This is a genomic window from Sulfurospirillum sp. hDNRA2 (genome assembly GCF_024206095.2).
In the GTDB taxonomy this organism is placed as follows: domain Bacteria; phylum Campylobacterota; class Campylobacteria; order Campylobacterales; family Sulfurospirillaceae; genus Sulfurospirillum.
Genome location: NZ_CP159800.1, coordinates 1,951,021 through 2,008,691, shown reverse-complemented (window position 1 = coordinate 2,008,691; position 57,671 = coordinate 1,951,021). Strand labels below are relative to the sequence as shown.

Genomic DNA, 57,671 nt, shown 5'->3' with positions numbered 1-57,671 from the left:
TTGGCTTGAAGTTTTGGGATGCGGCGTCGTCGATTCGAATGTTTTTAAAGCCGTAGGATACAAAGACGTCAGCGGTTATGCTTTCGGGTTGGGCGTTGAACGTTTTGCGATGCTTTTACATGACATTCCCGATCTTCGGTCATTGTTTGAGGGCGATTTGAGATTATTGGAGCAATTTAAATGATAGTTACACGAGAAGGATTAAACGAGTGGATCGACCTACACAACGTCGATGCCGATAAAATTTCACTCGCTTTGAACGCCATCGGTTTGGAAGTCGAAGGAATTCACAAAATACGCATTCCGGAAAAAGTGGTCGTCGGAAAAGTTGTGTCACGCGAAAAGCATCCCAATGCCGATAAGCTGAACGTTTGCCAAGTCGACGTCGGCGAGAGCGTCCAACAAATCGTTTGCGGCGCAAAAAACGTCGAAGCGGGACAGTTTGTTGCGGTATCGTTGATCGGTGCGGAGTTGCCAAACGGTATTAAAATCAAAAAAGCCAAACTTCGAGACGTCGAATCGTGCGGAATGATCTGTTCGTCTACGGAATTAGGACTTCCTAAAATCAACGACGGGATTATGGTACTTGATGCCAGTATCGGCGAGCTTCATCTCGGTAAAGAACTGCGCGAATATGCGTTGCTGAACGACGATATTATCGAAATCGGTCTGACGCCTAATCGCGGAGATTGCCAAAGCGTTTACGGCGTTGCGCGCGATTTAAGCGTCTATTTTGACCTTGAAGTGGCAAAAATGCCGCACAAAGAAGACGAAGAGAACCAACCGGGCGTCGGACGCGTTCTTCAAATCCACGCGACCGAAGCGTTGAACGGTTCTTACATGTACAAAGTGTTCGACAATCAAGAGATTCGCGTTCCGCTTCTGATCGAGCTTCGTTTAGGGTTTGCCCAAATTGAAGAGACCTGCGCTTTGATGAAATTTTTAGAGTACGCGACGTACGTTACGGGCGTGCTTTTGAGAGCCTACAATCCTCAGTGTTTCGCGACCCATGAGAACAAAGCCAAGATTACGATTGCAAAAGACGAGAACGGCTTGGACGCGATTTTCGGAAACAATGCCGAGCGCGTTGCCTTAACGGGCATTGCGCAAGCGGATAAGTGCAAAGCCAACGCCCTTGATGCGCGCATTATCGTCGAAGCTAATTACACGCATCCCGAAATCATCGCTTCGCTCAGCGCCAATAAAAAACTCGGTGCGGACAAACACCTCTACCGTTCTTCCAGAGGAAGCGAGCCGCAATTGCTGTTCGGTTTGGATTATTTTATGAAAATGATCTCCAAGCAGTCCAAAATTATGCCTTATGCGGATACGCAGCAGATCGTTCACGATTTTGAAGAGAAGATCATCAATATTAATCAAAACGATTTAACGTCGATGATCGGCGAAGAGATTGCCAAAAATATCGTTATCAAAATCCTCAAAAAATTGGGATTTGGAGTACATTTTGCATTTGAGCAAGAGGTTATTAACGTTAAAGTTCCTCAATTTCGACCGGACGTTTTAAACGTACAAGATATTTGCGAAGAGATCGTACGAATCGTGGGTATCGACAATATTACGGCGAAGCCGTACGTTACGGCGGAAAAATCGCGTATTAATCAGCCGTACCTTAATTTTAAAAAGCGTCAAGAAATTCGTTATCGCGCCGTAGCGGCGGGATTTTTCGAAACCTTGCATTTTGTCTTCGACGATAAAAGTAAACTTCAAAAATTAGGTTTGCCGGTTGTAGAAGAGGCTTTAGACGTCGCCAATCCGATTACCGGAGAATTAAATACCTTACGTTCGTCGCTTCTAGTGACGATGCTCGATGCTCTTTCCAACAACGTCAAAATCGGTAAAAAACGCGTTGCTCTTTTTGAAATCGGTAGCGTTTTCGATGCCAAGCGCAACGAGAGTAAAAAAATCGCATTCGTCTTCAGCGGAGAAAACGGGCTTCCCGATATTTCTAACCACGGAAAACCGAGTGAGATCGATTTTTTTGCGTTCGCCGCAAAAATACAGAACATTTTAGGACATTTTAGCCTCTTACCGCTTCCGTCACCCAACGGTTTGTGCAGTCCGTACGAAGCCGCAAACGTTGTGATCGACGGAGTTGTCGTCGGTTATATGGCGCGTGCGAACGTTCAAGTGGAAAAAGAGCTTGACTTAGCACGTACGTACGTGTGCGAGCTTGATTTCTCGGCATTGCCGTATACGCGAAAATGTGCCAAAGCCTATTCAAAGCTACCAAGTTCGACGCGCGATTTAAGCCTTTTGGTGGATCAATCGATGCCTTATCACGTCTTAGAAGCGTTTATTCGCTCCGTTGCGCCTCAGGCTTTAGTCAAATTCAGCGTGATTGATCGCTACGTTCACGAGAGTTTGGGCGATAAAGTCAGCTTAACGTTGAGCCTTTACTTCCAGTCGATGGAAAAGACGTTTGAAGAGAGTGAAATTGCCGGAATGATCGAAGATTTGCTTCGACGTTTGAACGAAGAATTCGGAATTACGATTCGATGAAAACCTTACATGTAAACCCTAAAAGCCTTTTTGAGTTTACAACCGAACAGATCGCCAGCGACAAGTCTATTTCGCATCGTTGCGCGATCTTTTCTTTATTAAGCGATCAAGCTTCCGTCGTGCGAAACTATTTGCGGGCGGAAGATACCCTGTGTACGCTTGCCATCGTGCAGGCTTTGGGTGCACATGTCGAAACGGCGGAAGACGGAACGTTGACGATTACGCCGCCCGCTCGTATCAATGAGCCTGCCCAAATTTTAGATTGCGGCAATTCCGGAACGGCGATTCGCCTTTTGATGGGCTATTTGGCGTCTCAAGAAGGTTTCTTCGTTCTTTACGGCGATCAATACTTGTGTTCACGCCCGATGCGTCGCGTAGCGGATCCGCTTCGTTCTATCGGCGCAAAAATCGACGGTCGAAGCCATGGAAATTACGCACCGCTGGGGATTCGCGGCGAAAAGCTGAAAGCCTTTCGTTACGAAAGTAAAATCGCTTCGGCTCAGGTGAAAAGCGCGTTAATTTTAGCGGCGCTTCAAAGTGAGGACGTGTGCATTTTTAGTGAGCCGGAACTTAGCCGCGACCACAGCGAACGTATGCTTCGCGGCATGGGTGCGCACATTGAAAGCGAAGGCTTACATGTCACGATTTACCCTCAAACAAAGCCCCTTAAACCGCTTAATTTACGGGTGCCTAGCGATCCTTCCAGCGGTTTCTTTTTTGCGGTTGCGGCGGCGATTAGCGAGGGATCGCGTGTTGTGTTACGCAACATGCTTCTCAATCCGACGCGCATCGAAGCTTACAAAATTTTAGAACGTATGGGCGCTAGCGTCGAATTTATCGAGAAAGAGAGCCTTTACGAAAGCGTGGGCGACATTATCGTGACCGGAAAAGCCTTGCACGGAGTAGAAGTGAGCGAAAATATCTCGTGGCTGATCGACGAGCTGCCCGCCCTTTCAATTGCTTTTGCCCATGCCAAAGGAAAAAGTACCGTCAAAAATGCGCAAGAGCTTCGCGTTAAAGAGAGCGATCGCATCGCAAGCGTCGTCAAAAATCTACGTTTATGCGGTATCGAAGTCGAAGAGTTTGAAGACGGTTACGAAGTGATCGGCGGTAAGATGCACAAAGCGACCATTAACAGTTTCGGCGATCATAGAATCGCCATGAGCTTTGCGATTGCGGGGACTAAAGTCGGTATGGAAATCGAAGATACCGAATGCATTAATACCTCTTTTCCAAACTTCGTCGAACTACTTTCCAACATAGGACATGTCAAAATATGCGAATAAAACTTGCCGCAAGTTACGGGTTTTGTTTCGGTGTCAAACGGGCGATTAAGATTGCGGAAAATACGCAAAATGCCTCAACGATCGGCCCTTTGATCCACAATAACGAAGAGATTAACCGTTTACGTGAAAATTTTAACGTAAAAACCCTGCACGATATTTCCGAAGCGCAAGGTATCGAACGCGCAATTATTCGAACGCACGGTATTCCCAAAAAAGATTTGGAAACGTTAAAACAAAGCAAGGTCGAAGTCATTAACGCGACATGCCCTTACGTGACCAAGCCGCAGGAAATTTGCGAAAAAATGAGTCAAGAAGGGTATGAAATCGTCATTTTCGGCGATGCGGATCACCCTGAAGTCAGAGGCGTAGAAAGTTATGCGATCAACGGGGCTTACGTAGTTCAAAGCGTCGCAGAATTGGAAAAAATCAAATTTAAAGGCTACAAAGTCGCCGTCGTTTCGCAAACGACGCGTAAAATCAGCGAATTTTTAGACATTACCGGATACCTCCAAATGCGTTATAAAGAGGTTCGCGTCTTCAATACGATTTGTAACGCAACCTTTGAAAATCAAGACGCCGCGCGAGAATTGGCAAAAGAAGCGGACGTCGTCATTGTGATCGGCGGAAAAAATTCCTCCAACACGAAACAACTTCATAGTATTTGTAAAGAGTATTGTGACGATAGTTTTCTCGTCGAAAGCGAAAAAGACCTCGATCCTTCATGGTTTAACCAAAAACAACTTTGCGGCGTCACCGCAGGTGCTTCGACACCGGATTGGATTATCGAAAAAATAGTTGGAAAAATCAGCGAAATTAAAGTATAATAGGCAACTTTTACATGTCGATATGTAACTATATGAGTCAAAAATCAACCAAAAAAGGGTAGCAAATGGTAAATGAGGCGAACAAATCCGTTCATACTAACGCCGTAGACGAGCATGAGGAGATGGATTTTGCGGCGATGTTGGAAGAGTCTTTTAAGGATTCTGAGAAAGACGCACTGATCAATGGTGTTGTGGTGGCGATTAAAGAAGACGTCATCTTAGTGGATGTGGGTAAGAAGTCCGAAGGTCGTCTTAACGCAGCCGAAGTAACCGATGAAAACGGTAACATAACATGCAAAGTAGGTGACGTAATCCCCGTCGTCGTTACGGGATTCAGAAACGAAAGACCGGTTGTTTCGCACAAAAAGGCCCTTCGTAAAGATAAGATCAAGTCGTTTATCGCAGATTTCAAAGAAGAAGACGATGTCGTCGTGGACGTTAAAATCACGGGAAAAAACAAAGGCGGATTTATCGCCGAAAATAAAGAAGGCATCGAGTTTTTCCTCCCTCGTTCTCAAGCGGCGGTCAAAGACCTCAATACGCTTGTTGGAAAAAGCCTTAAAGTCAAAGTCATCAAAATCGACAACGAAACCGAATCGATTATTATTTCACGTAAAAAATTCTTAGACGATGAACGTAAAAAACGTAAAGAGATCGTTCAAGAATTAATCGATCGCGACGAAGTCGTCGACGGAACGATTAAAAAAATCACGACTTACGGTATGTTCGTGGATGTCGGCGGAATCGACGGTTTGGTTCACTACAGCGAAATCAGCTATAAAGGTCCCGTCAATCCCGGAACGCTTTACAAAGAAGGCGAAGTTATTCCCGTTAAAGCGATCAAATACGATAAAGATAAACGTCATCTTTCCCTTTCCGTTAAAGCGGCAATGCCCGATCCTTGGGATGAGATCAAAGACGAGCTTGAAATCGGCGATTCGATCCAAGTCACGATCAGCAATATCGAACCTTACGGTGCATTCGTCGATCTTGGAAACGATATTGAAGGTTTCCTCCATATCTCCGAAATTTCATGGGATAAAAACATCAAACATCCCCGCGATTATATCGAAGAGGGACAAGTAGTCGACGTCGAAGTAATCGAGATCGATGCAAAAGAGAGACGTTTACGCGTTTCTTTGAAAAACGTCCTTCCGAAACCTTTTAACGAATTTATGAAAAAATTTAAAGTCGGCGATGTCGTTAAAGGCGAGATTACGACGATTACCAATTTCGGTGCATTCGTTAAAATCGGTGGAATCGAAGGTCTTTTACATAATGAAGACGCTTCTTGGGATCGTAACAACAAATGCAAAGAACTCCTAAACGTCGGCGACGTCGTAGAGGTTAAAATCGTTAAAATCGATGAAGAAAACGAAAAAGTTTCTTTAAGCAAAAAAGAGTTGGAAGATTCTCCGATCCAACGTTACGCTAAATCGCACGAAAACGGCGATATCGTTCACGGCAAAATCCGAGATATTAAAGATTTCGGTATTTTCGTCGAGCTTGAAGAAAACGTCGATGCGTTGATTCGTAAAGAAGATTTGGGACAAGTAAGCGAAGCGGACTTGAAAGTCGGCGACGAAATTGAAGCGGCAATTACCTTTATTGACGATAAGAAAAACCGTATTCGTCTCTCCGTTAGACGCCTTTCAAAACTCAAAGAGAGAGAAGCGTTGAAAGAGATCAATAAAGAAGAAAAAATGACGCTTGGAGATATCTTAAAAGATCAATTGAAATAAGCGATGCAAAAACGAGTACTCGGCGGTATCTTTTTACTTCTTTTTTTAGGGTTGGGAGCGTTCTTATATACGCTCGTCACTCCTAAAATCGACGTGAAAGAGGATACCGCTTCGTACGAATCCGTCAAAAAACCCGTAGTAACGCCCGAATCTACGGATCGCGTTTGGGTTAAAGAGTTGGCGCAAAAAGATGCTAGGGAGTTTGTTTATCCCGTAAACGAACTTTTTATGCAAATTGATCAATTCGGATTAAAAGACGCTAAAGGTAAAAAAGCAAAATCGTTTCGATTGGTCATCGATCGCGCGGATCGATACTCGCTTTTTTGTATTATTCAGACATTGAACTCTTTACACCTGCCTTATATGGTGATCAAAGAGGGCAAAATCCCTACTATTTATTTGGAAGACAAGAGCGAAAAACAGTTGGAAAACGTTGTTTACGCGCTTGAAAAATACGATATTAAATCAAAAATTGTTGAGGTTTGGTTATGAAAAAGAAAAAAATTATTGTATGCGATGCTATCCATCAAAAGGGTTTCGACATCCTCTACGCCGAAAAAGATATCGATGTCGTCGATGCCGTTGCGTTACCTAAAGATGAATTGTTGAAAATTTTAGGCGATTGCGACGTTGCTATTACGCGAAGTTCTACCGACGTCGACGAAAAATTTTTAAATGCCGCAACACAACTCAAAGCCGTCGTACGTGCGGGCGTAGGTGTGGATAACGTGGATCAAGAAGGGTGTAGTAGACGCGGTATTATCGCGATGAACGTTCCGACCGCCAATACCATTGCCGCCGTTGAATTGACGATGGCACATCTTTTAAGTTGTGCACGCAGTTTTACCAATGCCAATAATCACCTTAAAGTCGAGCGCGTATGGAATCGCGAAAAATGGTACGGCATAGAGTTATGCGAGAAAAAACTGGGTGTGATCGGTTTCGGTAACATCGGTAGCCGCGTAGCGATTCGCGCCAAAGCGTTTGGGATGAACATTGTTGCTTACGATCCGTACATTTCTTCTGCCAAAGTTACCGATTTGGGCATGACGTATACGACCAATTTCGACGATATTTTAGCATGTGATTTTATCACAATTCATACGCCGAAAAATAAAGAAACCGTGAATATGATTTCCTATGAGGAGATCGCGAAAATGAAAGACGGCGTACGTTTGGTCAATTGCGCGCGCGGCGGACTTTATAACGAACAAGCCCTTTACGATAATCTAAAAAGCGGTAAGATCGCTTTTGCCGGTATCGATGTTTTTTCAAAAGAACCGGCGACCAATCATGCGTTATTGGATTTGGAACACATCTGCGTTACGCCGCACTTGGGTGCCAATACGCTTGAATCCCAAGAAAAAATCGCGATCCAAGCGGCTGAAAATGCTATTAGCGCGGCACGCGGGATCAGTTATCCTAACGCTTTAAATCTTCCGATTAAAGCCGAAGATATTCCTTCCGCGTTAGAACCGTATTTAGAGCTGGTTCAAAAAATGGGATTTTTTGCGGCACAACTCAATCGTTCGGCGATTAAAACGATTCGTTTGGAAGTCGAGGGCGATATTGCGACGTACGGAAAGTCGCTTTTAACGTTCGGCGTCGTCGGAGCACTCAAAGAGACGAACGAAACAACGGTCAATTACGTCAATGCCGAATTCGTTGCAAAAGAAAAAGGTATCGAGAGCACCTTCGAAGCGGTCGGCAATACGAGCGGTTACAAAAATAGAGTCTCATTGATTTTAACGACCGAAAAAGATTCGATTCGTATCGACGGAACTGTTTTCGGAGACGATGAACAACGCATTACCGGTATTAACGGCTTTAAATTTGATTTTAAACCGAAAGGGAAAATGATTATATTTAAAAATCACGACGTACCGGGTGTTATTGCCGAAATTGCAGCTATTTTGGCGCAAGAAAAAATCAATATCGCTGACTTTAGACTCGGACGCGGTGCCAATCAGTTTGCAATGGCGGCGATCTTGGTCGATACCGATATCGATAAAAAAATTATTGCCGAGCTGAACAATCTGTCGACATGCGTGTGGGTTGAATACGCGGTTTTATAACGCGAAGGGGATAGAACAATGGTATTACGAGAGAAATTTACGCCGATTTGCTTTTTATCCGCTTTAGGTGCCGGCGGACTTTCCGTTTCGTTTTTTATTTACTTAATGTTCATGATCCCGCACAAAGGCGTTGCAATGACGACCTTTGAGTTTTTTTATCCGGCGTTAATCAAAGGCGACTGGCTCTCGTTTGTAGCGGGAGTCGCCGCTTTAGGTATCGTATTTTTTGCGGGGCTTCATTTTAAACTTTTAGTATGGAATATCAAACAGTACCGCCTCTTTAAACAAAGTGAACGGTATCAAACATTGCTCGGTTCCAATGCGGAAGTGACGTTGATGACGCTCCCTTTAACGTTTACGATGACTATTAACGTCTGTTTTGTTTTGGGTGCGCTTTTTGTCCCTGGATTGTGGAGCGTCGTAGAGTATCTTTTTCCGTTTGCCCTTTTAGGCTTTGCAATATCGGGTTATTTTGCCTTGAAATTTTTTATCGACTACTTCACGCGTCTTATCATTAAAGGCGACTTTGATTTTACTCAAAACAATAGTCTGTCTCAAATGATCTCTATTTTTGCGTTTGCAATGGTTGCCGTCGGTTTTGCGGCACCCGGAGCAATGAGCCATCATTTGACGATTAACGCGATCGGTATTTTTTGTTCGATTTTTTTCAGTGCGATTGCGCTTTTGCTGCTTTTAATTAAAATGATTTTCGGCTTTCAAACGATGTTTGAAAAAGGAATCTCAGCCGAAGCAAGTCCTTCTTTGTGGATTATGATTCCTATTTTGACGCTTTTGGGGATTACGTTTGTGCGTATTAGTTTTGGACTCGATCATCATTTCGACCAAAAAATTGCCAACGCTTCTATGTTTACGTTTACGAGCTTTGTCGTATCGTTACAAATCATTTTCGGGTTGATCGGCTATAAAGTGATGAAAAGCATCGGTTATTTTGAAACCTATATCGCATCCCATACGCTCTCTCCGAGCAGTTTTGCGCTGATTTGCCCCGGAGTCGCGTTTATGGTATTCGGAATGTTTTTTTTGCATACGGGATTGGTCGCCAATAATGTCGTCGAACAAAACTCCATCGCCTATTTTATCGTGATGATGCCTTTTATTTTCGTCCAAATGAAAACGATCGTCTACTTTTTTAAACTCAAAAAGAAGTTTTTTTCTTAAAAAACACCCGTTAAACGTATAGCATCAAGGCATGCTATACGAAACTTTCTACTCGATTATTATTTGTTTCTAAAATAGTTTGCTTAATTTTTTTCGATCAATAAAGAGGCAAATAAAATGTGATACTATCCACGCTATCGTCTTACAGATCGATTTAGGGAGAAACCTTATATGAAAATTATCGTGATCATGTGTGCCTTACTAGCGTATGCTTTCGGTGCTGCTGCTTTAAGCCTTGATGCGGCTATCGAAAAAGTAAAACACAATAACCTTGAAATCGATGCGGCGAAAATGGACGAGCAGATCAAGGAGCTTGAATACCAAATCGCTTCTTCGGCAGCTTACGGCTCTTTGGATCTCAATCAATACGCTCTTCGCAGTAACGACGCCTTGAATGTTTTCGGCTATAAATTACAATCCAGAGAAGCTTCGTTTGCGGATTTCGGATTTAAAGATTTTATTAAAAACCAAAGCGATCCCAATGTCGTGGATATACGCTCCGATGATTTGAACAATCCCAAAGACCGCAATCTCTTTTCGACCAACGTAACGTATACGATTCCACTGTATACGGGCGGTAAAATCGAGCAGTATCGCAAAATGGCACAAGCTTTGAAGGCATTAAGTACGCTTTCGCGCGAGGAGCTCACGGTTCAAAAGATTGCAGAGGTCAAAAAAAGTTTTTATGCGCTGAGTTTGTTGAAAAATCACCTCTATCGCCTCGGCTTGATCGCTCACAATATTGAAAAACTCGAGCAAAGAGCAGTCGCTATGCATGAGGAGGGCTATGCGAAAAAAGTGGATATTTTGGAGGTGCAAACCAAGCGTGCCGATGTGGAGCGCCTCGTCGAACAAGCCAAAGCCAACGAAACCCTTTTGTACCATTACCTTTCGTTTCTTCTCAACGAAAACGTTGAATCGATTGTCGGAAATTACGAAGCCGAGTTGCATCTGGATATACCTTTAGAGACCATGCTCAACGAAAATCGTGCGATTAAGAAGGCAGAGCAAAGTGAAGCGGTTTCCAAAATGAACGTATCGTTACAAGAGAGCAATTTCTTGCCTCAAATCGGAGCTTTCGTGCAATACGGCAGTAGCGACGATCGTTTGATGAACGATTTTTCGAGTCACGACGCGTATACCGTAGGCTTACAGATGAAATGGAATCTCTTTAACGGCGGTGCAGATAAAGCGGGACTCGAAAAAGCGCGTGTGGGCAATTTGAAGGCGGCTAGCGAAGCGCGCTTGGCAAAAGAGACGATAGTGTGGCATATTCGACGCTTGCAGACGCAAATGCACATGTACGAATACGAAATCGCAAGTCTCAAAAAAGAGGTTGAACTCTCCCAAACGGTTTATGAAAATTACACCGGTCGGTATGAGCAAAAACTCGCTTCGATGAGCGAGGTGATTGTGAAGCAATCCGATGCGTTGCGTGCGGTTATGAAGCTTCAAGAAGCACAAAACGCACGTAACGACGTCATCTTCGAATTGGAAAAAATTGCCGCAAAGGAACTTCAGTGAAAACCATACGTTTAGGATATTGGGTATTGCCTTTTTTAGCGTTTTCGATAAGTGCGTCGAGTGCGGATTTGACGTTGAGTGCCAGCGTGGTATCGGATAACGAAAAAAGTATCACCAGCCGCTACATGGGCTACGTTAAAGAGGTGCGCGTGAAAGAGGGCGATGTGGTCAAAAAAGGCGATTTACTTTACAGTATCGATTCCAAAGAGATCGATACGGCATTGGCACAAAGCGATTTGGCGATCGCACAAGCGGAATTGTCGTATCAGATGTATCAAAGTCAATATGCCAACGCCAAGCTCAACGTTGAGCGGCATCAACGCCTTTTTGCCAAAGATATGGTTTCCAAAGCGGACGTGGAAAACTTGGAACTTTCCGCTTCCAATCTCAAAGCAATGAGCGAGATCGCCCAAAAGCAGATCGCGCAAGCCAAACAAAAACGCCAAGAGGTTTCCAATCAGTACCGCTATCTTGATATTAAAGCTCCCAACGACGGCGTCGTGATCGCAAAACATATCGAAGCGGGAGAAATGGCGTTAGCGGGAGTTCCCGCCTTAGTGCTTTCGGATATAACGCATTTAAAAATCGTCGCGGAGATCGCCGAGAGTTATCTAGGTACGATTCAAATCGGACAAAACGTTCGCGTGGATATTCCTTCTATCGGATGCAAAAGCGAAGGAAAAATCGAAGCCATCGTACCGAGTTCCAATCCTATGACGCACGCGTTTAAACTCAAAACATCGTTTACATGTCATGAAGCGCGCGCGTATCCGGGGATGTATGCGACGGTTGTCGTCGGTGAGCGCTAATGCGTACGTACAAAGAAAAATACCTTGCCGGTTTTTTGGCGCGCCTTTTTTTACACAATCCGCTGACGATGATTTTGGGCATTACGCTGATCGTTTTAGGCATTATCGCTCTTTTGATGATGCCCCGAGAAGAAGACCCTCAAATATCCATTAGCGGTGGCGTCGTGATCGTAACGCTTCCGGGTGCGAGTGCCGCGGAAGTCGAGCAAGTCGTTGTCCGTCCTTTGGAGCGACGCATTAAAGAGATCAAAGGCGTCGAGCATATATACGGTATCGCCAGCGACAACGTGGGTATCGTCAACGTAATGTACTATATCGGAGAAAACCGCGAAGCTTCCAATCTCAAACTGTACGATAAAGTGATGCAAAACCTCGATCAGCTTCCAAGCGGTGCTTCTTCTCCGTTGGTGAGACCCTTAGACATCGACATCGATATTCCGATTTTATCGGTTGCGTTTTATGCCAAAGCGGGACACAAAATCGATCCTGTACGTTTGTATCAAAAAGTCGAAGCGATCCGCAACGGTTTAGGCGACGTCCCTAACGTCGCTAAAACCGAGATTAAAGGCGAACATAAAGAGCAATTTAACATCGAAGTCGATTTGCGTAAATTGGCGGGTTATCGCTTGAGCATGGAGCAAATCGTCGGCGCACTTAACGGGCTTAGCATGCGTTTACCGGAAGTGACGAATCATACGGCCGAGGGCAAGCTCGTCGTTTTCGGTGTTAAAAACGTCTTAGAGAACGTCGAAGATATTCAAAACCTGATCGTCGCACACTACGGGGCTTCGGCGATTTACCTCAAAGACGTTGCAACGGTTGACTTAGGGTATGACGTGCAAAATAAAAAAAGTGCCTTGATTAGCGTTAGGCAAAGCGACGGGACGTTAAGCCCGCTGCAAGAACAAGTGACGCTAAGCGTTTCCAAACTCAAAGGTTCCAACGCCGTGTTGATTGCCAAAGACGTTTTAGCGCGTCTTGAAGCGCAAAAACCCATGTTGGACAAAGAGGGTATCGGTTATACGTTAACTCGAAATTACGGAGAACGTGCCAACGACGCGGTTAACGAGTTGGTGTTTCACTTGTTTATTTCTATCGTGATCATCGCTTTTTTGCTCATTTTTATTTTGGGCTGGAGGGAAGGGCTTATCGTCATTTTGACGGTTCCGGCAATTTTGTCGATTACGATTTTTATCGCATACGTCAGCGGTCAAACCATCAATCGGATTACGCTTTTTGCCTTTTTACTGAGTCTTGGACTTTTGGTTGACGACGTGATCGTCGTTATCGAAAATATTCATCGCCATTTGCACGATAAATTCGCGAAAGACAAACCGATGGACGATCTTTTGGTGGAAGCGACCGACGAGATCGGCGCACCGACCAATTTAGCGACGATTGCGATTATTTTGACGATGGTTCCGATGGCGTTTGTCGGTCAAATGATGGGAGAGTTCATGAAACCCATACCGCTGAACGTGCCCGTTGCCATGAGTGCTTCACTCTTAATCGCTTATATTTTTACGCCTTTTTTAGCGCGTAGATTTTTGAAGAAAAAAGAGGTGATAGAAGGGGCAAGCCATGATGCGACGCTTTGAGCAGTTTGTTTACGGTATCTTGCTAGTGCCTCGAAAAAAACGTTTGGTGCTAGTGTTGACGTTATTGGCGTTTATCCTCTCGGTGTTGATGTTTCCGAGTAAAATCGTTTTGGCAAAAATGCTGCCGGGAAAAAGTACCAATACCTTTTCAATCTACGTCGATTTACCCAACGGAAGTTCGTACGTGCAGACGCAAAACGTCAATCAATGCATCGTTTCAATTTTGCAAAAGGAAAAAGAGATTACGGATATCGAAGTTTTCAACGGCATGGGTTCGCCGTTGGATTATGCCGGTCTTGTCAAAGGATCGAGCTTTAAAAACGGCGAACATGTCAGCGAGATCGTGGTCAATTTGACCGATACGCATCAAAGAGAGGAAAAGTCTTACATGATGGTGCATCGTTTACGCGGAGCGATTCAACGTACATGTGAGCCTTTGGTGGCGCAAACTTCGATTAAGATGGTCGAACAACCCGCAGGTCCTCCGACGCAAGCGGCAATCGTCGTTGAGCTTTACGGCGAAAATACCGAGCGTTTAAGCGCGCTTGCCGAAGAGATTAAGACGATTTTGGCGAAGACGAGCGATCTTAAAGACGTGGATATTATGCATGACGATATTTACCCTAAACTCTCACTTCGAATCGACCACGACAAAGCCGCACGCGCGAAACTAAGTATCGAGAGGATTCATCGTTTGCTTTATTTGGGCTTCGAAGGCATGAACGTGACGTATAAAAATCGTGCCGATTCTCCGACGCAAATTCCGCTTTTTCTTGTTTTTAGCGATGCGTCCAAAAGCTTAGAGAAGATGAACAAAGAGGCGTTAAGCGCCAAACTCGCCTCTTTAGTGCTGATGAACGATGAGGGCTTGAGCGTGCCTTTGAGCGAAGTCGTTCGCGTTGAAGAAGTGCTCTCGACGCCGACGATTTTGTCGAAAAATCTTCAAAAAATGGTCAGTATCGTCGCTGAAGCGGATTTGGTGTCGCAAGTCTATCCGCTTTTACAAGCGCGAAGCGCGATCAAAGAGCATTTTCAAGCGCGTTACGATATTAGCGGTACGCACCTGTTCGATTTGCGGCTTAAGGACAAGCAAAGCGGCGAGGTTTACGATCTAGTGTGGGACGGGGAAATGAAAGTGACGATGGATACGTTTCGCGATTTAGGCGGTGCGTTTATCGCGGCATTGGTTTTAATCTTTTTGCTGATGGTCGTGTATTATAAAAGCTTTGCGCTTTCGGGAATCGTACTTTTAGGGAGTTTTCTTTCCATTATCGGCGTGATCGTCGGGCATTGGATTATGGATCTTTTTTCGCACGGGACGTTCTTCTTAACGGCGACGTCGTTAATAGGTTTTATTTCGTTGATGGGGATTAGTTCGCGTAACGCGTTGCTGTTGATCGATTTTTCGCAAGCGATGATCGCGCACGGAATGGCAAAAAAAGAGGCGATCGCCCATGCAAGCGCTACGCGTGCCAAACCGATCATACTCACGGCGGCGGCGATTATTTTGGCGAGTACGTTGCTGGCAGCGGACCCGATTTTCGGTGGATTGGGCGTTGCATTGATTTTCGGAACGATTGCGGCGGTCGTCGCTTCGTTGATCGTCGTTCCGGTTTTGTTGGATAATACGAATTCTCTTTAATACTTACATGTAAAACGGTTTTTTAGCGTTTTACATGTAAGACTCTTTTTCGTGTCGAGGCAATCAGGCGCAAAAGGCGATAGACGAACAGTCGTTTATTCATGAGTCCGATTTTACGGCAACGCGTATCGCGTAAACATTCAAATACTTCTTCAAGAGCCACTTTCTCACTGACCGTCAAGTTTGTCATACCGTTCCTTTTTGCCCGTCGTTAATTTTCCGAACCAGTCTAATAATATCTTCATCCTTTAGCATCCCGAGCATATTAAATACGACGGGAATCCCAAGGGGCGCGCTACTTCCGAGTCTCCACTCCTGATAGGTGCGCATGGAAATGCCGCATGTTTCCGCCATTTTTTTCTGAGAAATTTTCTTCCCCATATTTTCGGCTTCGACGGCATTGTGCAAAAGATTGATGATATCGCTTGTTTTCATCTTATTATAATACAAATTAACGTATTAAATATTCATTAAAATATATAAAACATACTATTTAATTTATTATTTAATCAAAATAATAGATGTTTAATTCTTTAAAACAAATAAAAAATACATAAAAAAGAAATTTATATACAACATAATGTATAAAAAATAACGATTTTGTAGTCGTGCTTTTTTTCGCTATAATGGCAAAAACTAAAAATTAGGAGAATGTATGGCCTCTATCTCTATGGGCGACTTAAAAAAAGGATTGAAGATCGAAATTAACGGTGTTCCTTACAAAATCGTGGAGTACCAACACGTCAAGCCGGGCAAAGGCGCGGCGTTCGTTCGTTGTAAAATTAAATCGTTTTTAGACGGCAAAGTGATTGAAAAAACGTTTCATGCGGGCGATAAATGCGAAACGCCTCATTTGGAAGATAAAATTATGCAGTTTTTATACGACGACGGCGAATTTTTACAGTTTATGGACAGCGTCAGTTACGAGCAAATCGCGTTAACGCATGACCAAGTCGGCGATGCGGCGGATTGGATTATCGACGGAATGAACGTGGATATGTTGTACCACAACGGCAAACCCATCAGCGTGGAAGCTCCGCAATTCGTTGAACTCAAAATCGTAGAGACGCCGCCGAACTTTAAAGGCGATACGCAAGGTGGTAAAAAACCGGCAACGCTTGAGAGCGGAGCGGTCGTTCAAGTACCTTTCCACGTCGTTGAGGGTGACGTCATCAAAGTCGATACCGTACGCGGCGAATACTTAGAAAAAGTCAAATAACTTCTCCATCGGCATAGCGTGATCGGCGTTATGCCTCCTCTTTTCGTGCTATAATTTTTCCCAAGACTCATTAGGAGAAAAAGATGCGCAAAAATGTTTTAATTCCCTTAGCCGAAGGTTTCGAAGAAATAGAAGCCGTTACCCTCGTCGATATTTTACGTAGAGCCGACGTTAACGTCGTAACGGTCTCATTGCACGCAAGCTTACATGTCAAAGGTGCGCACGCGATTAGCGTGGTTGCGGATGCTTTTTTAAGCGAACAAAATCCCGAATATTTCGATATGATCGTTTTGCCAGGTGGCCTTCCGGGAGCTACCAATTTAGCCGCCGACGCAACCGTTCAGCATTGGCTTCAAACATTTGACGCGCAAGGTAAAGAGATTGCCGCCATATGTGCCGCTCCGTATGCACTGTATACCGCGGGCGTTTTAAAAGAGCGCTTTACATGTTATCCCGATTTTCACTCCCGCATTCCTCAAAAAGGGTACGATGCGACGGAAAAAGTTGTTCAGAGTATGAACGTTACGACCTCTCAAGGTCCCTCTACCGCTATGGACTTTGCACTTACGCTGGTAGAAAAACTCTGTTCAAAAAGAGTCGTAGACGAACTTCGCGAAGCGTTATTGCTCGCATAGCGTTATCTTCAGGGCAACGAGATCGCATTTTTTTGCGTATCTCGTTGTTGATTATTTCTTTCAAAATAGAACGCATTAAATCAGCAAAAAACCCATGATATAGAGCCTTTAACAAGCAGATTTTAAGTATTAGGATTATAAGATTGCTCATTTTATCGGGCTAAGGAGAAAAGATGTTTGCGACGATTCGAAGCAAATTGGTGGTCTTGCTGGTTGTGTTGACCGTAGGATTTATTATTTTAGGTTATCAAATTATTAAGTCTAACAACGACGGAAAAATGACGGCAATTCGTCTTTCGACACTCGCTAACGCCGAAACGTCGCTTGCAACCTGTATGATGGAATTACGCGGCTTTCAACTGTTGGGGAAAGAAGAACAATTGAAGAGTTTGGAGAGCAATTATAAAGAGCTTTTAGAGAACCTTGCATATTTAAAAACGATTTTGCTCTCAGTTCATAATAAAGAAGCATTGATCAAACTCGAAGCAGATATTCAAAAATGGAAGGCCTTAAATACCCCGCGTTTGGAAATTCTTAAAAAATACGGCACGCAAGTCAACGATCCTCGCTTTAGCCAAGAACACGCTGAAGCGTATGCGACGTTAACGGGCTTAACCAAAGAGTCTGCCGTTTTATTTGAAGGTATTAGTAAAGATGCCGACAGTCTGGAAGAGGGGGTTCGTCAAGCCAATTTTGAACGTTTGGACAGTACGAAAATTTTTTCGGAAGCCACTTTAGTTGCCGTTTCGCTCTTTGCGTTGGGACTTTGTTTTTTTATTATCCGCTCGATCAATCAATCGATCGAAAAAACCAAAGAAGGGATCGGGTTTATTCGTACGAACAAATCGCTCGTTTCGCGCATCGATAGCGGCAATCAAGACGAGATGAACGATATTGCGCAGATGCAAAACGAACTCCTTTCAGACATTAACGCCGCGATTAACAACGCGAAAACGAACGCTCTTGAAAACGCTTCGGTTGCCGAGGAGCTCTCCAGCACGAGTTTGCAGATCGGTAAACGTGCGGAAGAAGAGGCGAGTGCTCTTAAAGAGGCGGTTTTTGAAGCGCAAAAAGTGGCAAGGGAAATCGTTGAAACCAACGACGACGTCCAGACCGTGAAAAACGTAACGACGACGGCACAAAACAGTCTTTTGAAAGCACAGTCCGTATTGCAAGAAACGTTAGGCCATTTAGAGCAAACGGTTCAAGCCGAAATGCAGATCAACGATCGACTCAATCAACTCTCTCAAGACGCCGGACAAGTCAAAAGCGTCTTGGACGTCATCGGCGATATTGCCGATCAAACCAACCTTCTAGCCCTCAATGCCGCGATCGAAGCCGCACGTGCGGGTGAGCACGGACGCGGTTTTGCCGTCGTAGCCGATGAAGTTCGAAAACTGGCCGAACGTACGCAAAAAAGTTTGATCGAAACCAATGCGACGATTAACGTCATCGTTCAAGCAATCGGCGACATTAGCGGTCAGATGAACCATAATGCCGAGCGCATCGGAACGCTCAGTACCTACTCCAACAACGTCAGCACACAAACGGTAGATGCGGTATCGCTTTTGGGGCAAAGCGTGGAAGCGACCGATCGCGTGGTCGTGAAGTCCAAACAAAACGTCGAGCGTATTCAAAGCGTGATTATCCAAAAAATCGAAACCATTAACGCTCTTTCAAGCTCCAATGCCAGAAGCGTCGAAGAAATCGCCTCTGCCGCAGAGCATTTAGCGCGCTTATCAGAGAATCTCAGTGCCATGCTTGCCGAGTTTAAAACCGCGTAAGCTTTTACATGTAAGAAGTGCTTGCCGCTTCTTACGTCTTCTCTTTGTAGTGGAGTTTTAATCCCTCACTGCTCATCACGAAACCTTCGATAACGATTTTGCCCTCATGTACCATTTTATGATGTTTGGCGCAGAGCGGGATGAGGTTGTAGCGGTGGTTTTGGTGAAAATGCTCGATGTTGCCATGCTCATCCGCACTCTCTTGGGCTTTGATGTGGTGTACCTCTTCAACATACTCGTCGCAGAGTGCGCATTTTGCCAGATAGAGGTTTTTATTGTATTTGCTACGTTTTTTCTGTTTTAACAGTTCGACTTCGCCCAATTCGTTTGCCAATCGGTTGCGAATTTCGTAAGCGGTTTTAATAAACTCGGCATCCATATGAAGCGATTTGGCAAATTCCAAGCCGTAGAGTGAGCTACCGCTGCCGATTTCCAATTTACGGTTGTACAGAAGCGTATCGTGTTCTTCGTCGTAACTCACGCCTAAATGCAGAGCAATCACGTTTTGAAGTGCACCGATGATCGTCAGTCGGGTGAGTTGATGCAAATGCGTGGCAAATACGAACGCAGGACCGAGCACGTGCATTTTTTGAATGCTGCTTGCCACGATGGCGAGGGCCGATTCGGTTTCGGTTCCGTGACTGATTTCATCACCCAAAACGAGCGAGTAGGGCGTGGCGCGATTGAAAATATTTTTGAGCTCCAACATCTCCACCGTAAACGTCGAAAGCCCTTTATAGAGGTTGTCGTGGCTCATAATGCGCGTAAAAATCTTATCAAAAACATTAAAACGCATCGAAGCGCAGGGAACGAAAAAACCCGATTGCGCCATAATGACGGCAATGCCAAGGCTTTTCATCAAGGATGATTTACCGCTAGAATTGATGCCGTAGAGTAAAATGCCCTGAACCGTATCGCCCGAACATGCTTCGATCGTGACGTGATCGTGCGTGATCGAAGGGGTGATCGAGCCTAAAAAAAGATCGTTGGGAATGTATATGCCGTTTTCTTCGCGCGATTCGATCAAAGGATGGCGAAGCCCCACGACTTCGATAAAGCGGTTTTTCTCTTGCATCGGCAATACTTCGGGACGCACGTAGTTGTATAAAACGGCACATTTGGCATTACTGAGCGCGACGTCGAGGGTTCCGACAAAAGAGATGAGATGCTCCAAACTTAAGGCGTAATGGGTCTCGATCTTTTCGAGTATTTCATCATAGCGTTGTTTAACCAAGGCGATCATGTGAACGTTGTTCAGCGTGATTTCGTGGGAGATTTCTTCGATCAAAGAGGCGGAGATCTTGACGCTGTTTTTCAGTCGTCGAAACGTAAAATCTTTGAAAAAATAGTGTTGCTCGCCTATCGTGATAAAACTTTGCATCAGTTTGTCTTCAATGAGGGCAAAACGGTTTTTACTGATCGAAATATAATGCCCCTCGCTCTCTAACCATTCGATGCTGAGTGTCGTGCGCTGGCTCTCGTCGAAAAAGCTTTCGATATGTTCGGCAATGCGTTCGAGTGCCTTCATACGCTCGCTTTTAGCGTGTTCGATTTTATCGATTTGCGGAAAGATGCCGCTTTGAAAAAGGTTTTCGTTGATCTGGTCTTTGCGAAATTTTGCGCATACGTCCAACACGAACGTTTTTTGAAGCATGCAAAGCAGGGCTTCGCTTTCGTCAAAAAGGTTTTTCGGAATCGCCATTTGTTTCAGTTCCGCTTCGCGCAAAATGCTCAAAAGCGATTCGAGCGACGTAGCGAGGTAATCGAGTTCCAAAGGGTGCAGCTTTTTGAGCGCAATGCGTCTTAAAATGCGCTCCAAATCGTACACTTGTTTGAGCGCAATTTCAAATTTTTTATAATCATTCATCAGTTGCGCGCTCAGATCGAAACGCTCTTGAAGCGTTTTAAGATCGCAAATAGGGTTTAAAAGGCGTTCTTTTAAAAGCCGTTTGCCGATAGCGGTGGAGGTCTGGTCGATGAGGTTCAGTAGGGTCATTTCGGAAGGATTACGCGAAATGATCCCCAGTTGTTCGAGCGCGTTATTGCCGATGTAGAGGTAACGGCTGTTTCCAAGAAGGATCGGTCGGCTCATCTTTTCGATAATGCCGGCATCGTGCTCGATGATGAAATCGCACAAAATCGCCAACGATTCGCTGGCGTAAGGATAGCGTTCGATGTCGAGGTATTCGATGGGAGAGAGCAAAGAGCGAATCGCGTAAATGCGCCCGAAAAGTTCGTTCTGGTAGGCAACTTTAAGGCGTTCTGTGTTGAAGCTGTGCGAGACGCTCGACGTGATTTCAAGGTAGTTTTGCACCCACTCTTTATCGATGCTCTCGGTATTGAACGTGAGGACGATTTCGGATGTTTTGTAGGTTTGTAAAAGGTTGAAAATTTCATCGAGCGCGTAGGTTTTATCTTCTCTTGTGCCGTGAACTTCGTTGATAACGGTTTTGCCCGTACTGACGTCGATGGCGCTGTAGCCGACGGAATAAATGTGATGGTTGCAGTCGATCAGTAAGGAGACGAGATAGTTTTCGCTCGATTCGATGACGTAATCGAAATTGGTTCCGGGGCTGATGATATTGGAGATGTAGCGTTTAACATGCGGCGGTTCGCCTTTTTGACGTACTAAGACGATCGTGTATTTTTTAGCCTGAACCAAACGGCTCAAATAGCGATCGAGCGAAACGGCGGGAATGCCCGCAAGCAGAGGATTTTGCACGGAGTTTTCTAAAATGGATTTGTTTTTACGCGTGAGTTGGATGTTGAGAAGTTCGCTCACCTCTTTGGCTTTGCCGATTTGATGTGTTTCGTTATTGACTTCGTAGGTTTCGAAAAAAGAGCCGATTTCCATAAAGACAATCGTATTTTTGCCGTATTTTTCCTCAAAAAAAAGCTGAAGATCAAAATAAATTTCGGTCAATAACTTCTCTTTGGAGCAAAGCATTTGTGCAATATTTTCAAGCATTCGTATCGTTTCCGTCTCTTTAGAATGACTAGATTATAGCGCAGGAAAGCATAAAGTTTGGTTTGCCGCAAGCCGTTTTAAGGTACAATAAAAGGACATTTTGTAAAGGATAACCATGGAGATTGAAATTTCAACCCCCGCACTTTTATTTCCCGCCGTTTCGCTTCTTTTATTGGCGTATACTAACCGTTTCTTAGCCGTTGCGCAACTTGTGAGGATGTTGCATCGACAATCCAGCGAGCGCGAAAATTGCGAAGAGTACAAACAAATCCAAAGCCTCAAACACCGTTTGGAACTGACCAAATGGATGCAATTTTTCGGCGTACTTTCCATCTTGCTCTGTACCTTCTCGATGTTTGATCTTTTCTTGGGCATTTTAGAGTTAGGGAAAAAAATTTTTGGACTCAGTTTGATTGCGATGTGCATTTCGCTGTTTATCTCCCTTTGGGAAGTGATGATCTCGACGCGCGCTTTAAATATGGAACTGAGCGACATGCACGATCGCTGTAAAATAATCGAGGACAAATGAACCGATACCTGCTTGTAGGCGAGAAGAATCGTCTTAAAATCAACCGTTATACCGACAATGGCGTTTACCTGATCTGTGAAGACAAAGACGAAGTCCTCATGCCCAACCAATACGTCACCTACGCGATGAAAGAGGGCGATGAGATCGATGTGTTTGTCTATTTTGACTCGGAAGATCGTATTGTGGCGAGCACCACCTTTCCCAAAGCGATGTTAGACCAATTTGGCTGTTTTGAAGTGGTCGACGTAACGCCCTTTGGTGCTTTTTTGGACTGGGGTTTGCCTAAAGATCTGCTCGTACCCAAAGCACTTCAAAAGTTCCCGTTTTATGTGGGAATGAAGGTGATCGTTCAGGTCTGTTTGGACGACGAGACGGGGCGTATCATCGGTTCTCAAAAGTACAACGATTTTTTAAAAAAAGATTTGAGCGCCTTGAAGCTCAAACAAGAAGTGACCGTGTTGGTGCGCGAACGCACACCCCTTGGCTTTAAAGTCATCGTCAACAACCTTTACGATGGGCTCATCTTTCACAATGAAATTTTTGAGAACATTGATGTGGGTGATGAAAAAACGGGTTATATCAAAACCCTTCGCAAAGACGGCAAGCTCGACATCGTGTTGCGTCCCATCGGCGATAAAAGCGACGAGGTTGCCGCGGCGAAGATCGTAGAGATTTTAGGTGCAAGCGGCGGAGCATGTGAAATGAATTACAAGAGTACGCCCGAGGAGATTTCGCAACGTTTCGGCTTAAGCCGTAAGGCGTATAAACGCGCCCTCACCAAACTCATTGAAGCAAAAAAACTTGAAGTCAACGACGAAGGCATGAAGCTTTTATGAGTCGTGTTGCCATCATCGGAGCGGGGGCGTCGGGGCTTGTCTGCGCCATCGAAGCTTCTCGTAAAGGACACAGCGTCACGCTCTTTGAAAAAAACGGTAAAGTCGGGCGCAAAATCCTCGCCACGGGGAACGGTAAATGCAATATCTCCAATGAGAAGATCAGCCTTGAGCGTTACCATGGTGCATCTGTGGGCTTTGCCAAAGAAGCACTAAGACGTTTCGACACCTTTACATGTAAAGCTTTTTTTCGCTCTTTGGGGTTGGAAATGCGTGAAGGCGAAGAGGGCAGGCTTTACCCGATGAGTCATCAAGCCTCCAGCGTCGTTGATATGCTTTTGCATGAAGTACGCTCTTTACATGTCAGCATTGTGCTGGAATCCGAAGTGAGCAAAATCGAGAAAAAAGGTGCGGAATTTGTTTTACATGTCAACGCGCAAACGTATGTTTTTGACGCCTGCGTGATCGCCACGGGAAGCATTGCGATGCCAACCCTTGGGAGTTCCGGAAGCGGCTATGCGTTTGCCAAAAGCTTGGGGCATAGCGTCATTGAGCCGTACCCTTCGTTGGTACAGTTTGTGTGCGATGAGCCGCATCTTAAAGAGGTGAGTGGCGTGAAGATGGACGCCATTGTCGAGCTTTACATCGACAATCAAAAATGCCAAAGCGTGCAAGGCGATCTGCTTTTTACCGCGTACGGGCTTTCCGGTTCAGCGATTTTAGACCTCAGTCGCAAAACGTCGCATGCGTTGGTTAACCATGAATCCGTGCATGTCGTGCTCGATCTTTTGCCCATGCTTTCGCGTGAAGCATTGACCTCTTTGCTTCAAAAAAGACTCAGTGTCGCCAAAGACAAGTCGCTCTCGTTGTGGTTGGAGGGGATGATCCCTAAAAAGTTAGCTCATTTTATCATTGAAAATACTCGCCTAACGCACATCAAAGAGGCCTCGACACTCGGCGTCAAAGAGATCAAAAAGATCGTCTTTGCTTTGAAGGCGTTGCGTTTACATGTAAAGGCGACCAAAGGATTTGAAAGTGCCGAAGTGTGCGCAGGCGGCGTGGACGTAAGCGAACTCGATGCTAAAAACTTGATGTCAAAAAAGATAGTCAATCTCTATTTTTGCGGCGAAGTGTTGGACATTGACGGCGATTGCGGAGGTTTTAACCTTCACTTTGCATGGGCTTCGGGGTATCTTGTAGGGCAAAGTCTCTAAGCGTATCGCCCTCAGACGTTTTGAGAAAAAAAGTGAAAGCCTTTTACTGAAAGTAGCTTCTTTTTTTCTTCTTACCTTAAGCTCCGGCAAGTACAATAACAGCCGTAAAAGCACTCTATGTGAGCGTTCATCGACGGTATAAAAAGAGGCCTCTTAGTGATACACGACGACAATCGTTTCCGTAAAATCAAAAACAGTATTTTAACCCGAGTGGTTCTTTTTATTTGCGTTATGATCGTCATCGGGGGAGGCATACGCTACTATTTTTCCTATCATCTCATCCATTCGCATCTGTTTAATATCGTTTCGATTCATCAAGAAGCACTTGCCAAGGAAGCCGCAAAAGAGATCGTGCATGATTTGGACGTTCGAAAGCAGTTTCTCGAAAAAGCGGTTGCAGCTATTCCTTTAACGTTGCTTGACGATCCGGAACATTTGGAAAAGCGGCTTCACGAAATGCATACGTTTAATCCCCTTTTTTCAGCCGCTTTGGTCATTATCGATCCCTCGGGAACACTGATAGCAAAAAGCGGTACGGAATATCAAACGGGTGAGCGCGCTTATGCTCAAGAGGCTTTTTTTAAAAGCGTTCTTAAAGAAGGAAAGCTAATAGAAATACCTTTTGTGAGTCCGCTTTCCAAAAAGGTGATCTTTCCTATGTCGTTACCGATCAAAGACGAGACGGGGAAAATACGTGCTTTTATGACGGGGCTCACGTACTATGAAGGTTCTGATGTGTTCGATCGCGTTTTAAACGGACATATCGGGCAAACGGGTGATTTTTTGCTGATTGATGCAAAACAACAAATGTTTATCGCGGCTAGCGATCATACGCGTATTTTAAAACCCACGCCTGAAAAGGGAAAAAACGTGTTGCACGATAAAGCTTTAGAGGGTTTTAGAGGAAGCGATATGACGATAAACGTCAAGGGCGAAGAAGAGTTGTCTGCCGTCGTTTCGATTCCAAATACGGACTGGTTTGTCGTCTCTCGTATTCAGACTCAAGAGGCGTTTGCTATGGAATCGGACATTCAAAAGACCTTGATTTGGGCTCAGTCGATTAGCCTTATCATTGTTCCCGCGATACTGTTTGCCTTTTTGTTTTTCTTTTTCAAACCTTTACGAACGTCTGCTTCGCTCGCCGATAAAATGTCTTTGGGCGAAGTGCCTCTCACCCCTTTGCCGATCGCACGAATGGACGAAGTCGGGTATTTGACGGCGGCGTTCAATCGTCTGATGTCGATGCTTTTAGCCAGCCAAAAAGAGCTCAAAGAGATTGCCCATTACGACTATCTTACCAAACTTCCCAATCGTCTTTTAATGCTCGATCGACTGGAAAGAGCCCTTTTGCGATGTGCGCGAAACGATACGCGATTAGCGTTACTTTTTATGGATTTGGACGGCTTCAAAGAGATTAACGATACGTTGGGACACGATGCGGGCGATCAGGCCTTGGTGGAAGTCGCAAAACGTTTTTCCGCATTGATACGCAAAAGCGACACGTTAGCGCGAATCGGCGGCGACGAGTTTGTGATTTTACTCTGTGATCTCGATAGCGACGTCGCATCGGCGGAAAATGCCGCCAATTTTGTTGCGACTCAATGCATTGAAGCGTTAAAAACGCCTTTTGTTTTCAAAGGCAATACGAAACTATTAGGCGTTTCGATCGGTATGGCACTCGGCGATAAAGCAAGTACGCTGGATGCGATGATGGTCGAGGCGGATACGAAAATGTACCAAATGAAGAAAAAATCGAGTCTCGATTAACGTCGCAATAAGAAAATATCGGCATCAAAAGGAGCGTACCATGCGCCTAAGAGGGTTTTTTATCGCTTTTGGAATCATCGCTTTTGGATGCGGTTGCACGACAAACCCGACGTTGATAAGCTCGCTTCAAACTCCTTCCTTTAGACCCGAGACTTTTGTTTCAAAGCACGTACCGCTGAAAGCACTCTATCGTCATGACGACTTGAGTGCTAACGAGCCTCTTTGGGTGGTCATAGAAGGTGACGGGCATGCATGGAAAAATGCGTCGACCCCTTCGCTCAATCCTACGCCGCACGATCCTATCGGCTGGAAAATCGCAACGCAAATCCATGCACAAAATATTCTTTACTTGGCACGTCCGTGTCAGTACTTAGACGATGAAGAGCGCACGTCCTGTCGGCTCGGCGATTGGACGGAGGGACGATTTGCTCCAAAATGGGTTGAGGCGATGAACGAGGCGATCGATGCGTTTAAAATGCGCGGCGGCGATCGTGAAATCATTCTTGCAGGGTATTCAGGCGGCGGGACGATGGCGGCATTGATCGCCGCAAGACGAAGCGACGTTAGCATGCTGATCGGCATCGCATCGCCTTTGGATATTCATGCGTGGAGTTCCTACCATCGTGTTTCGCCGCTGACGCAATCGCTGAATCCTAAAAACGAACAAGCTAAACTCTCTTTCATACCTCAAATCTACGTTACGGGAAAAAACGATACGGTCGTACCGCCTTTTTTAATCCGCGATTTTGCGGCGTCGTACGACAATCCTTCTTTCGTGCGTATCATCGAAGTGGAGGCAGACCATACGATGCGTCTGCCTTTGGATCTTGCGGCAATTAGAACGTCATTTTTAAACTCAATTGATGCGCGAGGTAATCCTCTTTAACTTCAAGCGTGTAACCGATGCGCATCGTGTTTTGCGTATCGCGTAAAAACTCGTATGCAAGATCGAGTTGGAGAGCGTCTTTGGGGGCTTGTGCATTTGTCAGGCTAAACGTTGACGCGCTATTGAGAAATCCTGCCGTCGTGGTTGCTTCGTCGGCAAATTCATGCAAGTAACGCAGTCCGACAAGGTAGTTGGCATTTTGAGCATCGCGGTATGCGTATTCGGTACCGACGATACTTTTAAGCGATGAGGCATCGCCGGAGGCTACATGTAAGGCTCCAGAACCTCCTTTTTCATCATAGCTTTGCGTTTGATTGTAGGTATATTGCGCTCCGATCAGAGGCTTAAACCCTCCTTGTAAGGGAAAACCGACTTCCACCAAAGTGCCTAAAGCATAGCCGTTGTAAGAACTTTTTTCGCTTTCGTCAAATCCGGAGTATGCGACGACACGCTTAGCGTTATAATGATTAAACGTTCCGATCAATGCACTGTTTAAGGTATAGGTCGTTTGGTTTTGATTGTAATAGATGCCTACATGAAACGCGTTGATCGTCGTATTGTCGCCTTGGCTATCGTCTCTTCCGTAACTTTTTGCTCCCGTATACCCTCCCGAAAATCCCAAAAGTTCGTTGATAGAGAGTTCACGTTCATACCCGATGGCAACACCCGCCGCATCGATGCGGTATCCGTCGGAACCTTTATAGCTTTTTTGTTTGGCGGTATTGCCTAAAAGCTCCATCCAATAAGTTCCTTCCGTTTCATCTCCCGCGGAGAGTCCGCTTTGCGTCGGTGAGGAGGTTCCGTTCATACGGTGCGTAAATGCTCCGAAAAGGGTATTTTGCGCAACGTTAACCGTTTGTAAAAGGCTATTATTGGTTGCGGGGCTCAGTTGTTTGATAGCACCTTCGATCGCTTCGGACGAAGAGAGCGCATAAAGGCTCGTGAGAAGAGCTGAAGAATCTTGCGTGTCTAAAGCGTTAAGCAACGCTTTGTCGTTTGTACTCATCGTACCGACGAGCGTGGAGTCGTAACGTGACGTTAAGATGAGATCGTTTTCTGTTTGACACAGCGAAAAATTAACAAGAGCCGAAGTATCGAGTATGCCAAGCTTTGAAACATCCGTGCTCAGGGTGCCTGCCGTTAGAATCGTCGATTGTAAGCCGTTGGCGACGCTGCCTACGATGACAGGCTTGATGATAGTACCGTCCGCTAACGTAACCGTACCTGAAAAGCTGAGCATCTCGGCACTCGTTCCGCTTAATCGGGTTTCAAGAATCGCGCCGCTTTGCGTGGTGAGATTTTCAAATCCGCTGATAGTCGTACGCGCACTTAGGGTTTGGGCACTGCCTAAAACCACCGTATCGTTTCCCGTTCCGCCTACGATAGTGCCGTTAATCGTCCCGCCTAAAAGCGAAAGCGTATCGTCGCCGCTTCCCATATCGATCGCCAGTCCGTTTTGTCCGATAATCGTGCCGTAGTTGGTAAGCGTATCGTTACCTGCGCCCATCTGAATTGCCGCACCTGCTGTTGTACTTGAGAGCTCGTCGACTAAAACGGCACTGCTTCCGCCGATAATCACGCCCGTAGCGTTGTTCACAATGACGTCATCGTAATTCCCGACCAAGCCGATCGCCGCTTTGGTTGCTCCTTGAATCGTACCGCTATTGGTAATGGTAGCTACTCCGCCCGTTGCGGTTGACGTTCCTCTGCCTGAACTCATGACGACCGTACCGTTGGCACCGTCGTCGATGAGAATACCGACCGATTCTCCGTAGATCAGAGCCCCTTCGTGATTAACGATCGTTCCGCCGCCTGCCGCGATTCCCTCTGCGCCGTTAGGATTTCCGCTCGAGTCCACACCGCCCGCACCCAATCCTTGAATGATTCCGTAGTTCTCAATCGTAGCAATCCCGTCAATGTCGACGCCGTCGCCGTCTCCGTTATCGGCCGTTGACGTTCCACCGTTGCTTGCCGAGTGATCATAGGCGTTACCCGCTCCCGCATAAGCTCCCGTAATCGTACCGTAGTTGATGACGCTGCCCGTACCGTCGCTTCCCACGCCTGAGCCGTTATTGCCGATAATCGTGCCGCCTTCATAGTTCGTAACGCTGACTTCCGTATCGGCGGTAATACCGTGTCTTGGACCGCTAATCAGTCCGTAGTTGTAAACCGAAACACCCGTACTGTCTTGTACGTCGATGCCGTCTTGGGCTTTGGCTTCATTGGTACACGTACCGGTACATTTGGTGTTGACGGTTCCCGTTGAGATAATCGTCCCGTAGTTGGTAATGCTCATGTTATCTCCGGGGCGAAGCGCATCGTCTCCGTCAGCTCGAATAAGAGCTGAAGTATTGGTCGCAGAGCCGTTGATAATGCTACTACCGCTTGCGGTAATAGAGGTTAAATCCAACGCCTGCCCGCTACCCGCACTCGTTCCTGTTTGCCAAATCGTGCCTTGATTGTTAAGAATAATGCCGGCCGTGCTTTTACCGACTTTAATCACGTCATCGCCAACCGAAGTGATCGTTCCGTAGTTATTAAGCGTTAAAATCGCACCGGAGGTATTATCGTAAATGGCTCTTCCCGTTCCCGTTTGCGCGATTAAGCCGTTATTGCTAATCGTTGCATCGCCTATAATCGTCACGGCAACGCTAGAACCTGAAACCCTTAAAATACCCGTGGACGTCAACGTGCCCGTTTGAGTATCGGTAAGTGTTTTAGCCGAAGTGACGTTGGCGTCGTCGATAGAAAAACTGCTAGCCGAAACCGCTGCGACCAGATTGATTGAAAGCGTAAGTGAGAGTAAAGCGTAGTGACTGTAACGAATCATAAAAGTGCCCCTTTGCGTGATCGAATGATTTTTACCGATAATCCTAAAAAAAGAGTATTACCGTTTCATTACGACAAAGGGGCACGCTAAAAACAATCAATCCTTATGTTCGGGTTGCTTCATAATCATGTAGATAATAAACGCGAACAATGCAATCGTGATGAGCGTAAAGAGCCATGAAAACGTTTTAACGACGACGTAAGCGACGATGAGGATCGAAAGCAGCGTAGGTACTTCGTTGTAGGCGCGAAAAAACTTACCGCTTCGTTGACATGTCTCTTTCTCGAGCGCGACGCGGTAGTACTCAAGCGAAAACGAATAGGCACTTAAAATAAGCGCGACCACGATTTTGGCGTAAATCCATGCTCCCGATTGAAATAAAACGGGATTAACGATCAGCATCGCCGCTCCGCTGAAAATCGTTGCCCAAAATGCCGGAAGACCGATGTACTTGTAGACTTTATACTCTTGAATTTTGACGACTTCGACGAACTCTTTTTTATGAAAATGCTCGACGTGGTAGACAAAAAGGCGCGGTAGGTAAAACAACATCGCCATCCATGACATAAACGACATAACGTGAAACGTTAAAATCCAACTGTAATATTCCATGCGAATGCTCCTTAAAAAACATAAGGACATTATAACAAGAAACGAAGGCTTTTCAGGGATTTTTAACAGCACTCCAGCTCGGCTTGTTCCATCAAAACGATTCCTTTTTCAAAATCGTACTCTTCAAACAACGCCGAAAGATAAAAGACGTGGGAGCAAATATGGTACAAAATATCTTTAGAGTCTTTTTTAGCAAACACGGCTTTATAGTCTTTGGGAATCAATGTTTCAAAACGCACCCATAACTCATTTTTAGCTTCAGGATGCAAAGCAAAAAGCTCATACATCGCATCTAAAACAAACACTGCGTTTTCGTAACAGTCGATGTTGTGAAAACTGACATACCGATCGCGAACTTCTTCGGTCATTTTTTCGCCTTTTTAGCGCACTTTTGCATATTGCGTTCCTTACATGTAAAACGTGAGAAGCTTTTGTATTACTCAAGAAGTGCTACGGCATCATCATAGTCTTCTTGAGTGATATAAAGATTAAGCAGTTTTAAATTGTGCAAGTGTGGTATTAAGAGTGCTTGATAAACGAGCAAGATGTTCTGCTGCGGAAGCGATTTCTTCGACACTTCTAGCATTTGAACTCGAGAGGGTATTTATCGTTTCAATTTTTTTTATCATAACGTTTTGAATACGTTCAACATTTTGTTTGGACTTTGTGGAAACCCTCTCTGTCGCGTTAACACTCTCTTTGAGTAAGGAGACTGCATCTATCGTTTGTGTATTAACGTTGTCTGAAAAGGTGCTGAGTGTTTCGATGCGTTGGGCGTTTTGGTTCATTTCGCCACTGATGTCGCCGATAGATTGAACGATGACATTAATGGTGGCATTGGTCTCAATAAGGCTTTTTTGCGTCCGCTCTGCTAACTTTCGCACTTCATCGGCAACGACCGCAAATCCGCGACCGTGCTCGCCAGCACGTGCGGCTTCAATAGCGGCGTTGAGTGCAAGAAGGTTGGTTTGATCGGCGATATCGCCTATGACATCCAGTACGCTTTTGACTTGTTCTGCATCTTGCGAGAGATGGTTGAGTTTGTCGTTGAGTTGTGCTTCTACTTGTACGGTTATATTGAGGTGTGTCAAGGTTTCTTGAAGAATGCTTTGTGCTTTTAAAAGGCTATTTTGTGCCGATGACGTAACCTCTTTGACGGTTTGAATATCGTTGTTCGTTTGCCCAATCTCATAAGCGATACCTTTCGCTTCATCCGAGGTCTCTTGAACGAGACTTGCCTCTTCTTCCGCACGTTTTCCGATTTGCAAACTCGTACTGGAGAGTTCTTCTGCGACTGAAGCATTTTCGTGGGCATTGTGTTTGGCGGTGATGATGGCGGCGTTGATGTCGCTTAAAAGCAGGTTTTGCATCTGTGCAATGTCATTCATCTCGTCTTTCATTTCTGTTTCAATCGTTACATGTAAAGCTTTTTCACGGCGAATACTCTGGATACCCTCTTTGGTTTTGACAATGGAGCGGTTAATGGATCGGATAATGATGCCGCAAAGCCCAAGCGCAAATAATGATGCAAGTATTAAGATAACTTCGCCCCAAAATTTATTGGTGTCTAAACGCTCAAAATTGACCTTAGTTACCCCTTCTTCCAGTGTATCAGCCTCTTTTAAAATGGCATCAAACAGTACCGCCGCCTCTTTAGTTAAACGCATTAAGGTTGTGTACTCTTCTTTGTTTTCTTGCGCAAAAAGAGGATCATTGACTTTAATGCCATACTTTTTAAGTATGGCGATGCGAGGGGCGTTTAACTCGTACCACTTTTGAGTATCTGTTGAAAGCTTTGAGAGGGTTTCTTGATTGCGCGAAGAAAGAAGAATGGGTTTTAATGCACTGAGTGAATCTAGCGTCGCTTTATAATGTTCATCGAGTCCTATGAGTCTCTCAGGCATGCCTAAAAGTTGAAACCCTCGTAGCTCCATCATACAGCTAGACAAATGGGTTTCGGCTTTTCCGATAAGCGAGAGCCTAATTGACGCCATTTTTCCGTCATTATTTGATTTGATAATTTGATACCCTAAAATGCAAAAAACAGCTATTAACACTGATAGTAATAGCATTAATTTGCTTTTGATTGTTAAAAACATACTTTATCCTATTTTGAGATTTTATTATTTTAGCAAGCCGAGAAAAGAGATATCTTGATTTGTATCAAGAATCCATATTCTTTTAAAAATATTTTTATTTTAAATTAAATAAGTTAAATATTTACTGAAAAATATAAATATTAGTAAAATATTTACGAATTTGATTTGTAGCTTGTTTGGTGTAAATTTTTACTATGAAACAAACACAACAAGATATGGCTCGAATACTTGGAATTACTACGGTTACCCTGCGCAATTGGCGCAAAGAAAAACCAAACTTGTATAAAATTATTATGCAAGGATTTGCGTTTGAAGAAGCGATAGAAGCTACGAAAGAAAATTATGAAAAGTTGGAGTCTTTGAGAGAAAAAGTGCTCAAAAAGTAGTTGTTTTTCTCAATGTTTATACCTACTTGGTGCGAGTTATTTGTCTATCGGTGAGGGTTCGTCGAAAAAGTAGCCTTGAAAGTAGTCGATGCCCAACTCTTTACATGTAAGGTAAATCGGTTCGTTTGCAACGAATTCGGCGACGGTTTTCATGCCGACTTTTTGCGCAAAAGCGATCATCGCTTCGACGACGGCTTTGTGCGTGGCGTCTTTGTGAATATTCTTAATCAGCGAACCGTCGATTTTGACGAAGTCGGCTTTGAGTTTGACGAGGTATTCGAAATTGGAATAGCCCGTTCCGAAGTCATCGATGGCGATTTTGACGCCTTGGCTTTTGAGAAGGCTTAAAAACGAAAGGACTTCGGAGTGGTTTTCGATGCCTTCGCCTTCGGTAATTTCGACGATCAAACGTTCGGCGACACCGAATTCGTACATCTTTTCCAGTAAAAAATCGACCCTGCTTTGATCTAAAATATCGTCAAGCGTGAGGTTGATCGAAAATTCCGTCGGTTTATCGGCAAAAAAAGCAAACGCCTTTTGGATGACGATCTTCGTGATGGCTTCGTAAAGGTTGGCGCGTTTGGCATGGTGCAAAAACAAAAACGGCGAAACAATTTCTGCATTGGGAAGCTTAAGGCGTACCAAGCACTCGACTTTGGGTATTTTACCGCCGACGATACTTTGGGTAAAGACTTCGAAGCGATCTTTCTTTAAAGCGTCGCGGATCGTTTTTTCCCATGCTATTTCGCTTCGAGCCGTGGATTGCGGGTTGCAAAGCGTGGGAGAGGCGGCGTCGTACACCATCAAATCTTTTCCGATGCGTTTAGCTTGCTTGATGGCAAATTCGGCATGCAAAAAGAGATCGTCATAGCCGATAGCAACGCCGATGCGAAGCGGTGCGTAAATTTTTTCGTTCTCGACGTTGATGGGCGAATAGCCAAAATACCACAAACACGATTCGATCGTTTGGATAAACTGCTCTTTTTCGATCTCTTTTCCCGCTAAAATCGCAAATTCGTCGCCGCCGAGATGAAAAACGCCGGCATGTGCGAAGCGTTTTTGGATTCTTTGCGAGATCGTTTTGAGGATTTGGTCGCCCACGGTATAGCCGAACGAGTGGTTGAAGTTCCAAAATCCGTTGACGTTTAAAAGGGCGAGTTTATTGGCGGTCGAGTTGGCAAGCGTATTGATGAAACGCCTGCGATCGGGGAGTTGCGTCAACGGATGGACGCGACCGTAGCGCAATTCGTATCGAATCTCTTTGTTTTGCATCGGTCGTTACTTTTTAGCGTTCGAGCGAAGTCGCGATAAAATCGTCGACACGTTTAGTGTAAATCAACTCTTTTCCCAAAAGCGCGTTAATGTCTTTGTGACTCATCGGTTCTTCCACGAGTGTGACGACGGTTCCTAAAGAAGCGGCTTTTTCCAAAAAGGATTTAGCTTGCGGGCAAGAGTCGTCGCGTTTGGTTGAGCAAACCGCCGCAAAGGGCATCCGTTTCGTTGAGAGTTGATGGTAAGGAGAGAGCGCTTGCCAATACGCGGGATTATCACCGAACGCACGATCGTAGAGGCGCAAGTGTTTCGCGCTCATTAAACTAGGCGTATCGAGCACGGCGCTATCGAGCGAAACGGCAGCTTTAGGCGGCGTAATCGCATAAGTTTTATACAGGGCGTCGCTAGAGGCGAGCATTGCGATGAGATGGGCTCCGGCGGAGTGCCCCATGAGGACGACTTTGTTTTTATCGCCGCCGTATTTTTCGGCATTGGCTTGAAAATAGCCTAAGGCTTTGGCGACGGATTTGAGCTGATCGCTCACAGGCGTCGTCGGAAGCATCGGATAGTTAATCGAAACAAAGAGATAGCCTTTTTGCTCGACCCAATAAGCGACTTTATTTTCGATTACGTTTTGGTAGGTTTTATCTCCGATCATCCACGCGCCGCCGTGTACCATAAAAATCACGGGTAAAGAAGCTAAGGGCGTCGTATGTTGCGGGGCATAGACGTCGAAACGCTCTTTGGGGTGTTTGCCGTAAGCGACGTCGGAAACCAACGTGACATGTGAAGAGATGCGCGCGCCTCTTTCATCTTCTCCCTCCAAATCCGTACGATCGTGTAAAATACCTGCCCAAAGGCTTGCAAACAGCATGCATGCAATGCAGTAGATACGTATCATCTTCGTCTCCTTAGTAAAATGGGGTTAAAAGGCTCGTAAATACGACGGTTCGATCAGCGACGTTTCGCCTTGCGCTTTTGCGGCGTAAAAGAGAAAGTTGGGATTGCGCAAGAGTTCTCTGCCGTAAGCGACCAAATCGCAAAACCCTTCTTCCAAAAGCATTTCGCCTTCTTCGGCACGCGTAATCAATCCGACCGCAATCGTCGGAATCGAGGCTTTCGTGCGAATCTCTTTCGCATAAGCGGCTTGATACAAAGGCGCGAGATTGGGCATTAAAGGTTGGATTTCGTGATTGCCTCCGGCGGAGACGTGGATCATCGAGACGCCGATGGAGGCGAGTTTTTGTGCCAATGCTTCGCTATCGCGAATCGTCCAACCTCCCTGAACCCACTCTTCGGCGGAGAGGCGTACGATCAGCTCTAAGCGCGTCGCTTGAAGAATCGCTTGCGCAATTTCGCAAACCATCGTGCATCGTTTCTCGAAACTTCCGCCGTAAGCGTCGCTTCGCGTATTGCTCAGCGGCGAGAGAAATTCAAAGAGCAAATACCCGTGGGCGGCGTGGAGTTCTACCATATCGTATCCGGCTTTTTCGGCGCGAAGGGCGGCTTGCACGAAACGGGCTTTGATCTCTGCGATTTCATCGAGGCTGAGAGCATGCGGACGTTGAAAGGGGGCGTTGGGGCTAAACACAAGCGCGGAGGGTGCGACGGGAATCGAGACGGCGCACGTACTTTTGCGTCCGGCGTGGGCAAGTTGCACCGCCGCTTTTGCACCGTAAGCATGGCACTGTTTGACCAATGCCGCATGCCCTGAGATATGTGCGTCGTCCCACAATCCCAAATCGTGCATGCTAATACGACCTCTGGGTTCCACCGCGGTCGCTTCGACGATGATAAGACCTACGCCGCCGATGGCACGTGCGGCATAATGGGCGAGATGAAAATCGTTCACGCAAGCGTCGATGTCGGCTTTGTACATGCACATCGGCGGCATAACGACGCGGTTTTTAAGCGTAAGCTCACCTAAACGATACGCACTTAGTAATCGGCTCATAACGACTCCTTGGATAAGATAAGCTCTTTGGCGTTCCAACCGCCGCCCAACGCTTTAAAGAGTTCGGATTGGGCGATGAGAAGGGCTTGCTCGGTAACGACTAACGCAAGCGATCCGCTTAAAACGTTTTTGCGTGCGTCGATGACTTCGAGCGGGTTTGCTACGCCGCGATCAAAGCGTTTTTGCGTGAGGGATAAAACGTTGCGATAGGCGTTTAATTCTTCTTCTTGAAGGGTGTATTGGCGGCGAAGCGTTTGCGTTTTCGCCAAAGCGTCGTACACTTCTTTATAGGCTTTTTTGACGGTTTGTTCGTATCCGACGAGTGCGGTTTGAAGATCGGTTTTGGAGATCGCAACGCGTTGTTCGATACGCCCGAAATCAAAAATAGGAACGCTAAGTCCTGGGGCAAGGCTCCATTTAGTGGCGGAAGAGTGCACGATCGCATCGAGGCTTTCGCTTTGTTGCCCGAGACTTCCGGTTAAGCTAAAACTCGGGAAATAGGCACTTTTTTCAACGCCGATCAACGCATTTTTACCGTGAAGCGTTTGCAACGCTTCGGTAATATCGGGACGGTGTTCTAAAAGCGAAGAGGGAACCCCTTGTGGAATCGTGAGGGCTTTGGGAAGTGCGGGCGATAAGGCATAGGGTTCTTGCATCGCTTTTGGTGAAGCACCGATTAAGATACCAAGCGCGTTTTGTTGTAAAGCGTAACTTTGCTTCAGTGCTTCGTATGTGGCTTGGGCGTTATGCCATTGCGCTAAAGTTTGATGGGCGAGTACGTCGCTGATCGTACCCGCGCGGGATTGTTTGGCGCGAAGATCGTATGCCGCTTGGTAGGATTGCACGGTTTGCTCTAAAATGTCTAAACGCATGCGAAGCGAAACAAGCGTGACGTATGCGCTAAAAACGTCGTGAATCAGCGTATTGCGTACGGTTTCGCGTGCGGCCTTGCTTGCCAAATAACTCGACCAATTTGCCTCGTTTTGAGAAGAAAGTTTGCCCCATAGGTCAATTTCATAGGAGAGAGTAGCATTGAAAGCTTTTTCGTCGTAGCGTGCGCGGTTGTGCTGATAGGTTTCGTCGCTCGTTTTTTGGCGCGAAACGCTTGCGTTAGCATTGACGTTCGGCATTTCGTTTGCTTCGCTTAAGCCCAAGGTTTGACGCGCTTTGAGGACTTTAAGGGCGGAAAGTTTGAGGTCGTCGCTTTGTGTTAAAGCTTGCTCGATCAAGGCGTTTAACGCATCATCGTTGAACGCTTTCCACCAGGTTTTATCGACATGTACGTTTTCTTCGCGTATGTTTTGAGGCTCTTCAATCGCAGGAACGTTGAGTTCGGGTGCTAACGAACAACCGTCGAATAGTATCACGAGGAGCGTGAAACTTAAGGGAACGAAACGCATTAGCGTGCTGCCTCGTTGATAACGCGCTCGATTTTAACGGGCATATCGTTTTTGATGCGGAAAAAATTGTTGACGACGACAAGGTCGCCTTCTTGAAGACCGCTTTCGACGATAGCGTCGTTGCCGCTGTTTTCCGCAACGGTAATAGCGCGTGTGGACGCTTTGCCGTTTTGAACGACAAAAACGCTTGCGCCCAGAGGCGTTTGAAGAACGGCTTTTTGCGGTACTTTAATGACGTTTGTGCGCACCAAACCGATCAGCGAAATTTTTACAAACTGATTGGGAAGCAACTCTTTATGCTCGTTTTTAAAGGTGGCTCTGGCTTTGAGCGAACCGGTTTTGGCATTGAGCGAGTTGTCGAAAAAATCGACCGTGCCGATCTCTTTTAACGGGTGTTCGCCTACCATCAGCGAAGCTTTGATCTTTCCGTCGGCGGGTTTTGCCCACGAGCCGTTTTTGATAGCATATTTTTGACGCATAACGTCGCTATCGGGAATGGAAAATTCGACATGTAAGGGAGCTATTTGCGTGATGTCGACTAAAGGCGTTCCTTCCGTTACCAAAGAGCCTACGTCGATCAATTTAAGTCCCGTCATGCCGCCGATAGGAGCTTTGATCGTCGTACGATCAAGGGCAATCATCGCGTTTTGGAGACTAGCCTCGGCACTTTTAATCGCGGCTTTGGCACTTTCAAAAGCAAAGTAAGCGGCGTCTTTTTCTTGTTCGCTCGAAGCACCCGTTTCAAAAAGCGTTTGAATGCGCTCCCAATCTTTGCGCGTTTTGTGCTCTTGCACGTTTGCGTTTGCGACGTTGGCTTTGGCTTGGTTTAAAGCGGCTTCGTAGGTATCCGATTCAATTTTGTAAAGAACGTCGCCTTCTTTGACAAAATCGCCTTCGTTAAAAAATTTTTTGAGTAAAAGTCCGTTGGCTCTGGCTTTGAGCGTTACGCTTTGAGCACTGATCGTTTTGGCGGGATAGATCAGCGTAATCGCTTCTTCTTGGGGTTTAAAAATACGATAAACGTCTACCAAAGGCGATGCGGCATTGGCATCGGGTGTTTTGGCTTCTTGGGCGATCAGCGGGGCGACGAGGCAAAAAAGAGCGAGAAAAAGTCGTCGACGTAAATCGAAAAACGTCATGAGGAGTCCTTAGTGCGTTTTAAAATATGTGACATATTCTATTATTGTAGCGTAGAGACGGTTAATGAAGCGTAAATTCACTCAAAAAGGGGATGTTTGCAGATAATCAGAAAACTTTAATCTGCTTGGCAAAAGAAAATGTTACAATGCTCCTTTAGAATTATGTGGATTGAAAGGATTTTTCACAATGCAGACGAGAGGAAATGAAATCGTATTGGACGATACGACCTTGTTGGTCTCCGAAACGGACGCGAAGGGGCACATCGTATTTGCCGACAAAGCGTTTGTGCACGTTTCGGGTTACTCTTTGGAAGAACTGATCGGACAACCGCACAACATCATTCGCCATCCCGATATGCCAAAGGCCGCATTTAAAGAGCTTTGGGAGACTATAAAAGAGGGAAAAGTATGGCAAGGGTTTGTGAAAAACAGTTCCAAAAGCGGACAACATTATTGGGTGTATGCGACAATCTTTCCGTTTGGAAAAGAGCATTATCTTTCCGTACGTAAAAAAGCCTTTCCCGAAGAAATCGAAAAATACGAAGCGGTGTATCGAAAGATGCGAGAGCAGGAGCAAAGAGCATGAAAAAGTTCAGTATTCAGTTTAAAGTAACGCTACTGGTCGTTGTTGCTTTACTCGTTACCGCCGTCGTTTCAACCTGTGTGAGCGCTTTTTTGATGTACAAAGAAGAGGGGGCGCGCCTTGAAAATACCCGTTCGATTATGACGCGCGACAAAGTCGAAGCTCTTAGCGACAAAACCAAAATTGCCTATCAGGTGATCAACATCGTCTATCAAGAACTTCAAAACGAAACGAACAAAGACGATCCAAGCGTCATTGCGGCGTATCAAGCCAAAGCGAAAGAAGCGATTAAACAGTTGCGTTTCGGAGAAGACGGTTATTTTTGGATTAACGATTTTACGCCTAAGATGGTGATGCATCCGATAAAACCGGCATTAGACGGGAGCGATTTGAGCCAATCCAAAGATCCTACGGGCAAATTTTTATTTAACGAAATGGTTGAAGTCGCAAAAAAAGAGGGTAAAGGCGTCGTACACTACATGTGGGAAAAACCGGGCTTTAATAAACCTCAAGCCAAGATTTCTTTCGTCGAGTCGTTTGCCCCGTGGCAGTGGATTATCGGAACCGGTGTGTATGCCGACGACATCGATCTACTCGTTACGAAAGAAAAAAAGGTTTTAGACGAAGCGCTTAAGGCAATGGTGCTACAAAATAGCCTTATTCTTATTGCGATCGTCGTACTTTTTTCTTTTTTAACGCGATTCTTTAGCGAAAAATTGATCGGAAAACGTATGCGAAATCTTAAACATTACGTTGAGGATTTTGCCCTCTATGTGACGAATAAGAAAAATATGATCGACTATCGTTTGGAAGAAGATACGGATGATGAGATCGGTTCTACGGTCAAAGTCATCGATACGACGTTTAAAGAGTTTGAGAAATTACGATTGGACGATATACGCGTTGTAGGCGAGGTGTTGATTATTTGTTCCAAAATGTCCAACGGTTTTATGGAGAATAAAACGTCGTACGTTTCCTCGAACTTTTTAACCAATCGCCTCTCTTACGAAATCGATGCGATGATAGCTAAAGTTAATGAAGTGATGAATGCGACTTTGGCGTCGTTAAAAAATTTCCAAAACGGCGATTTTAGCCGACCGATTTCCATCGCGACGGACGGAGATCTTAAAGAGTTGGTTGAGGGCGTCAATGCACTTGGTAATGCATTATCGCAGATGATTCGCGAAAACGAAGAACAAAGCGGCAAAATTCAAGCCAATGCTCAAAAACTTTCCGACTCGGTTGCGACGATTAAAAACGAACCGCTCAGCGATTTGAACCGTATCGTTAAAAAAACGACGGCATCGATGCAACAGATGGGAAGTATCCAACAACATTTGGCGGAAACGCTCACGACCTTGACGCACAATGCTAAAGAGGCGAGCGATATTTTAAATTTGATCGGAGATATTGCCGACCAAACTAATTTATTGGCACTCAATGCCGCTATCGAAGCAGCACGTGCAGGTGAGCACGGGCGCGGTTTCGCGGTCGTTGCCGACAATATTCGTGAACTTGCCGATAAAACCAACCATTCGCTCTCTCAAATTCAAGCTACTATCAACGTCATCGTCGGCGGTATCGTCGATAGTTCTGCCAAAATGGGCACGAATGCCAAGGAGATGAGTTCCTTAACGCACGACGTCGAAGAGATCGAAGAAAAAACGGGCGATATTTTAAAAATTATGGGGCAATTAAGTTAATTTTTCGAAGATTGTTCCGATATGGTTGAAGGGGTAAATTTTTGCAAGGAGATGGAACATGAGTACCATCGACACATCGTATGCATCCCCACTCGCGGCGACACAAAGCCAAACGAGTGCGTCCGCTACGAAAAACAGTAGTACGGTAAGTAACGATACGACCGATACGACGTCTAGTACGCCGGTCGATACCGTCGAAATTTCAGATGAAGCGAAAGCTTTGGCGGCAACAAGCCAAAGCAATAGTACGTCCAATACCGATTCGGAGTCTAGTTCATCTGACGATACGAGTTCTAGTGGTAGCACCCAAAGCGGGGGCTCAAGTGCCGCTTCCGGAACGAGTAGCAGCGATAGCATTCAAAATCAAATTGAAGCGTTAAAAGAAAAGATTGCCGCCTTGGAAAAAGAGATCGCCGCAGCCGAGAAAAAATCGAGCAACGATGCTCAAAATGCTCAAGAAGTACAGACTAAGCAAGCAATGCTCGTCTCGTATCAAGCGCAACTGGTTGCATTGGAAGCACAAGCTGCGAAAACATCTGCCTAACTCCTTTTTGGCTTGGGGTAACGCTTTACATGTAAGCTTACATGTAAAGCGTTAAAGGTACTTCTTACACCCTCTTAAGTCCGTTTTTGTTACAATCCAAGAAAACCTATGAACAGAAGACGACATGAGCGAAATAGCGTATACCCATCTCCATTTACACACCGAATATTCTTTGCTAGACGGTGCAAATAAAATAGGCAAACTTGCCAAAAAACTCAAATCTCAAGGCGTAACTTCGGCGGCGATTACCGATCACGGCAATATGTTCGGTGCCATTGATTTTTACCAAACCATGCGCAAAGAGGGCATCAAGCCTATCATTGGTATGGAAGCGTACATTCACAACCAAGACGACATCGGCGACAAATCCACCAAACAGCGTTTTCACCTCTGCTTGTACGCCAAAAACGAAGTCGGCTATAAAAACTTGATGTACCTCTCTTCGATGAGTTACATCAAAGGCTTTTACTACTATCCGCGTATCAACAAGCAACTCTTACGCGAGCACTCCGAAGGGTTGATTTGCTCGGGTGCGTGTTTACAGGGCGAAGTCAATTGGCATCTTAACCTAAACAACAAACGAAACGTGCAATTCGGTGCGAAAGGCTATGAAAAAGCCAAAGAGATCGCTTTGGAATACAAAGATATTTTCGGGGACGATTTTTACCTTGAGATCATGCGCCACGGTATTACCGATCAGCTCTTTATCGACGATGCGATTTTACGTATCGCTAAAGAGACGGGTATTAAGCTGATCGCTACCAACGATACGCACTATTTGGAGCAAGACGACGCCGAAGCGCACGAAGCGTTTATGTGTATCGCGATGAACAAAGAGTTTGACGATCCCAACCGTCTTCGCCATTCCGTGCATGAGTTTTACGTCAAATCTCCCGCACAGATGAGCGATCTGTTTGCCGATATTCCCGAAGCGATCTCCAATACGCAAGAGATCGTCGAAAAGTGCAATCTAGAGATCAAACTGGGCAATCCGACGCCGCCGAAATTTAAATTTACCAAAGAGTATGCAGCGCGCGAAGGATTGAATTTTGAAACCGACGATGAGTTTTTTGCCTATAAATGCCGCGAAGGACTTGAAAAAAGGCTCGTCTACGTCGATGAGAGCAAACATGAAGCATATCGTGCGCGTTTGGAGCGCGAAATCGGCGTTATTTGCAGTATGAAATTTCCGGGCTATATGCTTATCGTTTGGGATTTTATTCGCGAAGCCAAAAGCAGAGGCGTTCCAGTGGGACCTGGGCGGGGATCGGCGGCAGGAAGTTTAGTTGCGTTTAGTCTTTTTATTACCGATCTTGATCCGATGCCTTATAACTTGCTTTTCGAACGATTTTTAAATCCGGAACGTATCAGCATGCCGGATATCGACGTCGACTTTTGCCAAAGCAGGCGCGGCGAAATTATCGATTACGTCGTCGAAAAATACGGACGCTATAACGTCGCGCAAGTCATTACGTTCGGTAAACTTTTAGCCAAAGGTGTTATTCGCGACGTCGCGCGCGTTTTGGCCATTCCTTACGCCGAAGCGGATGCAATGGCAAAACTGATCCCCGATGAATTGGGCATTACCTTAAACGGCAAAGGCGTTGAAGGCGAAGAGGGGTATAAAGCGGGTGCATACCAAAAAGAGCCTAAACTTCGCGAACTGATCGAGAGGGATCCGCGAATGAAACGGGTATGGAAATTTGCGCTGGCACTGGAGGGCTTAAATAGAAACTCGGGAATGCACGCGGCAGGTGTGGTCATCAGCGACGAAGAGTTGTGGCATAAAACCCCTTTGTATCAACCCTCCGGTGAAGATCATCTGGTCACGCAATATTCGCTCAACTACCTTGAAGACGTCGATCTTATTAAGTTCGACTTTTTGGGTCTTAAGACTCTGACCGTCATCGACAATGCGCTTAAACTGATCAAAGCGCGTTATAACCAAGAGATCAACTTTAACGCGATCGATCTGAACGATCCTAACGTGTACGATTTGATTCAAAGCGGTGAAACGGTAGGACTTTTTCAGATCGAATCGGACGGTATGCAATCGCTTAATGCCCGTCTTAAACCGAGCACGTTTGAAGATTTGATCGCGGTTCTTGCCCTTTACCGCCCCGGACCGATGGAATCGGGTATGTTGGACGATTTTATTGATCGTAAACACGGGCGTAAAGAGGTCACGTACTTTTTTGACGAGTTTACCAAACCCTTACAACCGATTTTGGAACCCACTTACGGCGTTATCGTCTATCAAGAACAGGTTATGCAGATCGTTCAAGCGATAGGGGGTTTTAGCCTCGGCGAAGCGGATTTGATTCGTCGTGCGATGGGTAAGAAAAAGATCGACTATATGAAACAAAAAGCCGAAGAGTTTGCCGACGGTGCGGTCAAGCAAGGCTTAGGACGCGACCATGCGATCGAGCTTTTCGGATTGATCGAAAAGTTTGCGGGATACGGTTTTAACAAATCCCACTCGGCAGCGTATGCTCTCGTTACATTCCAAACGGCGTATTTAAAATACTACTATCCGCAAGAGTTTATGGCGGCACTTTTAACTTCGGAGCAGGACAACACCGATAAGATCGTCAAGTACATCGATGAGGTTAAACGCTTGGGACTCAAACTTCTGCCACCCTCCATTCAACACTCTTTGGTTGAATTTAGCGCGATTACCGACACTGATGGGAAAGAGGCGATTTTATTCGGCTTGGGAGCGATTAAAGGGGTAGGCAATGCCGCCATCGGCAAAATTTTAGAAGCCAGAGAACAATCGTTGTTTGCAGATATGAGCGATTTTATCTCGCGCATCGACAGTTCCAAAGTCAATAAAAAAGTCTTAGAGTCGTTTATCAAATCGGGAAGTTTTGATAGCTTTGGCTATTCAAGGCGTGCTCTTTTGGAAAATATCGACGCTATTATCGATGCGAGTGCGGAGTGCAATCGTGCGAAAAAAATGGCGGAATACTCCTTGTTCGGAGATGCCGAAGAGATGGTTTCGGTACAGGTAAACATTGAAAATTCCGCGGAATTTGATTCAAAAGTGTTGTTGGATTTGGAAAAAGAGACCATCGGTTTTTACATTTCGGGACACCCGCTCGATGCGTTTCGTGCGCAGATCGACGAAATGAACTATACGCTTTCGAGCCATATCGATCAGATCGAAAATGCGAGCAAAGCCCTTTTAATCGGCAAAGTAGAGGGCATTACCGAAAAAATCAGCAAAAAAGGCAACAAATTCGGCATCGTTTCGTTGATGGATTTTCACGGAAGTATGGAATTGACCGTTTTTGAAAAACAACTCGAGATTTTGAATAAAATGGATTTAGACGCGCCGTTGTGTTTTAAGGTCGAAATCTCCAACGACGAGCAAGGCGTCAAGACCCGCGTTTTAAAGATTATGGATTTGAATGAGGCTAAAAAAGAGAAAGTCGAAACAAAAGTCATCGAAATCCCATTAGAGCCCAAAGTCGTCGCCGTCGATTTGTGCGATGACGAAGACGTTCTTGAACATCTCTACCGAGCGGTGCGTGAAAGCGGAGGAAGAAGAGCGTTGCATCTGGTGATTACCTCAAAACTGCAAGACGTCTACATCGAAACGACGTTCGGCGTAGACGATAGTTTGGATGAAAAAATTGCCTCGATGCCGCACGTTCGCATCATCGGCTAAGACTTATTTCGGGAGTTTAATTAAAAATCGTTTGGGTTCTTCAAGGAGTTCGATCTTACCGCCGTGGGCTTGCACGATTTGCAATGAAAGAGCAAGCCCCAAGCCGTTACCTTTCGTTTTCGTTGTTTTAAAAGGCTCGAAAAGAATATTTTTATTTTCAACGGCTTTGCCGTCGTCTTGAACAACAAGAACGTTAAACGCTTCTTCTTGCATAAACGAAAGAACGACGTTACCGTTTTCTTGATCGTTTTCTTCGATTGCATCGATCGCATTGAAAATAAAGTTCTGTACGACCAAGTTCAAAAGCTCGAAATCGGCTTTTACCTCGATATGTTCCAAGGCGTAGTGAAACGCAACTTCTTTCGTATACGAATAGTGGGAAATGGCTTGTTCGCACTCTTTAACGAGACGATCGAGGTAAAAAGCGCTGGGGTTGATTTGTACCCCTTTGGTAAACAAAAGTGTCGCTTTGATAATGCGCTCGACGCGCCAAATCGCTTTTTTGATTTCACTAACCAGCGGTTTCACGCTCGGATCGACTTTTTTAAGCAAGGTCGAGGCAAGCAAGGAGACAGAACCTATCGGATTTCGGATTTCATGGGAGAGGTGGGCGGCGACTTGCCCCATGGAAACCAAACGCTCTTGACGTTTTCCTTCCGTAATATCCGTTGCCGTGATAATTTTTTTATCGCCTTGACGCACGCTTTTGATCAGGTAGTTTTTCCCCTCAGATTCGATCTCCTCGCTGACATGTAGATCGCTAAATTTCTCCAACAGATGTTCCACGTTTTTAGCTTCGCTGTTTTGTAAAAAGAGCGTACCGTTTTGATCGAAAACCCATAAAGCGTTGGGTTGCACTTCGATAATTTGTAAGATCATCTCTTGTAACGCATTGTAGGAATCGCCGAGCTTTTTATACTCCTCCTCGATAACGTACGTTTGGTTGATGAGGTCTTCCAAGCCTTGTTTAAAAAGCTCTTTTTCTTTCGCACTGAGGCTATTGAGTAGGGTTTCGTCTATCATTTCGTCCGATCCATTAAGATGCATAGAGATTTTAAACGCTATAATACCCAAAAAAGTTTTGGAAAAAGCCGTGCAAGCGATACGTAAAAATATTATTTGCGATAAACATATTCTCTATTTTGATTACACCGCATCGGGGCAAGCGTATAAACCGATTGAACAAAAGATGCAAGAAATCCTTAAAACCTATGCCAATACTCACTCGGAAGTCTCTTCAAGTGCTCTTAAAACCGCCGAGTATTATGCCAAAGCCAGAAGCGATTTGAAAAAAGCGTTGGCAATCGATGAACGATTTTACCTCTTTCCATGCGGAACGGGTGCGACCGGAGCAATCAAAAAATTTCAAGAGCTGATGGGACTTTATATACCTCCGCGTACCTTAAAACGATACGGAACAAAGCCGAAAAATCTTCCCGTCGTGTTTGTCGGCCCGTACGAACATCACTCCAATGAACTTAGCTTCCGCGAAGGCGTGTGCGAAGTCATACGCATTCCCCTCGATGCAGACGAAAAGATCGATATCGAATACCTCGAAGCACAGCTGGAACGCCACAAAAAACGTGAAATTATCGCTTCGTTTTCGGTTGCTTCCAACGTGACGGGTATTATGAGCGATTATCGCACGATATATACGCTCGTCAAACGCTATAAAGGCATCGTTTGCTTGGATGCGGCGGCGGCTTCACCGTACGTTAATATCGATTGCGACTACTACGACGCCTTGTTTCTCTCGCCGCATAAACTCTTAGGCGGCGTGGGCTCTTGCGGCCTTTTGGTCATGAAAAAGGAGCTCTGTACCGAAACCGTGCCGACCTTTGCCGGAGGCGGAACGGTCGCGTACGTTTCACGCGTTTCGCATGATTTTCTAAGTGATATCGAAGTGATCGAAGATGCGGGAACACCGGCGATTTTACAATTGATTAAAGCTTCGCTAGCATACAATCTGCGCAATGAAATCGGACTTGCCAAGATTCACGCGATCGAAGAGGAGTTAAAGTTTTATTTCGGTTCACGTTTAAGAGCAATTGAGGGAGTCAAACTTTATTGTAAGTATTCGCAAGAGAAATTACCGATTTTTTCACTGAATTTTGAAGGCATTAATCCCTATGCGATTTCCCAATATCTCTCCGAGCATTTCGGGATTCAAACCCGAGCCGGATGCTCTTGTGCCGGACCTTACGGACACGATTTGCTTCACTTGAGAGACGGTCAAAGCTTTGAAGAAAAACCGGGTTGGTTACGTATCTCCATTCATTTTACGCATACGAAAAAAGAGATCGATTTTCTGTTAACGGCGATTCAAAAAACACTTAAAGCATTGCGTCCATAAGTTAACTTAAAACGGCTTCGAGTAGGGGCGCGATCAAGACATTAAAAAGACCGGTTAAAACCATGACCAATGCGGCTATGGTGCCGACTTCGTTATCCAGTTCGTAAGCTTTGCTCGAACCCGCAACATGTGCGGCTAAGCCAAACGAAGCTCCCATGGAGAGTTTGGATTTGAGGGGTAACCAATAAAGTGCCAATTGTCCAAACGACGCACCGAAAATTCCCGTTAAAATAACAAAAAGAGCCGTCAGCTCCGGAACGCCGCCGATCTCTCCTGAAATTACCATCGCAAAAGGCGTACTGATAGAGCGTGGAAGCAAGCTTAGGCGTATCGCGTCGTCAATTCCTACCGCCGATGCTAAAAACCATGCCGAAGCGATCGAGAGGATTGAGCCGAAAACGACGCCGATACTGAGCGTTTTCCAATATAAAACGATGATATTTCTTCTTCGATAGATCGGTATTGCAAACGCAACCGTCGCTGGACCTAAAAGAGCCATCAGCCAGTGAGTGCCTCGAATATAGACGTTATAATTGGTATGCGATAAGAGCGTAATGACGATGAGTAAAATCGGTGTAATAATAATCGGCGTCGTCCACCATTTTTTATAACGACGATGAAAACGTTTGGAGAGTAGGTACAATCCAATGGTAACAAAAGACCATATGAGCGTTACTTCCGCTGCCATTAACCAGGGGCGGTAATGTAAAAAAAGTTCAAAATTCATTGCTTGTTCTCAGGTTGGGATTGTTTTTCCAGTTTATAAAAACTGAAATCGACGACGATTGCCGTTCCGATAATGACGATCATCGTTCCGACGATAATAATCGCGAGTATTTTTAATCCCGTCCAGCCGAAGAACTCTTGGTGGTTGAGAACGGCAGGAACCGCGGGAATAAAAAAAAGCAGCATTTCGGCTAAAAACCATTCCGCTCCGAGTGCTAAAGAGCGAATGCTTAAAAGATCGAAATACAACAATGCAAGTACCAAGACCAATCCGATAACGCCTCCGGGAATCGGCATACGGGTTAAAAGCGATATTTCTTGCGCAATAAACCATAAAACCGTGATGAGGGCTATTTGTAAAATACGACTTTTGTGGAAAGTCCGTTTGATAAGAATCGAAGTTTTTTTAAACGTATAAGGAAGCATGATGAGAGACTTTTTACCTAAAAGCGTTGATAGCGTGACTCAATCGAATTCGTTGGGAGAAACGCACTAAAAAAAATTCACACGAGAAAAGACAAGAATGCATCGAATAACCAAAATAAAATTTGACGAATTATACTCCGATTTGCATTAACCCAAAGATAAAGTGCTTAAAATTTCTTCCAGAAAGTACGCCCTAGCATCATAAAAACGGTGTAGCACTCAAGCCTTCCGATAATCATCACGAACGATAAAACGATTTTATCGTACCATGAAAAAAAGGCGTAATTTTGCGATGGACCCGTAAGATTGAGCCCCGGTCCAATATTGCCGAGCATAGCGATAGAGGTGCTAAATGCCGTTAAAAAGTCAAATCCTCGCGCAAACAAATACATCGTTGTTAAAAATGCCGTTAAAATAAAAAGGGCAAAGAAGCCGAAAATCGAGTTAATGATAGAGCTTTTAATCTGTTTACCGTCAACAAAAATCGAGGTAATGACATCGGGTTGAATCGAACGTTTGATCTCCAATCCGATATTTTTAAAAAAGAGGATATAGCGTATGATTTTGATACCGCCGGCAGTCGATCCGGCATTGGCACTCATCAGCATGGAAACGATGGCGATCATCATCGCAAATTGCCCCCATTTCTCATAGTCTAAAGAAGCAAATCCCGTCGTAGAAGCAAGCGTTGAGACGGTAAAGCTTGCATGCATTAGCGAATAATAAAGTGAGTCTTGGGAGTTGTGGTTATGTTCAACGGCCATCACAATCGACAAAAAAAGTATGAGTGCAATATACCACTTAATTTCTTCCGTGTTAAATGCAAATTTTTCACCGCTGAAAAATCGTATATGCGCCAAAAAGTTAATACCCGAAATGATCATAAAAAAAGTCGTCGTCCAAATAACACCGTCGCTAAAAGCTCCTATGGAACTATTTTTTGTCGAAAAACCACCCGTTGAAATCGTCGCAAACGCATGATTGATTGCATCAAACCAGTTCATACCGAAGAGCATCAATAAGGCAAAATTGAGAGCGGTAAAAAGAATATAAACACCCCAAATGCGTTTAGCCGTATCTTTAATCTTCGGCGTGATTTTATCGATTGAAATTCCTGTGGATTCGGCTTTAAATAAGGAGAGCGATCCGCTGGGATTAATGAGCGGTAAAAGCCCCACACCCATCACGATAATTCCGATACCTCCGATCCAATGCATCAGGCTTCGATGAAATAGGATTGATTTTGGAAGAATTTCCACGTCGGTATAAACGCTAGCACCCGTTGTCGTAAAACCGCTGATCGCTTCGAAAAAAGCACCTGCCGGATCGATTTTGCTGTACAAAACTAAAGGAATAGCACCGCCGATACCGAGTAAAATCCAGATAAAATTAACCGAAACGATACTCTCTTTAATGCCCAAATGCATCGGGTTATTTTTGAGGATTAAAAAAACGGAAAGATTGATGATAAAGAGCGAAAACATCGAAAGAGCATAAATAAAGACGTCTTCACGATAGAAAAAACCGATCAAAGGCGGAATGAGAAACAGGAAAAAGACGACCAAGCCGACGGCGGAGACAAATTTTAAAACGCTTGTTATGCTCATCGAACACTCAATACGCGAGGTTTTGTTGGAACCATTTGGCTACGACTTCAAAATCACACTCTTTGGTAAATGCAACGACGATATCCTCTTTTTGGAAAGCTCCGGCAAGGCGATACTCAAAAATATCGTTATCTCTCAAAATAATAAAATGCCCTTTATCGTCCACGCGATCGGGAAGCGGCACTTTCTCGGAAATTAACGAAGAGGTTGCTTCAATTTTACGTAGCAACACCGCACCCTCTCCGCCGCAGAATTTTTTTTGATTGAATACGTCGTTGGCTTGAATACGTTCCAAAATAGAGTAATACGCGTTGATTTTTTCACCGCGTACGACTTCGATATTCAGATTTCTCATGAGTGATGAGTAGGCAATATCGTTATTGATGCCGATGATTTTTTTAATGCCTCGTTGTTTTGCTTCGATGCATTTCGTGATATTGTATTCGTCGTTTTTGGTTGCTGCGATAAACATGTCGGTATCAAAACGCGTCGTGTTAATATGATCGGCATCGTAAGTCGTCTTCAAAACAGTGGCTTTGTTTTTGAGTTCGATATTGGCTTTGCGGCAAAGTTCGATATTTTTATCCATAATTTGAACGTCGATACCTTTTTTGAGCAATACTTTGGCAATTTCCACACCCAAAGCATCGGCTCCGAATATCACGCAATTTTTGATCGGCGTCGCATTTTCGTTATAGTCGCATACGGTCGTTCGAATTGAAAGAATGGCGTTGGGGAAGGCGAAAAAATAGACTAAGTCGTTCGGAAGAAGCGTTTCGACGGGTTTGGGAACAAAGAAATTTTTTTGCCGCTCGATTCCTGCCACGGCGACTTCACCGCTGATTTCACCGATAAACGTTGAGATCATGCGCGGCGTGAAATCTTCTTTCAAGCGTATCGAAATTAACAATGCTTTCGTCTCTTTAAATGCTTTGGCGTTGTGCGCATGTGAAAAATCGACTAAATATTTAAACGGTTGTGCCGCTTCGAAAGAGGGTACGATCGTTTCGTTAATATTGAGTTTAGCTTTGACTTGGTCGCTGGCGAAAAACGTATTTTTTAAACGGATAATTTTACGTTTAACCGTCGCGATATTATCGATAATTAACGAGGAAAGGAGGTTCACTTCGTCCGAATCGGTTACGGCGATAAAAAGATCGACTTGAGGATTGATTCCAAGATACGTATGCGGATTTTCGATATTTCCACAAATGCCTAAAACGTCTAGATTTTCTTGGATATTGTGAATGGCGTATTCGTTTTGATCGATAACAGTTACGCTGTTATTGTGCATCAGGTGTTTAGCAATGTTGTAGCCGACTCTTCCGGCTCCCGCGATGATTACTTGCATATACGTTTCTATTCTCTCAATAATTTGTCGTTAGAAATGTATTGTATCACATTCTTGTAAAAAACACGAGTCATTGCATTGACGGAAAAAACAAGAAGAGAAAAGCTCGGAAAAAGGAGTCTTCTGCAAGCGAGAAGGCTACTTTTTATCGCTAAATTGTTTCATGCTTTCCATGTACGTATCGCGCATTGCGGCGACAAAAGCATTGGCTCGTTTAGTATCCGTCATTGTAATCAAGGCCTCGTTGCCGAATTTATCGCTGATTTTGTTTAACTCATACGTCCACTTTGATTTTTCGTTGATTTTTTGTAAAGCTTTGAAAAAAGCATCGTCAAGCTCTTTATTTTTAAGCTTATCGTTTTGGTAAAGGTAAAATGCGACTTTGTAGACTTCGTCTTTTTCGTTACTGTAAACCTCGACATACTCTACGGCGTTGTCGAGAAGCTTGATGTTGAAGTAGTTTTGATCTTTTGTTACGCATGAAAATTCGGTACATTTAAAGCCGTTTGCTTCCAAAAAAGCTTTATCTTTGCCGATGAGATCGTCCAAAAAGCCCGCAAAAAGTGCTACTTGGGAGAGAAGTGCCAACGTTAATACGATTTTTTTCATCATGTGCCCTTTATGGTTCGGTTGAAAACCGAATGTTCGATCGGATATGGTGGGTCCTGAGTGGCTCGAACACTCGACCATCCCGTTATGAGCGGGATGCTCTAACCAACTGAGCTAAGGACCCGAATTTAAAGAGTTGAGATTCTACTCTTTTTATTGTTAAATAAAGCTAAAAACTCTTCAGTATAACCCTAAAATAGGGGACTAGAGCGAGTATCGAATGGATCGGTACGTTGGATCGAAACGAAACGCCAAAAGGTTTTCTAAAATACCGAAAAGCGCAAAAAACGTAATAAAACTACTGCCTCCGTAACTGTAAAACGGAAGCGGAACGCCGACCACCGGTGCTAAGCCGATCGTCATTGCAATATTAATGCTCATGTAAAAGAAAATGAGCAAAGCGATACCGCTCGTAATCACTTGTGCGAAGTGGTCTTCTTTGAGCATAAAATTGAGCGTCGTCAAATGAAATACCAAAAGCGCGTAACATGAAATGAGTCCGAAAGCACCCCAAAATCCAAGCCTCTCAACCGTATACGCGAAAATAAAATCACTTGTTGCAATCGGTAAAAACTTGTAATGCGTTTGCGTCGCTTCGCTACGCTCTTTGCCCGTCAAGCCTCCCGAACCGATGGCAATAATGGATTGTTTGACGTGATAGCTTGGTTGTTCGGAAAGAAAATCCGAAATACGTTGTTTCTGATAATCGTGGAGATGGTTGTACAAAACGGGACTGCTAAGTCCCACGACGACGGCTAGCGTGATCCAGATTTTTCTGTGAACGCCGATGACGAAGAGTGTTCCGTATCCGAGCAAAAGTAAAATCATCGCCGTACCCAAGTCGGGTTCTTTGGCGATCAAAAGAAACGGAAGGATGATATAGAAGCTGAGTTTAAAAAAAGATTTCCAACCGTAGCCTTTTTCGTCGGGCGGATTGTTTTTGATAAGATAGGCAAGCATTAAGATAAAGGCGGGTTTAAAAATTTCGGACGGTTGAATCGTAAAGTGGACAAAGGGAATTTCAAGCCATCGTCTGGCCCCCAATTTGGCGACGCCGAAGAAATCGACGCTTAAGAGGAGAAAAATCGTAATCCAGTAAAAAAAAGGGATGACCCACTCGATTTTTTTAATCGGAATGATAAAAAAAACCAAAAAAGTCGCGAACCCGACACCGTAGTAGACGATCTGTTTCGTAGCTAACATGTCGTTGGCTTCGGAGACCAGATAGTATGAAAGAACGATAATGGGTAAAACCAAAATAGGAATTAAAAAATCAAAATGTGTTAAGATGCGCCTATCGATTTGAAACACACAATCCCTTTGGAACGTTTTTAAAAGTATAGCAAAAATAGTTGAAAGTAGCCGATCATGAAACAAACATGTCAAAATGCGGGACGTTTAGATGCCGTCATGAGCGAAGTATTGAATCTCCCTCGGAATCAAGTGGAAAAGCTTATTAAAACCGTCGGCGTTACTCTGAACGAGGTGCGCGTTTTTAAGAGCGGTTTAAAAGTACATGTAGGCGATACGATCGAGTACGATTTTATCGAAGCGACGCCTAGCGCACCTGAGTATCCCGTTGATTTCGAAGTACCGATTTTATACGAAGACGACGATATTTTGGTCGTCAATAAACCGCCGTTTTTAACGGTTCACGGAGCACCGAGCGTCAAAGAAGCCACGTTGGTCGATTGGTTAAAACATAAAGGTATCTCACTCTCCAGCATTAGCGGCGAAGAGCGTCACGGTATCGTGCATCGCATTGATAAGGAGACCAGCGGTGCTTTGGTCGTCGCCAAAAATAACGAAGCGCACGTTGCATTGGCGTCGCAGTTGGAAGATAAAAGCATGGGACGCTACTATATCGCTTTAATCGATGTTCCGCTCAAAGAAAACACGATTGTCGAACTTCCGATCGGACGTCATTTAAACCATCGCCTAAAAATGGGTGTGCTGAAAGAAGGACGTTATGCTAAAAGTGCGTTTGCCAAGCTTGCTCTTTCCAAAAATGCTAAGTGCGAATTGATCGCCGCCAAGCTTTTTACGGGACGAACACACCAAATTCGCGTGCATTTAAGCGCGCTTTCGCGCCATATTTTAGGGGATAGTTTATACGGCTTTAAGAGCCAAAATGGTACAATCCCTAGAATTATGCTCCATGCGTATTGTGTCTATCTCATACACCCTCGTAGCGGACAACCCGTGTCGATTCAAGCACCGTTATGGGACGATATGAACGCATATTTAACAGATCATTTCATGAAGGACGAGATTAATGAAAAAATCACTTTGGACGGCATCGTTAGTTGCTTTAGCTCTCATGATCACTGGATGCGAAAAAACGCTTGAAACACCTAAAGAGCCGGTCGTAGATGCCTCTTTGGCACGCGTTGACGCTCTTCGAACGCTTCCGGGCTCTACGGAAGTCGGATTTGAATGGACGCCCCTTTACGACGATCAAGTAGAAGGATACTATTTGTATCGCGTCGAAGGGAATTCGTTGAAAAAAATCGCAACGATTAAAGACAAATACGTTTCCCATTACGTCGATACGAAATTAGCACCCAATACGACGTACGCTTATCGTATCAGTACTTATTCCTCCGACAAACACGAATCGGAACTGAGTGCAATTGCCGTGGTAACGACGACGGCCGCCGTTGCGAAAACGCCGACTATAGGCGGAATCGAGCCGGTTTCTTACGTTAAAGCTATCGGTGCGCTTCCAAGCCGCGTGAAGCTTATTTGGAGACCGCATGCCTCCGAAAACGTCGAGTCTTATATTATCGAGCGTAACGAGTTCAAATCAACGGATTGGGAAGAGGTCGGTAAAGTGAAAGGCCGCTTGAACGCCGAATACATGGATAAAGGCTTACGCGATAATTACGTCTATCGTTACCGTGTGAGAGTCAAGACGTTTGACGACGTTGTTTCTAGACCCAGCGAAGTCGTAGAGGCTCAAACCAAAGCGCTTCCCGATATGATTACGGGACTACGCGCAACGAGCGATCTTCCGAAAAAAGTTATTTTAACATGGAACCCTTCGACGACGAGCGACTTTACCCATTATAAAATTTACCGTTCCCCTACAACGTCGTTGTTGTACAGCTACTACGGTAAAACGACCAACACGGAGTTTGAAGACTACGTTAACGAAAACGGCAAAATTTATTACTATAAAGTCGTTGCCGTCGATAAAGACGGGTTAGAATCCAAGCAACAAGAGAGCCCGATTGCGGGCATGACGATGCCTTCTCTTGCCGCACCGGTTGCTAATGCGGTCAAATATGACGGAAGAAGCGTTCGCCTTTCATGGGTAGGGGATCGAAATACGGTCAAATATACGATTATTAAAGAGTACAAATTAAATGGAGAGACGCGAAAACAGAATTTTACGGGTATCTTTGAACCTAATTATCAAGATATGGAAGTCTCTTCCGGCGTTGAATACGTTTACCATATTATCGCCATCGACAAATACGGTATCGCTTCTAATCCGTCCGATGCCGTCGTCGTTACGATACCGAAGGATTAAACGAGGATATGCCGAATTTTCATACCCGATCGTTAAAGCCTTTGCACTACCCGTGCACCTATCAAGATACGACGTTTCATTGGCAAGCGACGTCTCAAAAGGGCAATGTTTTGGTGCTGGCGACATGCCGCGGTGAAACGTTTATGCTCCGCGTTTTGCCTAAAGAAGCAGGCGGTTTGTTAGTGAAAGGCGATAAAGTTACCCGCCCGACGCAAGCCTCTTTTTTACAAAAAGCGTTGATCGATTTTCGAGATGCGAGCGATGCACATGTCAGTCATTCAAACATCGAACCGAAAAAGTTTCTCGACGTGAGATGTTCGGCGTATCTCAAAGAGATCGATTTTTTTGCCGATGCTTTCGATACGCCAAAAGAGATTTGGGTCGAGATCGGATTTGGAAGCGGAAGGCATTTACTGCATCAAGCCAAAAAAAACCCGCACATACAGTTTATCGGATTGGAAATTCACAAGCCCTCTATCGAGCAGGTTTTGAAGCAATGCGAATTGCAATCGATAGACAATATTTTTGTCATTGATTATGATGCGAGACAGTTTATGGAGTTTTTGTCTTCGAACAGTGTCGGGCGTATTTTCGTGCATTTTCCCGTCCCTTGGGATAAAAAACCGCATCGGCGTGTTTTTTCCGCAGCCTTTATCGAAGAGGCACTTCGCGTCTTACATGTCAATGCTACGTTGGAGCTTCGAACGGACAGCGACGCTTATTTCTCTTTTGCGTTCGAACAGATGATGCAACTCTCGCGTGCGGATGTTCACGTTAAAAAAAATGCGGCTTTGGAAATTACGAGCAAGTACGAAGATCGTTGGCGCAAAATGGAGAAAGACATTTACGACGTGATTTTGCGTAACGAACAAGCTTCGCCCGACAAAGAGCGCATCGGTAGATTGGCGTTTGATTTTCATGTCGATTTTGCCGAAGTGCGTGAGGCATTCGAAGAGATTTTACGAAGAGGCGAGGGCTTTTTCGTCCATTTCGAAGAACTATTTACAATTGACGAGCACAGCGGATTGATACGTCTCTCGTTCGGCGCGAACGAGCGGAACGAAAAGTGCTATATTTTTATCGATCACGCTACAATGCGTTATTTACCCGAGCGGGTGTTGGATACGAAAAGCAATCGTGCCGCACATACCTTAATTGAAGAGTGGTTCCATGGAATACGTCATTAAAGCAAGCGGGTTAAACATCGGTTACGAACGCGACGAACCCGTTATTACCGATGCCAATATGGCGATTAAAGCGCAAGAATTTGTTTTTATTACCGGTAAAAGCGGTAGCGGAAAATCGACGATTATCAAGTCGCTTTACGGCGAACTTTTGCCCAATCACGGCGAGTTGAACGTGTGCGGCGTCGATTTTAGAAATATCGGCAGCTCGAAACTGAATCTTTTACGGCGGTATTTAGGCGTCGTTTTTCAAGATTATAAGCTCATCGACGAATGGACGGTGGAACAAAATGTAATGCTTCCTCTGATTATTGGAGGATTTTCCAAAAGCGTTTGCATTAAACAAGCGCATAAATTGCTCAAACATGTCAAATTGTTACATAAAATCAATAAATATCCCTACGAGCTGAGCGGCGGAGAGCAACAACGCGTTGCGATGGCGCGTGCCTTAGCGCACAATCCGATTTTAATTTTGGCGGACGAGCCGACCGGAAATCTGGATAGCTACTCTAGCGAAGTCATTTGGAATTTATTAAAAGGTGCCAAAGAGCATTTAGGTACGACAGTTGTCGTGGTAACGCACAATATTCCTTCAACTTTGGGAATTGACTATAAACACTACTTTTTAGAAGGCGGCGTTTTGCATGAAGT

Annotated in this window: 50 protein-coding genes and 1 tRNA gene (3 of these 51 cut by a window edge); 31 read left to right on the top strand and 20 right to left on the bottom strand. The window is 45.0% G+C overall.

Translation table 11 applies throughout. The features are described from left to right. The 12 genes from pheS to NL930_RS09795 form a co-directional block, all read left to right on the top strand. Nucleotides 1-184, top strand: the end of a protein-coding gene (gene pheS / locus NL930_RS09850; protein WP_144441035.1) for a phenylalanine--tRNA ligase subunit alpha. It extends 800 nt beyond the left edge of the window; the window shows 184 of its 984 coding nt (coding positions 801-984); the start codon falls outside the window, past its left edge; its stop codon occupies nt 182-184. Next, complete coding sequence (gene pheT, locus NL930_RS09845; protein ID WP_254376572.1) at nt 181-2,520, top strand: phenylalanine--tRNA ligase subunit beta; 2,340 nt, start codon at nt 181-183, stop codon at nt 2,518-2,520. The genes pheS and pheT overlap by 4 nt, the downstream gene beginning before the upstream one ends. Next, nucleotides 2,517-3,806 carry a 3-phosphoshikimate 1-carboxyvinyltransferase gene (aroA, locus tag NL930_RS09840; protein ID WP_254376571.1) on the top strand — a complete coding sequence of 430 codons (1,290 nt, stop codon included), beginning with the start codon at nt 2,517-2,519 and terminating at the stop codon, nt 3,804-3,806. The genes pheT and aroA overlap by 4 nt, the downstream gene beginning before the upstream one ends. Further along, nucleotides 3,797-4,630, top strand: coding sequence for a 4-hydroxy-3-methylbut-2-enyl diphosphate reductase (locus tag NL930_RS09835; RefSeq protein WP_060826455.1), 834 nt, complete (start codon nt 3,797-3,799; stop codon nt 4,628-4,630). Before aroA ends, NL930_RS09835 begins: the two co-directional genes overlap by 10 nt. Nucleotides 4,631-4,695: 65 nt before the next feature. After that, complete coding sequence (locus NL930_RS09830) at nt 4,696-6,372, top strand: 30S ribosomal protein S1 (protein ID WP_254376570.1); 1,677 nt, start codon at nt 4,696-4,698, stop codon at nt 6,370-6,372. Between the two features lie 3 nt (nt 6,373-6,375). After that, on the top strand, nt 6,376-6,864 hold the full coding sequence (locus NL930_RS09825; protein WP_254376569.1) for a hypothetical protein: 489 nt from the start codon (nt 6,376-6,378) through the stop codon (nt 6,862-6,864). Further along, complete coding sequence (gene serA, locus NL930_RS09820; RefSeq protein WP_254376568.1) at nt 6,861-8,447, top strand: phosphoglycerate dehydrogenase; 1,587 nt, start codon at nt 6,861-6,863, stop codon at nt 8,445-8,447. The genes NL930_RS09825 and serA overlap by 4 nt, the downstream gene beginning before the upstream one ends. Before the next feature lie 18 nt (nt 8,448-8,465). Then, on the top strand, nt 8,466-9,626 hold the full coding sequence (locus NL930_RS09815; protein ID WP_060826452.1) for a hypothetical protein: 1,161 nt from the start codon (nt 8,466-8,468) through the stop codon (nt 9,624-9,626). Nucleotides 9,627-9,797: 171 nt separating this feature from the next. Beyond that, on the top strand, nt 9,798-11,150 hold the full coding sequence (locus NL930_RS09810; RefSeq protein WP_060826451.1) for a TolC family protein: 1,353 nt from the start codon (nt 9,798-9,800) through the stop codon (nt 11,148-11,150). A 5-nt stretch (nt 11,151-11,155) separates the two neighbouring features. Then, on the top strand, nt 11,156-11,959 hold the full coding sequence (locus tag NL930_RS09805) for an efflux RND transporter periplasmic adaptor subunit (protein WP_060826979.1): 804 nt from the start codon (nt 11,156-11,158) through the stop codon (nt 11,957-11,959). Continuing rightward, nucleotides 11,959-13,557: an efflux RND transporter permease subunit gene (locus tag NL930_RS09800; protein ID WP_254376567.1), complete on the top strand. Its 1,599-nt coding sequence runs from the start codon at nt 11,959-11,961 to the stop codon at nt 13,555-13,557. Before NL930_RS09805 ends, NL930_RS09800 begins: the two co-directional genes overlap by 1 nt. After that, the gene (locus tag NL930_RS09795) at nt 13,541-15,199 is read left to right on the top strand and encodes an efflux RND transporter permease subunit (RefSeq protein WP_254376566.1); all 1,659 of its coding nucleotides are present in this window, start codon (nt 13,541-13,543) and stop codon (nt 15,197-15,199) included. Before NL930_RS09800 ends, NL930_RS09795 begins: the two co-directional genes overlap by 17 nt. Before the next feature lie 22 nt (nt 15,200-15,221). Here the strand turns inward: NL930_RS09795 and NL930_RS09790 are convergent, their stop codons facing one another. Then, the gene (locus tag NL930_RS09790; protein WP_156143364.1) at nt 15,222-15,389 is read right to left on the bottom strand and encodes a hypothetical protein; all 168 of its coding nucleotides are present in this window, start codon (nt 15,387-15,389) and stop codon (nt 15,222-15,224) included. Next, nucleotides 15,386-15,634, bottom strand: a complete 249-nt coding sequence (locus NL930_RS09785; RefSeq protein WP_039672375.1) for a hypothetical protein — start codon at nt 15,632-15,634, stop codon at nt 15,386-15,388. Before NL930_RS09785 ends, NL930_RS09790 begins: the two co-directional genes overlap by 4 nt. 220 nt (nt 15,635-15,854) lie before the next feature. Here NL930_RS09785 and efp point away from each other — a divergent pair, with 220 nt between their 5' ends. The 3 genes from efp (at nt 15,855) to NL930_RS09770 (ending at nt 18,837) form a co-directional block, all read left to right on the top strand. Next, complete coding sequence (gene efp, locus NL930_RS09780) at nt 15,855-16,418, top strand: elongation factor P (protein ID WP_060826448.1); 564 nt, start codon at nt 15,855-15,857, stop codon at nt 16,416-16,418. 83 nt (nt 16,419-16,501) lie between these two features. After that, a complete protein-coding gene (locus tag NL930_RS09775; protein ID WP_254376565.1) occupies nt 16,502-17,053 on the top strand; it encodes a DJ-1 family glyoxalase III in 552 nt (183 codons plus the stop codon). 173 nt (nt 17,054-17,226) lie between these two features. Continuing rightward, the gene (locus NL930_RS09770) at nt 17,227-18,837 is read left to right on the top strand and encodes a methyl-accepting chemotaxis protein (protein ID WP_254376564.1); all 1,611 of its coding nucleotides are present in this window, start codon (nt 17,227-17,229) and stop codon (nt 18,835-18,837) included. A gap of 31 nt (nt 18,838-18,868) precedes the next feature. Here the strand turns inward: NL930_RS09770 and NL930_RS09765 are convergent, their stop codons facing one another. Then, the gene (locus NL930_RS09765) at nt 18,869-21,805 is read right to left on the bottom strand and encodes a DNA mismatch repair protein (protein ID WP_254376563.1); all 2,937 of its coding nucleotides are present in this window, start codon (nt 21,803-21,805) and stop codon (nt 18,869-18,871) included. A gap of 115 nt (nt 21,806-21,920) precedes the next feature. Between NL930_RS09765 and NL930_RS09760 the strand changes: the two genes are divergently transcribed. The 5 genes from NL930_RS09760 (at nt 21,921) to NL930_RS09740 (ending at nt 27,034) form a co-directional block, all read left to right on the top strand. Next, the gene (locus NL930_RS09760; RefSeq protein ID WP_025343985.1) at nt 21,921-22,334 is read left to right on the top strand and encodes a DUF2721 domain-containing protein; all 414 of its coding nucleotides are present in this window, start codon (nt 21,921-21,923) and stop codon (nt 22,332-22,334) included. After that, on the top strand, nt 22,331-23,170 hold the full coding sequence (locus NL930_RS09755; protein ID WP_254376562.1) for a S1 RNA-binding domain-containing protein: 840 nt from the start codon (nt 22,331-22,333) through the stop codon (nt 23,168-23,170). The genes NL930_RS09760 and NL930_RS09755 overlap by 4 nt, the downstream gene beginning before the upstream one ends. Further along, the gene (locus NL930_RS09750) at nt 23,167-24,381 is read left to right on the top strand and encodes an NAD(P)/FAD-dependent oxidoreductase (protein ID WP_254376561.1); all 1,215 of its coding nucleotides are present in this window, start codon (nt 23,167-23,169) and stop codon (nt 24,379-24,381) included. The genes NL930_RS09755 and NL930_RS09750 overlap by 4 nt, the downstream gene beginning before the upstream one ends. 156 nt (nt 24,382-24,537) lie before the next feature. Further along, nucleotides 24,538-26,148: a sensor domain-containing diguanylate cyclase gene (locus tag NL930_RS09745; RefSeq protein ID WP_254376560.1), complete on the top strand. Its 1,611-nt coding sequence runs from the start codon at nt 24,538-24,540 to the stop codon at nt 26,146-26,148. A gap of 40 nt (nt 26,149-26,188) precedes the next feature. Further along, nucleotides 26,189-27,034 carry an alpha/beta hydrolase gene (locus tag NL930_RS09740; RefSeq protein WP_254376559.1) on the top strand — a complete coding sequence of 282 codons (846 nt, stop codon included), beginning with the start codon at nt 26,189-26,191 and terminating at the stop codon, nt 27,032-27,034. Here the strand turns inward: NL930_RS09740 and NL930_RS09735 are convergent. The 4 genes from NL930_RS09735 to NL930_RS09720 all read right to left on the bottom strand — a co-directional run bounded on the left by NL930_RS09735 (nt 26,985) and on the right by NL930_RS09720 (nt 32,575). Then, nucleotides 26,985-29,864, bottom strand: coding sequence for an autotransporter domain-containing protein (locus NL930_RS09735; protein WP_254376558.1), 2,880 nt, complete (start codon nt 29,862-29,864; stop codon nt 26,985-26,987). The two genes, NL930_RS09740 and NL930_RS09735, sit on opposite strands and share 50 nt — an antisense overlap. A gap of 96 nt (nt 29,865-29,960) precedes the next feature. Continuing rightward, on the bottom strand, nt 29,961-30,476 hold the full coding sequence (locus NL930_RS09730; protein WP_254376557.1) for a CopD family protein: 516 nt from the start codon (nt 30,474-30,476) through the stop codon (nt 29,961-29,963). Nucleotides 30,477-30,538: 62 nt separating this feature from the next. Next, complete coding sequence (gene cowN / locus NL930_RS09725; RefSeq protein WP_039672386.1) at nt 30,539-30,844, bottom strand: N(2)-fixation sustaining protein CowN; 306 nt, start codon at nt 30,842-30,844, stop codon at nt 30,539-30,541. 120 nt (nt 30,845-30,964) lie between these two features. Next, entirely contained in the window at nt 30,965-32,575 is a 1,611-nt protein-coding gene (locus NL930_RS09720) for a methyl-accepting chemotaxis protein (RefSeq protein WP_039672387.1), read from the bottom strand. 194 nt (nt 32,576-32,769) lie between these two features. Between NL930_RS09720 and NL930_RS09715 the strand changes: the two genes are divergently transcribed. Next, nucleotides 32,770-32,961, top strand: coding sequence for a hypothetical protein (locus NL930_RS09715; RefSeq protein ID WP_082006826.1), 192 nt, complete (start codon nt 32,770-32,772; stop codon nt 32,959-32,961). Nucleotides 32,962-32,997: 36 nt separating this feature from the next. On the opposite strand, the gene NL930_RS09710 is transcribed toward NL930_RS09715, so the two are convergent. The 5 genes from NL930_RS09710 to NL930_RS09690 are packed head-to-tail and all read right to left on the bottom strand — an operon-like array spanning nt 32,998 to nt 38,726. After that, nucleotides 32,998-34,233 (bottom strand): EAL domain-containing protein, encoded by a 1,236-nt coding sequence (locus NL930_RS09710; protein WP_254376556.1) that lies wholly within the window; start codon nt 34,231-34,233, stop codon nt 32,998-33,000. A gap of 13 nt (nt 34,234-34,246) precedes the next feature. Continuing rightward, on the bottom strand, nt 34,247-35,134 hold the full coding sequence (locus tag NL930_RS09705) for an alpha/beta hydrolase (protein ID WP_039672388.1): 888 nt from the start codon (nt 35,132-35,134) through the stop codon (nt 34,247-34,249). Nucleotides 35,135-35,158: 24 nt separating this feature from the next. Then, nucleotides 35,159-36,187: an NADH:flavin oxidoreductase/NADH oxidase gene (locus NL930_RS09700; RefSeq protein ID WP_254376555.1), complete on the bottom strand. Its 1,029-nt coding sequence runs from the start codon at nt 36,185-36,187 to the stop codon at nt 35,159-35,161. Then, entirely contained in the window at nt 36,184-37,587 is a 1,404-nt protein-coding gene (locus NL930_RS09695) for an efflux transporter outer membrane subunit (protein WP_041962016.1), read from the bottom strand. Before NL930_RS09695 ends, NL930_RS09700 begins: the two co-directional genes overlap by 4 nt. Continuing rightward, nucleotides 37,587-38,726, bottom strand: coding sequence for an efflux RND transporter periplasmic adaptor subunit (locus tag NL930_RS09690; RefSeq protein ID WP_254376554.1), 1,140 nt, complete (start codon nt 38,724-38,726; stop codon nt 37,587-37,589). Before NL930_RS09690 ends, NL930_RS09695 begins: the two co-directional genes overlap by 1 nt. Nucleotides 38,727-38,913: 187 nt before the next feature. On the opposite strand from NL930_RS09690, the gene NL930_RS09685 reads away from it, so the two are divergent. The 4 genes from NL930_RS09685 to dnaE all read left to right on the top strand — a co-directional run bounded on the left by NL930_RS09685 (nt 38,914) and on the right by dnaE (nt 45,229). After that, nucleotides 38,914-39,312 carry a PAS domain-containing protein gene (locus tag NL930_RS09685; RefSeq protein ID WP_254376553.1) on the top strand — a complete coding sequence of 133 codons (399 nt, stop codon included), beginning with the start codon at nt 38,914-38,916 and terminating at the stop codon, nt 39,310-39,312. Next, nucleotides 39,309-41,012: a cache domain-containing protein gene (locus tag NL930_RS09680; RefSeq protein WP_254376552.1), complete on the top strand. Its 1,704-nt coding sequence runs from the start codon at nt 39,309-39,311 to the stop codon at nt 41,010-41,012. The genes NL930_RS09685 and NL930_RS09680 overlap by 4 nt, the downstream gene beginning before the upstream one ends. Before the next feature lie 58 nt (nt 41,013-41,070). Continuing rightward, nucleotides 41,071-41,556: a hypothetical protein gene (locus NL930_RS09675; protein ID WP_254376551.1), complete on the top strand. Its 486-nt coding sequence runs from the start codon at nt 41,071-41,073 to the stop codon at nt 41,554-41,556. 124 nt (nt 41,557-41,680) lie between these two features. Next, entirely contained in the window at nt 41,681-45,229 is a 3,549-nt protein-coding gene (gene dnaE / locus NL930_RS09670) for a DNA polymerase III subunit alpha (RefSeq protein WP_254376550.1), read from the top strand. A gap of 3 nt (nt 45,230-45,232) precedes the next feature. Here dnaE and NL930_RS09665 read toward each other — a convergent pair whose 3' ends face one another. Next, a complete protein-coding gene (locus NL930_RS09665; RefSeq protein ID WP_041962010.1) occupies nt 45,233-46,252 on the bottom strand; it encodes a PAS domain-containing sensor histidine kinase in 1,020 nt (339 codons plus the stop codon). A 70-nt stretch (nt 46,253-46,322) separates the two neighbouring features. Here NL930_RS09665 and NL930_RS09660 point away from each other — a divergent pair, with 70 nt between their 5' ends. Next, nucleotides 46,323-47,582, top strand: a complete 1,260-nt coding sequence (locus tag NL930_RS09660; RefSeq protein WP_254376549.1) for an aminotransferase class V-fold PLP-dependent enzyme — start codon at nt 46,323-46,325, stop codon at nt 47,580-47,582. Between the two features lies 1 nt (nt 47,583). Here the strand turns inward: NL930_RS09660 and NL930_RS09655 are convergent, their stop codons facing one another. The 7 genes from NL930_RS09655 to NL930_RS09625 all read right to left on the bottom strand — a co-directional run bounded on the left by NL930_RS09655 (nt 47,584) and on the right by NL930_RS09625 (nt 53,612). Beyond that, nucleotides 47,584-48,309, bottom strand: coding sequence for an LrgB family protein (locus tag NL930_RS09655; RefSeq protein WP_254376548.1), 726 nt, complete (start codon nt 48,307-48,309; stop codon nt 47,584-47,586). After that, complete coding sequence (locus NL930_RS09650; RefSeq protein WP_254376547.1) at nt 48,306-48,734, bottom strand: CidA/LrgA family protein; 429 nt, start codon at nt 48,732-48,734, stop codon at nt 48,306-48,308. Before NL930_RS09650 ends, NL930_RS09655 begins: the two co-directional genes overlap by 4 nt. 167 nt (nt 48,735-48,901) lie before the next feature. Further along, a complete protein-coding gene (locus NL930_RS09645) occupies nt 48,902-50,341 on the bottom strand; it encodes a TrkH family potassium uptake protein (RefSeq protein WP_060826425.1) in 1,440 nt (479 codons plus the stop codon). Nucleotides 50,342-50,348: 7 nt separating this feature from the next. Further along, a complete protein-coding gene (locus NL930_RS09640) occupies nt 50,349-51,692 on the bottom strand; it encodes an NAD-binding protein (RefSeq protein WP_039672398.1) in 1,344 nt (447 codons plus the stop codon). Nucleotides 51,693-51,830: 138 nt separating this feature from the next. Then, nucleotides 51,831-52,301, bottom strand: a complete 471-nt coding sequence (locus NL930_RS09635; RefSeq protein ID WP_060826424.1) for a hypothetical protein — start codon at nt 52,299-52,301, stop codon at nt 51,831-51,833. A 47-nt stretch (nt 52,302-52,348) separates the two neighbouring features. Further along, nucleotides 52,349-52,425, bottom strand: a tRNA-Ile gene (locus tag NL930_RS09630). Between the two features lie 80 nt (nt 52,426-52,505). Next, nucleotides 52,506-53,612 carry an FtsW/RodA/SpoVE family cell cycle protein gene (locus tag NL930_RS09625; protein WP_041962006.1) on the bottom strand — a complete coding sequence of 369 codons (1,107 nt, stop codon included), beginning with the start codon at nt 53,610-53,612 and terminating at the stop codon, nt 52,506-52,508. A 57-nt stretch (nt 53,613-53,669) separates the two neighbouring features. Here NL930_RS09625 and NL930_RS09620 point away from each other — a divergent pair, with 57 nt between their 5' ends. Continuing rightward, a complete protein-coding gene (locus NL930_RS09620) occupies nt 53,670-54,650 on the top strand; it encodes an RluA family pseudouridine synthase (RefSeq protein WP_254376546.1) in 981 nt (326 codons plus the stop codon). Beyond that, nucleotides 54,577-55,836 carry a fibronectin type III domain-containing protein gene (locus NL930_RS09615; protein ID WP_254376545.1) on the top strand — a complete coding sequence of 420 codons (1,260 nt, stop codon included), beginning with the start codon at nt 54,577-54,579 and terminating at the stop codon, nt 55,834-55,836. Before NL930_RS09620 ends, NL930_RS09615 begins: the two co-directional genes overlap by 74 nt. A gap of 8 nt (nt 55,837-55,844) precedes the next feature. Then, complete coding sequence (trmB, locus tag NL930_RS09610) at nt 55,845-57,023, top strand: tRNA (guanosine(46)-N7)-methyltransferase TrmB (RefSeq protein ID WP_254376544.1); 1,179 nt, start codon at nt 55,845-55,847, stop codon at nt 57,021-57,023. Further along, a protein-coding gene (locus NL930_RS09605) for a cell division ATP-binding protein FtsE (RefSeq protein ID WP_039672404.1) crosses the window boundary here: on the top strand, nt 57,007-57,671 show its 5' portion. It continues 7 nt past the right edge of the window; the window shows 665 of its 672 coding nt (coding positions 1-665); its start codon is at nt 57,007-57,009; its stop codon lies off the right edge, out of view. The genes trmB and NL930_RS09605 overlap by 17 nt, the downstream gene beginning before the upstream one ends. Further along, a protein-coding gene (locus tag NL930_RS09600) for an FtsX-like permease family protein (RefSeq protein WP_039672405.1) crosses the window boundary here: on the top strand, nt 57,665-57,671 show its 5' portion. Its footprint extends 803 nt past the window's final position; the window shows 7 of its 810 coding nt (coding positions 1-7); the start codon lies at nt 57,665-57,667; its stop codon lies beyond the right edge, outside the window. Before NL930_RS09605 ends, NL930_RS09600 begins: the two co-directional genes overlap by 14 nt.

What these genes read in the sequence shown, in the direction of transcription:
- pheT (WP_254376572.1), top strand. Translation starts at nt 181, where the DNA reads ATGATAGTTACACGAGAAGGATTAAACGAGTGGATCGACCTACACAAC.
- aroA (WP_254376571.1), top strand. Translation starts at nt 2,517, where the DNA reads ATGAAAACCTTACATGTAAACCCTAAAAGCCTTTTTGAGTTTACAACC.
- NL930_RS09835 (WP_060826455.1), top strand. Translation starts at nt 3,797, where the DNA reads ATGCGAATAAAACTTGCCGCAAGTTACGGGTTTTGTTTCGGTGTCAAA.
- NL930_RS09830 (WP_254376570.1), top strand. Translation starts at nt 4,696, where the DNA reads ATGGTAAATGAGGCGAACAAATCCGTTCATACTAACGCCGTAGACGAG.
- NL930_RS09825 (WP_254376569.1), top strand. Translation starts at nt 6,376, where the DNA reads ATGCAAAAACGAGTACTCGGCGGTATCTTTTTACTTCTTTTTTTAGGG.
- serA (WP_254376568.1), top strand. Translation starts at nt 6,861, where the DNA reads ATGAAAAAGAAAAAAATTATTGTATGCGATGCTATCCATCAAAAGGGT.
- NL930_RS09815 (WP_060826452.1), top strand. Translation starts at nt 8,466, where the DNA reads ATGGTATTACGAGAGAAATTTACGCCGATTTGCTTTTTATCCGCTTTA.
- NL930_RS09810 (WP_060826451.1), top strand. Translation starts at nt 9,798, where the DNA reads ATGAAAATTATCGTGATCATGTGTGCCTTACTAGCGTATGCTTTCGGT.
- NL930_RS09800 (WP_254376567.1), top strand. Translation starts at nt 11,959, where the DNA reads ATGCGTACGTACAAAGAAAAATACCTTGCCGGTTTTTTGGCGCGCCTT.
- NL930_RS09795 (WP_254376566.1), top strand. Translation starts at nt 13,541, where the DNA reads ATGATGCGACGCTTTGAGCAGTTTGTTTACGGTATCTTGCTAGTGCCT.
- NL930_RS09790 (WP_156143364.1), bottom strand. Translation starts at nt 15,389, where the DNA reads ATGACAAACTTGACGGTCAGTGAGAAAGTGGCTCTTGAAGAAGTATTT.
- NL930_RS09785 (WP_039672375.1), bottom strand. Translation starts at nt 15,634, where the DNA reads ATGAAAACAAGCGATATCATCAATCTTTTGCACAATGCCGTCGAAGCC.
- efp (WP_060826448.1), top strand. Translation starts at nt 15,855, where the DNA reads ATGGCCTCTATCTCTATGGGCGACTTAAAAAAAGGATTGAAGATCGAA.
- NL930_RS09775 (WP_254376565.1), top strand. Translation starts at nt 16,502, where the DNA reads ATGCGCAAAAATGTTTTAATTCCCTTAGCCGAAGGTTTCGAAGAAATA.
- NL930_RS09770 (WP_254376564.1), top strand. Translation starts at nt 17,227, where the DNA reads ATGTTTGCGACGATTCGAAGCAAATTGGTGGTCTTGCTGGTTGTGTTG.
- NL930_RS09765 (WP_254376563.1), bottom strand. Translation starts at nt 21,805, where the DNA reads ATGCTTGAAAATATTGCACAAATGCTTTGCTCCAAAGAGAAGTTATTG.
- NL930_RS09760 (WP_025343985.1), top strand. Translation starts at nt 21,921, where the DNA reads ATGGAGATTGAAATTTCAACCCCCGCACTTTTATTTCCCGCCGTTTCG.
- NL930_RS09755 (WP_254376562.1), top strand. Translation starts at nt 22,331, where the DNA reads ATGAACCGATACCTGCTTGTAGGCGAGAAGAATCGTCTTAAAATCAAC.
- NL930_RS09750 (WP_254376561.1), top strand. Translation starts at nt 23,167, where the DNA reads ATGAGTCGTGTTGCCATCATCGGAGCGGGGGCGTCGGGGCTTGTCTGC.
- NL930_RS09740 (WP_254376559.1), top strand. Translation starts at nt 26,189, where the DNA reads ATGCGCCTAAGAGGGTTTTTTATCGCTTTTGGAATCATCGCTTTTGGA.
- NL930_RS09735 (WP_254376558.1), bottom strand. Translation starts at nt 29,864, where the DNA reads ATGATTCGTTACAGTCACTACGCTTTACTCTCACTTACGCTTTCAATC.
- NL930_RS09730 (WP_254376557.1), bottom strand. Translation starts at nt 30,476, where the DNA reads ATGGAATATTACAGTTGGATTTTAACGTTTCACGTTATGTCGTTTATG.
- cowN (WP_039672386.1), bottom strand. Translation starts at nt 30,844, where the DNA reads ATGACCGAAGAAGTTCGCGATCGGTATGTCAGTTTTCACAACATCGAC.
- NL930_RS09720 (WP_039672387.1), bottom strand. Translation starts at nt 32,575, where the DNA reads ATGTTTTTAACAATCAAAAGCAAATTAATGCTATTACTATCAGTGTTA.
- NL930_RS09715 (WP_082006826.1), top strand. Translation starts at nt 32,770, where the DNA reads ATGAAACAAACACAACAAGATATGGCTCGAATACTTGGAATTACTACG.
- NL930_RS09710 (WP_254376556.1), bottom strand. Translation starts at nt 34,233, where the DNA reads ATGCAAAACAAAGAGATTCGATACGAATTGCGCTACGGTCGCGTCCAT.
- NL930_RS09705 (WP_039672388.1), bottom strand. Translation starts at nt 35,134, where the DNA reads ATGATACGTATCTACTGCATTGCATGCATGCTGTTTGCAAGCCTTTGG.
- NL930_RS09700 (WP_254376555.1), bottom strand. Translation starts at nt 36,187, where the DNA reads ATGAGCCGATTACTAAGTGCGTATCGTTTAGGTGAGCTTACGCTTAAA.
- NL930_RS09695 (WP_041962016.1), bottom strand. Translation starts at nt 37,587, where the DNA reads ATGCGTTTCGTTCCCTTAAGTTTCACGCTCCTCGTGATACTATTCGAC.
- NL930_RS09690 (WP_254376554.1), bottom strand. Translation starts at nt 38,726, where the DNA reads ATGACGTTTTTCGATTTACGTCGACGACTTTTTCTCGCTCTTTTTTGC.
- NL930_RS09685 (WP_254376553.1), top strand. Translation starts at nt 38,914, where the DNA reads ATGCAGACGAGAGGAAATGAAATCGTATTGGACGATACGACCTTGTTG.
- NL930_RS09680 (WP_254376552.1), top strand. Translation starts at nt 39,309, where the DNA reads ATGAAAAAGTTCAGTATTCAGTTTAAAGTAACGCTACTGGTCGTTGTT.
- NL930_RS09675 (WP_254376551.1), top strand. Translation starts at nt 41,071, where the DNA reads ATGAGTACCATCGACACATCGTATGCATCCCCACTCGCGGCGACACAA.
- dnaE (WP_254376550.1), top strand. Translation starts at nt 41,681, where the DNA reads ATGAGCGAAATAGCGTATACCCATCTCCATTTACACACCGAATATTCT.
- NL930_RS09665 (WP_041962010.1), bottom strand. Translation starts at nt 46,252, where the DNA reads ATGATAGACGAAACCCTACTCAATAGCCTCAGTGCGAAAGAAAAAGAG.
- NL930_RS09655 (WP_254376548.1), bottom strand. Translation starts at nt 48,309, where the DNA reads ATGAATTTTGAACTTTTTTTACATTACCGCCCCTGGTTAATGGCAGCG.
- NL930_RS09650 (WP_254376547.1), bottom strand. Translation starts at nt 48,734, where the DNA reads ATGCTTCCTTATACGTTTAAAAAAACTTCGATTCTTATCAAACGGACT.
- NL930_RS09645 (WP_060826425.1), bottom strand. Translation starts at nt 50,341, where the DNA reads ATGAGCATAACAAGCGTTTTAAAATTTGTCTCCGCCGTCGGCTTGGTC.
- NL930_RS09640 (WP_039672398.1), bottom strand. Translation starts at nt 51,692, where the DNA reads ATGCAAGTAATCATCGCGGGAGCCGGAAGAGTCGGCTACAACATTGCT.
- NL930_RS09635 (WP_060826424.1), bottom strand. Translation starts at nt 52,301, where the DNA reads ATGAAAAAAATCGTATTAACGTTGGCACTTCTCTCCCAAGTAGCACTT.
- NL930_RS09620 (WP_254376546.1), top strand. Translation starts at nt 53,670, where the DNA reads ATGAAACAAACATGTCAAAATGCGGGACGTTTAGATGCCGTCATGAGC.
- NL930_RS09615 (WP_254376545.1), top strand. Translation starts at nt 54,577, where the DNA reads ATGAAAAAATCACTTTGGACGGCATCGTTAGTTGCTTTAGCTCTCATG.
- trmB (WP_254376544.1), top strand. Translation starts at nt 55,845, where the DNA reads ATGCCGAATTTTCATACCCGATCGTTAAAGCCTTTGCACTACCCGTGC.